The sequence below is a fragment of the Deinococcus aerophilus genome (assembly GCF_014647075.1).
Classification (GTDB): Bacteria; Deinococcota; Deinococci; order Deinococcales; family Deinococcaceae; genus Deinococcus; species Deinococcus aerophilus.
Genome location: NZ_BMOM01000004.1, coordinates 1 through 56728, shown reverse-complemented (window position 1 = coordinate 56728; position 56728 = coordinate 1). Strand labels below are relative to the sequence as shown.

51 protein-coding genes and 3 tRNA genes (1 of these 54 cut by a window edge) are annotated in these 56728 nt (G+C 68.7%); 34 read left to right on the top strand and 20 right to left on the bottom strand.

Translation table 11 applies throughout. From position 1 onward, the window contains the following. Positions 1 to 6, bottom strand: the start of a protein-coding gene (locus IEY21_RS03735; protein WP_188901506.1) for a TetR/AcrR family transcriptional regulator. The gene continues 654 nt to the left of window position 1, outside the view; the window shows 6 of its 660 coding nt (coding positions 1-6); the start codon lies at positions 4 to 6; the stop codon falls past the left edge of the window. 134 nt (positions 7 to 140) lie between these two features. On the opposite strand from IEY21_RS03735, the gene IEY21_RS03730 reads away from it, so the two are divergent. From IEY21_RS03730 to dxs, 4 genes are all read left to right on the top strand, one after another. Beyond that, complete coding sequence (locus IEY21_RS03730) at positions 141 to 968, top strand: hypothetical protein (protein WP_229752860.1); 828 nt, start codon at positions 141 to 143, stop codon at positions 966 to 968. Positions 969 to 1203: 235 nt separating this feature from the next. Continuing rightward, positions 1204 to 1884, top strand: coding sequence for a PspA/IM30 family protein (locus tag IEY21_RS03725; protein ID WP_188901504.1), 681 nt, complete (start codon positions 1204 to 1206; stop codon positions 1882 to 1884). A 224-nt stretch (positions 1885 to 2108) separates the two neighbouring features. Further along, positions 2109 to 2810, top strand: a complete 702-nt coding sequence (locus IEY21_RS03720; RefSeq protein WP_188901502.1) for a hypothetical protein — start codon at positions 2109 to 2111, stop codon at positions 2808 to 2810. Between the two features lie 3 nt (positions 2811 to 2813). Then, positions 2814 to 4712 carry a 1-deoxy-D-xylulose-5-phosphate synthase gene (gene dxs / locus IEY21_RS03715; protein ID WP_188901500.1) on the top strand — a complete coding sequence of 633 codons (1899 nt, stop codon included), beginning with the start codon at positions 2814 to 2816 and terminating at the stop codon, positions 4710 to 4712. Positions 4713 to 4796: 84 nt separating this feature from the next. Here dxs and IEY21_RS03710 read toward each other — a convergent pair whose 3' ends face one another. The 3 genes from IEY21_RS03710 to IEY21_RS03700 all read right to left on the bottom strand — a co-directional run bounded on the left by IEY21_RS03710 (position 4797) and on the right by IEY21_RS03700 (position 7639). Next, positions 4797 to 6089, bottom strand: coding sequence for a glutamate-5-semialdehyde dehydrogenase (locus IEY21_RS03710; RefSeq protein WP_188901498.1), 1293 nt, complete (start codon positions 6087 to 6089; stop codon positions 4797 to 4799). Positions 6090 to 6156: 67 nt separating this feature from the next. Further along, positions 6157 to 6909 (bottom strand): fumarylacetoacetate hydrolase family protein, encoded by a 753-nt coding sequence (locus IEY21_RS03705; RefSeq protein ID WP_188901496.1) that lies wholly within the window; start codon positions 6907 to 6909, stop codon positions 6157 to 6159. A 52-nt stretch (positions 6910 to 6961) separates the two neighbouring features. Next, entirely contained in the window at positions 6962 to 7639 is a 678-nt protein-coding gene (locus IEY21_RS03700) for a Crp/Fnr family transcriptional regulator (RefSeq protein WP_308424815.1), read from the bottom strand. A 152-nt stretch (positions 7640 to 7791) separates the two neighbouring features. Here IEY21_RS03700 and IEY21_RS03695 point away from each other — a divergent pair, with 152 nt between their 5' ends. Next, positions 7792 to 8496 (top strand): ABC transporter ATP-binding protein, encoded by a 705-nt coding sequence (locus IEY21_RS03695; protein ID WP_229752859.1) that lies wholly within the window; start codon positions 7792 to 7794, stop codon positions 8494 to 8496. A 26-nt stretch (positions 8497 to 8522) separates the two neighbouring features. On the opposite strand, the gene IEY21_RS03690 is transcribed toward IEY21_RS03695, so the two are convergent. Next, a complete protein-coding gene (locus IEY21_RS03690) occupies positions 8523 to 9608 on the bottom strand; it encodes an NADH:flavin oxidoreductase/NADH oxidase (protein ID WP_188901492.1) in 1086 nt (361 codons plus the stop codon). A gap of 60 nt (positions 9609 to 9668) precedes the next feature. Here IEY21_RS03690 and IEY21_RS03685 point away from each other — a divergent pair, with 60 nt between their 5' ends. The 13 genes from IEY21_RS03685 (at position 9669) to IEY21_RS03625 (ending at position 23053) form a co-directional block, all read left to right on the top strand. Continuing rightward, positions 9669 to 10121, top strand: coding sequence for a GNAT family N-acetyltransferase (locus IEY21_RS03685; protein ID WP_229752858.1), 453 nt, complete (start codon positions 9669 to 9671; stop codon positions 10119 to 10121). Positions 10122 to 10332: 211 nt separating this feature from the next. After that, positions 10333 to 10848, top strand: coding sequence for a ribosome maturation factor RimP (rimP, locus tag IEY21_RS03680; protein ID WP_188901490.1), 516 nt, complete (start codon positions 10333 to 10335; stop codon positions 10846 to 10848). Positions 10849 to 10903: 55 nt separating this feature from the next. Continuing rightward, complete coding sequence (gene nusA / locus IEY21_RS03675; RefSeq protein WP_188901488.1) at positions 10904 to 12088, top strand: transcription termination factor NusA; 1185 nt, start codon at positions 10904 to 10906, stop codon at positions 12086 to 12088. Between the two features lie 45 nt (positions 12089 to 12133). Next, positions 12134 to 12481 carry a YlxR family protein gene (locus tag IEY21_RS03670; RefSeq protein ID WP_308424816.1) on the top strand — a complete coding sequence of 116 codons (348 nt, stop codon included), beginning with the start codon at positions 12134 to 12136 and terminating at the stop codon, positions 12479 to 12481. Further along, positions 12435 to 14261 (top strand): translation initiation factor IF-2, encoded by a 1827-nt coding sequence (gene infB, locus IEY21_RS03665; protein ID WP_188901484.1) that lies wholly within the window; start codon positions 12435 to 12437, stop codon positions 14259 to 14261. The genes IEY21_RS03670 and infB overlap by 47 nt, the downstream gene beginning before the upstream one ends. Before the next feature lie 236 nt (positions 14262 to 14497). After that, positions 14498 to 15508: a ketol-acid reductoisomerase gene (ilvC, locus tag IEY21_RS03660; protein WP_188901482.1), complete on the top strand. Its 1011-nt coding sequence runs from the start codon at positions 14498 to 14500 to the stop codon at positions 15506 to 15508. 217 nt (positions 15509 to 15725) lie between these two features. After that, positions 15726 to 17315, top strand: coding sequence for a 2-isopropylmalate synthase (locus IEY21_RS03655; RefSeq protein WP_229752856.1), 1590 nt, complete (start codon positions 15726 to 15728; stop codon positions 17313 to 17315). A gap of 294 nt (positions 17316 to 17609) precedes the next feature. After that, a complete protein-coding gene (locus IEY21_RS03650) occupies positions 17610 to 17933 on the top strand; it encodes an antibiotic biosynthesis monooxygenase family protein (protein ID WP_188901480.1) in 324 nt (107 codons plus the stop codon). Between the two features lie 105 nt (positions 17934 to 18038). Beyond that, positions 18039 to 18404 carry a hypothetical protein gene (locus IEY21_RS03645; RefSeq protein ID WP_188901478.1) on the top strand — a complete coding sequence of 122 codons (366 nt, stop codon included), beginning with the start codon at positions 18039 to 18041 and terminating at the stop codon, positions 18402 to 18404. 2 nt (positions 18405 to 18406) lie between these two features. Beyond that, positions 18407 to 19348 carry a type I phosphomannose isomerase catalytic subunit gene (locus IEY21_RS03640; protein ID WP_188901476.1) on the top strand — a complete coding sequence of 314 codons (942 nt, stop codon included), beginning with the start codon at positions 18407 to 18409 and terminating at the stop codon, positions 19346 to 19348. Between the two features lie 55 nt (positions 19349 to 19403). Continuing rightward, positions 19404 to 20312: an ROK family protein gene (locus IEY21_RS03635; RefSeq protein ID WP_188901474.1), complete on the top strand. Its 909-nt coding sequence runs from the start codon at positions 19404 to 19406 to the stop codon at positions 20310 to 20312. 138 nt (positions 20313 to 20450) lie between these two features. Further along, positions 20451 to 21329, top strand: a complete 879-nt coding sequence (locus IEY21_RS03630) for a DNA repair protein (RefSeq protein ID WP_308424814.1) — start codon at positions 20451 to 20453, stop codon at positions 21327 to 21329. Between the two features lie 134 nt (positions 21330 to 21463). After that, complete coding sequence (locus tag IEY21_RS03625) at positions 21464 to 23053, top strand: S8 family peptidase (RefSeq protein WP_188901472.1); 1590 nt, start codon at positions 21464 to 21466, stop codon at positions 23051 to 23053. 20 nt (positions 23054 to 23073) lie between these two features. On the opposite strand, the gene IEY21_RS03620 is transcribed toward IEY21_RS03625, so the two are convergent. After that, entirely contained in the window at positions 23074 to 24138 is a 1065-nt protein-coding gene (locus tag IEY21_RS03620; RefSeq protein WP_188901470.1) for a lipid II:glycine glycyltransferase FemX, read from the bottom strand. 90 nt (positions 24139 to 24228) lie between these two features. Between IEY21_RS03620 and IEY21_RS03615 the strand changes: the two genes are divergently transcribed. The 3 genes from IEY21_RS03615 (at position 24229) to IEY21_RS17005 (ending at position 27462) form a co-directional block, all read left to right on the top strand. Next, positions 24229 to 25281 (top strand): peptidylprolyl isomerase, encoded by a 1053-nt coding sequence (locus IEY21_RS03615; RefSeq protein WP_188901468.1) that lies wholly within the window; start codon positions 24229 to 24231, stop codon positions 25279 to 25281. Positions 25282 to 25457: 176 nt separating this feature from the next. Next, positions 25458 to 27152: a dihydroxy-acid dehydratase gene (ilvD, locus tag IEY21_RS03610; RefSeq protein ID WP_188901466.1), complete on the top strand. Its 1695-nt coding sequence runs from the start codon at positions 25458 to 25460 to the stop codon at positions 27150 to 27152. Between the two features lie 175 nt (positions 27153 to 27327). Further along, on the top strand, positions 27328 to 27462 hold the full coding sequence (locus IEY21_RS17005; protein ID WP_268237773.1) for a hypothetical protein: 135 nt from the start codon (positions 27328 to 27330) through the stop codon (positions 27460 to 27462). An 84-nt stretch (positions 27463 to 27546) separates the two neighbouring features. On the opposite strand, the gene IEY21_RS03605 is transcribed toward IEY21_RS17005, so the two are convergent. The 5 genes from IEY21_RS03605 to IEY21_RS03585 form a co-directional block, all read right to left on the bottom strand. Further along, positions 27547 to 27621: transfer RNA gene (locus IEY21_RS03605), tRNA-Ala, on the bottom strand. A 290-nt stretch (positions 27622 to 27911) separates the two neighbouring features. Further along, entirely contained in the window at positions 27912 to 28541 is a 630-nt protein-coding gene (locus IEY21_RS03600; RefSeq protein WP_188901463.1) for a CoA transferase subunit B, read from the bottom strand. Positions 28542 to 28613: 72 nt separating this feature from the next. Then, complete coding sequence (locus tag IEY21_RS03595; protein WP_188901462.1) at positions 28614 to 29345, bottom strand: CoA transferase subunit A; 732 nt, start codon at positions 29343 to 29345, stop codon at positions 28614 to 28616. 39 nt (positions 29346 to 29384) lie between these two features. Next, positions 29385 to 30134: an alpha/beta fold hydrolase gene (locus tag IEY21_RS03590; protein ID WP_188901460.1), complete on the bottom strand. Its 750-nt coding sequence runs from the start codon at positions 30132 to 30134 to the stop codon at positions 29385 to 29387. Then, complete coding sequence (locus IEY21_RS03585) at positions 30127 to 31209, bottom strand: alpha/beta fold hydrolase (RefSeq protein ID WP_188901457.1); 1083 nt, start codon at positions 31207 to 31209, stop codon at positions 30127 to 30129. The genes IEY21_RS03590 and IEY21_RS03585 overlap by 8 nt, the downstream gene beginning before the upstream one ends. Before the next feature lie 169 nt (positions 31210 to 31378). Between IEY21_RS03585 and IEY21_RS03580 the strand changes: the two genes are divergently transcribed. After that, positions 31379 to 32131 carry a TspO-related membrane protein gene (locus IEY21_RS03580; protein WP_188901456.1) on the top strand — a complete coding sequence of 251 codons (753 nt, stop codon included), beginning with the start codon at positions 31379 to 31381 and terminating at the stop codon, positions 32129 to 32131. Between the two features lie 62 nt (positions 32132 to 32193). Beyond that, on the top strand, positions 32194 to 32958 hold the full coding sequence (locus IEY21_RS03575; protein WP_188901454.1) for a shikimate dehydrogenase: 765 nt from the start codon (positions 32194 to 32196) through the stop codon (positions 32956 to 32958). 21 nt (positions 32959 to 32979) lie between these two features. Here the strand turns inward: IEY21_RS03575 and IEY21_RS03570 are convergent, their stop codons facing one another. Further along, complete coding sequence (locus IEY21_RS03570) at positions 32980 to 34113, bottom strand: LCP family protein (RefSeq protein WP_229752854.1); 1134 nt, start codon at positions 34111 to 34113, stop codon at positions 32980 to 32982. 165 nt (positions 34114 to 34278) lie between these two features. Here IEY21_RS03570 and IEY21_RS03565 point away from each other — a divergent pair, with 165 nt between their 5' ends. The 7 genes from IEY21_RS03565 (at position 34279) to IEY21_RS03535 (ending at position 43028) form a co-directional block, all read left to right on the top strand. Further along, the gene (locus tag IEY21_RS03565; RefSeq protein ID WP_188901450.1) at positions 34279 to 35439 is read left to right on the top strand and encodes an ABC transporter substrate-binding protein; all 1161 of its coding nucleotides are present in this window, start codon (positions 34279 to 34281) and stop codon (positions 35437 to 35439) included. Between the two features lie 128 nt (positions 35440 to 35567). Continuing rightward, complete coding sequence (locus IEY21_RS03560; protein ID WP_188901448.1) at positions 35568 to 36428, top strand: branched-chain amino acid ABC transporter permease; 861 nt, start codon at positions 35568 to 35570, stop codon at positions 36426 to 36428. Continuing rightward, on the top strand, positions 36425 to 37417 hold the full coding sequence (locus tag IEY21_RS03555) for a branched-chain amino acid ABC transporter permease (RefSeq protein WP_229752852.1): 993 nt from the start codon (positions 36425 to 36427) through the stop codon (positions 37415 to 37417). The genes IEY21_RS03560 and IEY21_RS03555 overlap by 4 nt, the downstream gene beginning before the upstream one ends. Further along, positions 37414 to 38163 carry an ABC transporter ATP-binding protein gene (locus tag IEY21_RS03550; protein ID WP_229752851.1) on the top strand — a complete coding sequence of 250 codons (750 nt, stop codon included), beginning with the start codon at positions 37414 to 37416 and terminating at the stop codon, positions 38161 to 38163. Before IEY21_RS03555 ends, IEY21_RS03550 begins: the two co-directional genes overlap by 4 nt. A gap of 85 nt (positions 38164 to 38248) precedes the next feature. After that, on the top strand, positions 38249 to 38974 hold the full coding sequence (locus IEY21_RS03545) for an ABC transporter ATP-binding protein (protein WP_188901446.1): 726 nt from the start codon (positions 38249 to 38251) through the stop codon (positions 38972 to 38974). Between the two features lie 222 nt (positions 38975 to 39196). Continuing rightward, the gene (locus tag IEY21_RS03540; RefSeq protein WP_188901444.1) at positions 39197 to 42193 is read left to right on the top strand and encodes an AfsR/SARP family transcriptional regulator; all 2997 of its coding nucleotides are present in this window, start codon (positions 39197 to 39199) and stop codon (positions 42191 to 42193) included. Positions 42194 to 42245: 52 nt separating this feature from the next. Then, positions 42246 to 43028 (top strand): 3-hydroxybutyrate dehydrogenase, encoded by a 783-nt coding sequence (locus IEY21_RS03535; protein ID WP_188901442.1) that lies wholly within the window; start codon positions 42246 to 42248, stop codon positions 43026 to 43028. A 22-nt stretch (positions 43029 to 43050) separates the two neighbouring features. Here IEY21_RS03535 and IEY21_RS03530 read toward each other — a convergent pair whose 3' ends face one another. Next, complete coding sequence (locus IEY21_RS03530) at positions 43051 to 43557, bottom strand: CAP domain-containing protein (protein ID WP_229752849.1); 507 nt, start codon at positions 43555 to 43557, stop codon at positions 43051 to 43053. 71 nt (positions 43558 to 43628) lie between these two features. Beyond that, entirely contained in the window at positions 43629 to 45677 is a 2049-nt protein-coding gene (locus IEY21_RS03525; RefSeq protein WP_188901440.1) for a M3 family metallopeptidase, read from the bottom strand. A 73-nt stretch (positions 45678 to 45750) separates the two neighbouring features. Between IEY21_RS03525 and IEY21_RS03520 the strand changes: the two genes are divergently transcribed. Further along, positions 45751 to 46746, top strand: a complete 996-nt coding sequence (locus IEY21_RS03520) for a GNAT family N-acetyltransferase (RefSeq protein ID WP_229752848.1) — start codon at positions 45751 to 45753, stop codon at positions 46744 to 46746. A gap of 3 nt (positions 46747 to 46749) precedes the next feature. On the opposite strand, the gene IEY21_RS03515 is transcribed toward IEY21_RS03520, so the two are convergent. The 4 genes from IEY21_RS03515 to IEY21_RS03500 all read right to left on the bottom strand — a co-directional run bounded on the left by IEY21_RS03515 (position 46750) and on the right by IEY21_RS03500 (position 51592). After that, on the bottom strand, positions 46750 to 48483 hold the full coding sequence (locus IEY21_RS03515) for a GAF domain-containing sensor histidine kinase (protein ID WP_188901438.1): 1734 nt from the start codon (positions 48481 to 48483) through the stop codon (positions 46750 to 46752). 86 nt (positions 48484 to 48569) lie between these two features. Beyond that, entirely contained in the window at positions 48570 to 49349 is a 780-nt protein-coding gene (locus tag IEY21_RS03510) for an RNA methyltransferase (protein WP_188901436.1), read from the bottom strand. A 60-nt stretch (positions 49350 to 49409) separates the two neighbouring features. Then, entirely contained in the window at positions 49410 to 50237 is an 828-nt protein-coding gene (locus IEY21_RS03505; RefSeq protein WP_188901434.1) for a hypothetical protein, read from the bottom strand. After that, positions 50234 to 51592, bottom strand: coding sequence for a glycogen synthase (locus IEY21_RS03500; protein ID WP_188901432.1), 1359 nt, complete (start codon positions 51590 to 51592; stop codon positions 50234 to 50236). Before IEY21_RS03500 ends, IEY21_RS03505 begins: the two co-directional genes overlap by 4 nt. Positions 51593 to 51755: 163 nt before the next feature. On the opposite strand from IEY21_RS03500, the gene IEY21_RS03495 reads away from it, so the two are divergent. Both IEY21_RS03495 and IEY21_RS03490 read left to right on the top strand, forming a co-directional pair. After that, positions 51756 to 51831, top strand: a tRNA-Ile gene (locus IEY21_RS03495). A gap of 26 nt (positions 51832 to 51857) precedes the next feature. Then, positions 51858 to 51932, top strand: a tRNA-Val gene (locus tag IEY21_RS03490). A gap of 332 nt (positions 51933 to 52264) precedes the next feature. On the opposite strand, the gene IEY21_RS03485 is transcribed toward IEY21_RS03490, so the two are convergent. Further along, positions 52265 to 52516: a hypothetical protein gene (locus IEY21_RS03485; RefSeq protein WP_188901430.1), complete on the bottom strand. Its 252-nt coding sequence runs from the start codon at positions 52514 to 52516 to the stop codon at positions 52265 to 52267. 76 nt (positions 52517 to 52592) lie between these two features. After that, positions 52593 to 55259 (bottom strand): pyruvate dehydrogenase (acetyl-transferring), homodimeric type, encoded by a 2667-nt coding sequence (gene aceE, locus IEY21_RS03480; RefSeq protein ID WP_188901428.1) that lies wholly within the window; start codon positions 55257 to 55259, stop codon positions 52593 to 52595. Positions 55260 to 55592: 333 nt separating this feature from the next. Here aceE and IEY21_RS03475 point away from each other — a divergent pair. Further along, positions 55593 to 56728, top strand: a 1136-nt coding sequence (locus IEY21_RS03475; protein WP_308424813.1) for a chemotaxis protein CheB, incomplete at its 3' end; no start/stop codon positions are given.

Genomic DNA, 56728 nt, shown 5'->3' with positions numbered 1-56728 from the left:
GATCATGCGCCCGGAACCATAGTGGCCCGGCCCCCCGGCGCGCCATGAACGACCTCACGTCCGGAGGCGGGGCCGCTCTCCCCGCACCGGTCAGGGCCCTCAAAGTCCACGCTCATACAAGGCGCTTAGGATGCGCCCATATGTCCTTTCAATGGTCCCCCCCGCGCCCGATCCGTCTGCGCGCCACCCCCCTGCGTACCGCCACGCAGGCGCTGGTGTGCCTGGCCCTGGGAGCCGCCGCGCTGAGCGGCCCCGCCCACGCCCAGGGCACCTCCGCCGCTTCCAAGGCGACGACCTCGGCGGCGACCGCCCGCGCCGCCAGCGCCGTGGCGGTCGAGATCAGCGCCGCCATCAAGGGCCAGATCATCTCGTGCCCGGCGGCCCTGAAACTCAGCCCGAGCGCCGTGTGCCTGTACGTGGGCAGCGGCGCGTCCACCCTGCGGCCCATAATCAGCGGCCGGCTCAGCGGGCGCACGGTGGGGAGCTGGAAGACCGCGGCCAAGTCCAGCACGCTGCTGGTAACCGAGACACCCGGCGGCCCGGTTGGAGCCTTCGTGCTGCTCAGCGCCCTGAACGACAAAGAAAGCCTGATCGTGGTGGACGCGGCTCAGGGCAAGGCGGCGGCCTCGGCGGCCAAACCCGCTGCGCCGGCGGGCGTGATCAAGGGACAGCCCTACGTGCTGGGCCGTGATCTGGCGGGCGTGGTCAACGTGACCAGCCTGGGCGCGGGCAAGTTCCGCCTGACCACCGAGGACGGCCCGGCGCTGACCGTTACCGTGGGCCAGAAGAATGCCGGCACCGAGGGGGGCACGGTCGAGTTGCCGCTCGCCCCGGCCACCGACGGCCAGAACCTGATCTTCCCGCTCGCGGGCCTGCGCTCGCTGGGCTGCACGGTGACGCCGGCAGGCAGCAACCTCACGGTGGCCTGCGGCGCAGACAGCATCGGCCTCAAGCCCATCGTGTTCTGAGCGGCCAGATCTGAGCGGCCAGACAGGTTGAGTGCGCCGGAAAGAGGCCTCCATGACCGCTCCGCAGCGGCGGAGGCCTCTTCTCTGGTCTTTACTCTGGTCTTCAGGCAATCTTAAGAAGTGGTGGCCTGGGGATGACGGCGGCAACCGGAGCGGCGCACAGTGCGTAACAGACACACAAACGCCTGAACCGTGGAATGGGCGTGGTCTCGCCAATTTTCCAGGAGGAAACACCATGAGTATTCTTGATCGTCTGTCCCGTCTGCTGCGCGCCAACGTCAATGACATGATCAGCAAGGCCGAGGACCCCGCCAAGATCATCGATCAGGCCCTGCGCGACATGCGGGCCGCCTACGCCGAGGCCCGCAGCGAGGTCGCCGAGGCCATGAGCCAGAATGCCCGGCTGGAACGCGAGGCGGGCACCAACCGCCGGCTGGCCGACGAGTACGGGAAAAAGGCCGAGGAGGCCCTGCGCGGCGGCAGCGAGGACCTCGCCCGCGAGGCGCTGCGCCGCGCCCAGAACTCCAAGGACCTCGCCCGGGGCTTCGATGAACAGAGTGCCCTGCAGTCGAGCACCATCGACCAGCTCAAGACGCAGTTGCGGGCGCTGGAAGCCAAGATCGACGAGATGGAGTCCAAGAAGTCTTTGCTCGCGGCGCGGCAGAAGACGGCCCAGGCCGGGGAGACGCTGGACCGGGTGTCGGGCTTCGGCAAGGCGGGCAACGCCATGGACGCCTTCGACGAGATGGAGCAGCGGGTGGCGGGCATGGAAGACCGCAACAAGGCCATGACCGAACTGCGCTCGGAAAACGACATCGACGCCCAGCTGCGTGACCTGGGCCGCGATCGCGACATCGACGACGCGCTCGCAGCGCTGAAGGCCAAGGTCGGCGGCGACGCCGGAAAACAGGGCTGAACTGCAGCCAAAACACGGCCGAGCGGCCTCTACTCCGCGCGAGCCTGCAGAAAGCTTAAAGATGGGCCGGAAACCCCGGCGATCCCCCCACCCGGTGGGGGGCTTTTTTCCGTTCAGAGCGGCGGCCAGCCCCGCTGGCGGGCTCCCCTTCATCCCAAAGCGGGACGCCCGACTTCAGGTTTGCTGACAGAATAGGCACGATGGCGCGCGTTACCCTGGAACATATGCGAGGTTTTTCTCAGGTCTCTGGTGTGGGCCGTGCGGCGGTGGGGGTGTGGGCCGTGCTGGCACTGGGGTCCTGTGCGCCCCGCACCAGCGGCCCAGCACCGACGGTTCAGGCCAGCACTCCCGTCAGTGCGGTGTCGTTCTATCCACACGAGCCGGGGCTGGGCTGGTCGTATCTGCTGGAAGGAGAGCCCACCACCACCACGCCCTACGTGCTGCGGACGCTGGGGCCGACCATCTATGCCGGACAGAACGCCGACGCGCTGCAGCTCACCGGACGCGGCGCGGACCAGACGTGGTACCGGACCTTCTCTGCCGCCGGCGTGCAGCTGCTGGGCCTGCGCAAGCCGGGCGTGAACGTGCGCCTCGATCCCCCGTGGCTGGAATACCCGGCCGAGACCGGGTGGAAAGTGGGCCTGAACTGGCGCGGCCAGAGCGGCGTGACCATCAGCGGAGACGACGGCAAGGTGCAGGCGCAGGGCACGCTGAACTACAGCTACACCGTGCAAGAACGGCGTCCCGTGGACACGCCCGCCGGCAAGTTTGACGTGTGGGTCGTGACCCGTCAGGTCAGCGACACGGTGGGCGGTCTGTTTCCCGCCACCCAGCAGCTGTGGTTCACGCCGTATGTGGGTGAGGTCCGCACCCCCGAGGGCCTGCTGCTGGTGCGGCGCAACTTCACCACCCCGGGAGGGCGCTAAAACATGACCGATATCCAGAAATACAGCCTGCAGGGCGGCACGCCCCTGCTCGACCGTGTCAACAACCCTGCGGACCTCAAACAGCTTTCGCGCGACGAGTTGCCCGCGCTGACCCAGGAACTGCGCGACGAGATCGTGCGGGTCTGCTCGGTGGGCGGCCTGCACCTCGCCTCCTCGTTGGGGGCCACCGATCTGATCGTGGCGCTGCACTACGTGCTCAACAGTCCGCGCGACCGCATCCTGTTCGACGTGGGCCATCAGGCCTATGCCCACAAGATGCTCACCGGACGCCGGGGTCAGATGAGCAGCGTCAAGAAAGAGGGCGGCCTGAGCGGCTTTACCAAGGTCAGCGAATCCGAACACGACGCCATCACCGTGGGGCACGCCAGCACCTCTTTGGCCAATGCGCTGGGCATGGCGATGGCGCGCGACGCCCTGGGCCAGAACCATCAGGTGGCCGCCGTGATCGGCGACGGCTCGCTGACCGGCGGAATGGCGCTCGCCGCCCTGAACACCATCGGTGACCTGGGCCGCAAGATGCTGATCGTGCTGAACGACAATGAGATGAGCATCTCCGAGAACGTCGGCGCGATCAACAAGTTCATGCGCGGCCTACAGGTCCAGAAGTGGTTCCAGGAAGGTGAGGGAGCCGGCAAGAAGGCGGTGCAGGCGGTGAGCAAACCGCTCGCCGAATTCATGAGCCGGGCCAAGAGCAGCACGCGCCACTTCTTCGACCCGGCCAGCGTCAACCCGTTTGCCGCCATGGGGCTGCGCTATGTCGGCCCGGTGGACGGGCACAACGTGCAGGAACTGGTGTGGCTGATCGAGCGTCTGGTTGATCTGGACGGCCCGACCATCCTGCATGTGGTGACGCGCAAGGGCAAGGGCCTGAGCTACGCCGAGGCCGACCCGATCTACTGGCACGGCCCGGGCAAGTTCGATCCGGAAACCGGCGACTTCAAGCCCAGCAGCGCGTATTCGTGGAGCGCGGCCTTCGGGGACGCCGTGACCGAACTGGCCCGGCAGGACCCGCGCACCTTCGTGATCACGCCGGCCATGCGCGAGGGCAGCGGGCTGGTGGGGTACAGCAAGGTGCACCCACACCGCTACCTGGACGTGGGCATCGCCGAGGACGTGGCCGTGACCACCGCCGCCGGCATGGCCCTGCAGGGCCTGCGTCCCATCGTGGCGATCTACTCGACCTTTCTGCAGCGGGCCTACGACCAGGTGCTGCACGACGTGGCCATCGAGAACCTGAACGTCACCTTCGCCATTGACCGCGCCGGGATCGTGGGGGCCGACGGCTCCACGCACAACGGCGTCTTTGATCTGAGCTACCTGCGCGGCATTCCCAACGTCCGCATCGGCCTGCCCCGCGACGCCACCGAGCTGCGCGCCATGCTGAAATACGCCCAGGAACACGACGGGCCTTTTGCCATCCGGTATCCGCGGGGCAACACGGTGAAGGTTCCTGAGGGCACCTGGCCCGCCCTGGAATGGGGCAAGTGGGAGGCGCTCAAGGACGGATCGGAGGTGGTCGTGCTGGCCGGCGGCAAGGCGCTGGAATACGTTCTGGCCGCCGTGCAGGACCTGCCCGGGGTCGGCGTGGTCAACGCGCGCTTTGTCAAGCCGCTGGACCTGCAGATGCTGCGTGAGGTGGCCGGCCGCGCCCGCGCCATCATCACCGTCGAGGACAACACCGTGGTCGGGGGCTTCGGCAGCGCGGTGCTCGAGGCCCTCAACGAGATGGGGCTGAGCGTGCCGGTGCGGCTGCTGGGCATCCCGGACGAGTTCCAGGAACATGCCACCGTGGAGAGCGTGCACGCCCGCGCTGGTATTGACGCTCAGGCGATCCGCACGGTGCTCGCCGAGCTGGGTGTAGACGTCCCGCTGGGGGTCTAGACCTCGCGGTCCAGGGATGAAGAAGGGGACTGCACGGGCATACCGCAGTTCCCCTTCTTCATCCCCCGCGTCCTTCCTGAGCCCTCACCGCCTAGTCTGCCCCTCCCCCATCACCACCCATTTGGTGGTGGTCAGCTCACGCAGGCCCATCGGTCCGCGGGCGTGCAGTTTCTGCGTGCTGATGGCGACCTCGGCCCCCAGGCCCAGCTGGCCGCCGTCGTTGAAGCGCGGGCTGGCGTTGACGATCACGGCGGCGCTGTCCACGTCCTGCACAAAGCGCTCGGCCTGGGCCGGGTCACGGGTCAGGATCACGTCGGTGTGGTTGCCGTGCGCGGCGATGAAATCCAGCGCCTCATCCAGTCCGGCCACGACCCGGATGCTGGCGGTCAGGGCCAGGAACTCGGTGCCGTAGTCGGCAGCGGCAGCGGGGCGGGCGGGCAAGCCCGCGTCCTGCAGGGCGCTCAGCGCTTCGGGGTCGGCCCGCAGATCTACGCCGTGTTCGAGCAGGGCCCGGGCAACGGCGGGCAGGGCGGGCAGCGCCTCGCGGTCCACCAGCAGCGTGTCCAGGGCGTTGCAGGCGCTGGGCTTGTGCACCTTGGCGTTCACCACGATCTCGGCGGCCCGCTGCACGTCTGCCGGGTCGCGGGTGAACGAGGCGTCCAGGTACAGATGAACCACGCCGATGCCCCCCACGATCACGGGCACGGTGGCGTTTTCCACGCAGTAGCGGTGCAGCCCCGCTCCCCCGCGCGGAATGATGGCGTCCACCAGATCGTCCAGCCGCAGCAGTTCCCGCATGCGCTCGCGCGCCGGGTCGCGAATCACCTGAACAGCGGCCTCCGGAAGATCCAGCGCGACCAGAGCGGCACGGATGGCCTCTTCCAGGGCGGCGTTGCTGTGAACCGTTTCCTTGCCGCCCCGCAGTATCACCGCGTTGCCGCTCATCAGGGCCAGCGCGGCCACATCCACCGTCACGTTCGGGCGCGACTCATAGATCACGCCGAGCACACCCAGCGGCACGCGCCGCTGTGACACGCGAATGCCGCTGGGCTGGGTCTGCGCCGGCGTGCGCTCACCCACCGGGTCAGGCAGCCGTGAGACAGCCTCCACGTCGGCGGCGATGCCCTCCAGCGAGGCGCGGTCCAGGCGCAGCCGGGCGACCATGGGCTCGGGCACACCCGCGTCCAGGGCGGCGCGGACATCGTGGGCATTGGCCGCCAGAATGGGTTCCTGCCGCGCCCGCAATTCCCGCGCGATGGCCTGCAGGACCTGCACCTTGCGCCCGGTGGGCAGTGAGCGCAGCGTCCGCGCCGCTGCCCGGGCGCGCACGCCCATCTCCCGGATGCCCACCGTTACCGTCTCCCCCGCCGCCGTCATGGCTTCAGCGTAACAGGCACGCGGCGGGGCCCACGGGCGGCGCATAGACCGCCCGCGCCCCAGACGGTCAGCCGATGTGGGTTGTCAGGGTTCCGATGCCCTCGACCTCGACTTCTACCGTATCGCCGGATTGCAGCGGGCCGACCCCCTCCGGTGTGCCGGTCAGCACCACGTCGCCGGGTTCCAGGGTCACGAAACGGGTTACGTAGGTCAGGATGTCCACGACGTTGAAGATCATCAGACTGGTGCGGCTGTCCTGTTTCGTTTCTCCGTTCACCCGGGTCTGCACCCGCAGGTCGGCCGGGTCCAGCTCGGTCTCCATCCACGGCCCCAGCGGACAGAAGCGGTCGGCGGCCTTGGCACGGAACCACTGCAGGTCGGTCTTCTGCAGGTCACGCGCCGTCAGGTCCAGACCGCAGGTGTAGCCCGCAACGTGGGCCAGGGCAGTCTCGGGGCTCAGGTGCGCGGCACGCCGCCCGATGACCAGGGCCAGCTCGCCCTCGAAATGAAAGTTCTGGGTCCAGTCGGGCCGGTCCACGGTGCCGCCGGGTTCGGCCAGCGCGTTGGGGCCTTTGAGGAACAGACCCGGTTCACGGGGCAGGTCCCCACTGTCGTTGCCCAGCTCGCGGATGTGGTCGAGGTAATTGCGCCCGACGCACACAATCTTGGTCGGCTCCGCGGGGGGCAGCAGCGCGGCCCCGGCCAGCGGCACCCCCTCCCCCGTTCGTGCGCCGCCCAGCCCGTCCACAAAATGAATCTCGTCGCCGCTCAGTTCACCCCAGCGCGCCTGCCCACCCTGCTGCACCCGTACCATTCGCATGACGGGCAGGATAGCGTGCCGCCCCGACCTGCCGGCGCACTCTCCTGCCGGCTCACTCTGCCGGGTCGGCCTCTTCCAAGGTCAGGTCGCCCAGACCCTCGGGGTCGAGCAGCACCACCGTGTTGGGCGTCGCCTGCACCATCCCCAGACCCGCGAGCGTGCGCATCACCCGAGAGACCGTCTCGCGGCTCGACGAGATGCGCTGCATGATGTCGGTGGTACTCAGGGGCAGGGTCGCCGGCTCCGGCACGCCCGCCGCGAGCCGCTGACGGTACAGGTGCAGGAAGACGTGGCTCAGGGCCGCCTGGGTGTTCAGGCCAAAGGCGATCAGCTCATCGTTCAGGAAGGTCACGCGCTCCACGAGCATCACGCTGAGGTTCCACAGCACCTGCGGATGGCGCTGCAGCAGCTGCTGAAAATGGGTGCGGTGCAGCATCAGGGTGGTCACCTCACCCAGCGCCTGCACCGTGGCGCTGCGCTCCCTGCCACTCAGCACTGCCGTCTCGCCGATCACTCCCGGCGCATAGACCTCACCCATCACCCGCTGGCGCCCCACCGTGCTGACCCGGCTCACGCGGACGACGCCGCAGGTGAGCAGGTGCAGCGCCTCGCCCTGCGCGTCCTGCGCCACCACGATCTCGCCTGCGGCGAAGTGACGCTGCGTGACCACGCGGGCGGCGTCACGCAGCGCCTCCTCGGGCACATTCTGGAACAGGGGGTTCCGCTTCAAATCGTCCAACCGAGACATCACCACGCAGGTTAGCGTGAAGTGCCCCCCCCCAACCGGGAGCCATGTCTCTACCGGGGCTGCTCCGCTCGCCATCTTCATGATTCGCGGCCTTCTGCGCAGAGCCTTCATACCGGCATGGATAAGATGCCCCCGTGACCGCCCTGCCCCACGCTTGTCTGCCCGACGCCCCCCCTGCCCTGGAGGCGGTGAACATCCGCCACGGCTTTGGCATCCTGAGTGTGCTGCACGGCGTGTCGTTGCAGGTCAGGCCCGGCGAGGTCGTGGCGGTGACCGGTCCCTCGGGCAGCGGCAAGAGCACCCTGCTGCACCTGCTGGGCGGTCTGGACGTGCCGCAGGGCGGCGAGGTGTGGTGGGCCGGCGAACGCGCCGATACGCTCGATACCCAGCGCCGGGCGACCCGCCGGGCCGGACGGGTCGGGCTGGTGTTCCAGCACCACTACCTGCTGGAAGACCTGAACGTGCTTGACAACGTGATGATTCCCTGCCGCCTGGCCGGTCAGGACGATCCTGCCCGCGCCCATGCGCTGCTGGCCCGGGTGGGCCTGGGCGGGCGGGAAAGGACCATGCCCGGCGTCCTCAGCGGCGGCGAACGGCAGCGGGTGGCGGTGGCCCGCGCGTTGGCCTCGCGCCCGGCGGTGGTGCTGGCCGACGAGCCGACCGGCAGCCTGGACCGGGCCAACGCCGTCAACGTGGCGGGTCTGCTGCTGAACCTGGCCCGCGAGGACGGCGCGGGCGTGTTGCTGGTAACCCACGACGAGCGTCTGGCCGCCTACGCTGACCGGACGCTGCACCTGCTGGACGGCCGCTTTACCGACGAGTTGCCGGTTTACGGCTAACCCACCGGGCACCAGCGGCCCGGCAATCAGTCCAGGCGGGTGCCGCGTGCGTACTGCGGCACCGGGTCAAACGGCACTCCCATGCGGTGCGCGGCGTGCTGCACCCAGTGCGGGTCCCCCAGGAAGGGACGGGCCAGGGCGATCAGATCGGCGTGGCCGTCTTGCAGGGCCGTTTCGGCGCGTTCGGGCGTATCGATCATACCCACCGTCATGACCGTCAGGTCCGGCACCGCCCGCTTGACCGCCGCCGCGAAGGGCAACTGGTACGCGGGCCCGGGAGTGATCTGCTGCTCGGGGGTCAGGCCGCCGCTGCTCAGATCCAGAACGTCCACGCCCTCGGTCGCCAGCAGGCGGGCGAGCGCCACCGTCTGTTCCTCGTCCCAGCCGCCCGGTGCCCAGTCGGTGGCGCTCAGGCGCACGAACAACGGCTTGTGGGTCGGCCACGCCGTCCGCACCGCCCGCGTGACCTCCAATACGAAGCGCACCCGGTTCTCGAAGGAGCCGCCATACTGGTCGTCACGCGAGTTGGACAGCGGGGACAGGAACTCGTGCAGCAGGTACCCGTGCGCGGCGTGGATTTCCACGGCGTCAAAGCCCGCCATCTCGGCGCGCTGGGCGGCCGAGACGAAGTTCCGGACCGTGCGGGCGATGTCCTCGGTGGTCATGGCATTGGGCGTGGCGAACGAGGAGGCGTAGGGCCGGGTGTCGGGGCCCACGACGGCCCAGCCGCCATACTCATGGGCCACCGCGCCCTTGCCGCGCCACGGCGCGTAGGTGCTCGCCTTGCGCCCGGCGTGCGCGAGCTGAACGCCGATGCGGCCTCCCTGGGCATGCACGAAATCGGTGATGCGCCCCAGCGGAACGATATGCTCATCGGCCCACAGGCCCAGGTCCTCGGGGCTGATGCGGCCCTCGGGTGAGACGGCGGCGGCCTCGCTGAAGATCAGGCCTGCCCCGGCGAGTGCGTACTGTCCCAGGTGAACCAGATGAAAGTCGTTGGCGAGGCCACCTCGCGCGCTGTACATGCACATGGGCGAGACCACCACCCGGTTGGGCAGCGTCAGGCCCGCCAGCTTGAGGGGAGTAAACAGTTGGGGCGTCGGGTCGGGCATACGGACAATCTAGGCACGCGCTCGCCGCTGCGCCAGATGGCAGATGCTTAGGCAGTGTCCATGCTTCAGAGTAACGCCATGCCCGAACACCCCACGGTGGCGTTTCAGACCACGCTGGACGGCATCTGCGCTGCCCAACTCACCGGCTTTTTCGAGGGCTGGCCCCAGCCGCCTACCCCCGACACACTGCACCGGCTGCTGTCCGGGTCCTCCCACATCGTCCTGGCAGTCCAGGACAGGCAGGTGATCGGCTTTGTGAACGCGGTCAGCGACGGCGTGCTCAGCGCCTATATCCCGCTGCTGGAAGTGCGCGCCGGGTGGCGCGGTCAGGGCCTGGGCACCCGGCTGATGGAGCATCTGCTCGCGCAGCTCGGTGGCCTGTACACGATCGACACCGCCTGCGACGATGAACTGGTGCCGTTTTACGCCCGCTTCGGAATGGCGCGCGGCAACGCCATGATCCGCCGGGACTACGCGCGGCAGAACGGACAATCCGGGGCTGCTGAACGGTAAAATACGGAAGATTCAGGGCGGAAGCCTGCAGCACCTATCCGGGGCAGTTTTTCGCGCCTTTTGTAATCCATTTCCCGCCCACAACGCCATATCGGGTATACTAGGGAGGAAATTCCTCGAACGAGGGGTGGGTGACGGCCCACCTTTTTTCGTGGAGGGGGTGGTTCACAGCGCTGCAGGCGGATGGAAACAGAGGCCGGGCCGACACAATATGAATAACAACGCAACCCACAACTCAAAAGGCACCGCACCGGACAGCACCAAAGGTCAGCCGAACACACAGATTGCCGCCCTGCAGGCCATCGCGCAGCGGGGGGTGGAATCGCTGGGCTTCGAGGTGCTCGAAGTGCAGCTGCAGAATGCAGGCGGTCAGCCCATCGTGCTCGTCCGCATTGACCGGCTGGACGAACAGCCGGTCACGGTGGACGACCTGACCAGCGCCAGCCGCGCGGCCGAGGCCGAGTTTGACCGCGTGGACCCGATTGCCGGCGAGTACCGCCTGGAATTCGAGTCGCCGGGAGCCAAGCGGCCGCTGCTGCGCGCCCGCCACTTTGAGCGCATGGTGGGCCTCAAGGCCCGTGTGCGCGCAGAGGGTCACGCCTTTACCGCGCCCATCACGGGGGTGGACGGCGAGGCCGTGACCTTCGACGTGGCCGGTGAGCCCGTGACCCTGCAGGCCGGAACCTTCAGCGCCCACCTGGCCGAGTTTCCCGACCGCCACCGCTGAGGACCGCCACACCGGACGACCTCGTCCCACAACCGAAGGACAAAGGAAGAGTGAGATGACCCAACCAGAATTCAATTTTGCCGATGCGCTGCGTGAAGTGGCGCAGGCCCGCAACATCAACGAGTTGCAGCTGATCGAGGCTTTCGAGCAGTCCCTGGCCCAGGCCTACACCCGCAACGTGGAACCCGACAAGCGCATCGAGGTTCACCTCGACCCCGTGAGCGGCGAGCTGGAAGTGCTCGTCGTGCGCGAGGTCGTGGAAGTCATCGAGGACGAGCATCTTCAGATCTCGCTGGCCGACGCGCTGGAACTCGATCCCGGCGTGGAACTGGGTATGGAGATGGAGTTCCCGGTGGACCGCGAGAAGTTCTCGCGCATCGCGCTGCAGGCTGCCAAGCAGACCCTGACCCAGAAAATGCGCGAAACCGAGCGCAACGTGGTCTTCAACGAGTACAAGGACCGCGAGGGCCAGGTGCTCACCGCGCAGGTGGTCCGCAGCGACAACAAGGGCAACTGGTTCGTGGAACTGGGCGCGGGCGAGGCGATTTTGCCCCCCCGCGAGCAGATCCCCGGCGAGAAGCTGACTCCTGGCAACCGCGTCAAGATCTACCTCAAGGAGGTCCGCAAGACCCCCAAGGGGCCGACCATCCTCGCCAGCCGCGCCGACGAGCGACTGCTCGACTACCTGCTGCGTCAGGAAATCCCCGAGGTCGCCAACGGCATCGTGGAGGTCAAGGCGATCTCGCGCGAGGCCGGGCAGCGCAGCAAGGTCGCGGTCTTTTCCCACAACAGCAACGTTGATCCCATCGGCGCGTGCATCGGCCACCGCGGCAACCGCATTCAGGCCGTGACCGGTGAACTCGGGCGCGAGCGCGTGGACGTGATTCTGTGGGACGCCAACACCCGCGACTTCATCCGCAACGCGCTGTCTCCTGCCAAGGTGGGCCTGATCGAGGTGCTCGCCGACCGCCAGGAAGCCACCGTGACGGTCACGCCCGATCAGCTGTCCCTCGCCATCGGCAAGGGTGGACAGAACGTGCGTCTGGCCGCCAAGCTGACCGGCTTCAAGATCGACCTGCGCGAGACGGCGGCCATCAGTGATCTGGACGCCGCCATGCAGCAGGCGCTGCAGGACGAGCAGGAAGGCCGCGAGGCCGACGTGGCCCAGTCGGCCTTCGACGCGCTGTTCAAGGACAGCAAGTCGGTGGCCACCGCCAGCCCGGAAGACGTTCAGGAGTAAGCCTTGAACGCCGCCGCGCTCCAGCCCCCACACCCCGGGCGTCACGTGCCCGAACGCACCTGCGTGGCCTGCCGCCGCAAGCGGCCCCAGCACGAGTTCGTGCGGATCACGCGTGAAGGCGGCGTGTGGGCGTTGCGGGCGGGGAAGCGCAGCGGACGCGGCGCGTATGTGTGCGCCGACAGTCCTGCCTGCTGGCAGGACAAGCGGCTGCGCCGGGCGTTCGGCGCGCAGGCGGGTGCCCTCTCGGCCCAACTGCACACTTCTGGCAAACCACATCATGACAAGGTCCTAGAACCCCCTGCCGCGCCGCCACCACGGCCCGCGCGGCCCTCACCGGAGGTGAGCGATGTCGAAAGTCCGAATTTATACCCTGGCCAAAGAGCTGGGACTTGAAAATCCGAAAATGCTGGAAATCCTGGATGGTCTGGGCGTGTCCTACAAGAGCGTGAGCAGCACCATCGAGGAAGATACGGTCGAACTGATCCGGCAGATTGTGGACGAGGAGAACGCTGCGGGCGGCGGAACGTCGGCGCAGTCCAGCGCCCCGATCACCCAGAGCGACGAAGCTGCCGCCGCGCCGTCCGCGCCCGCGTCCCAGGGCACGCAGAGTGCAGCGGCGGGAGGCCAGACGGCCACCCAGACCCGGCAGGAAACCGCCGCGGCCAGCGAGGTGCCCCACCGCGCCCCGGTCGTGACGATCATGGGTCACGTGGACCACGGCAAGACCTCGCTGCTGGACTACATCCGCAAGACGCGGGTGGCGGCCAAGGAAGCGGGCGGCATCACGCAGCACGTCGGCGCCTTTGAGGCCCAGACCTCCAAGGGCAAGATCGTGTTCATCGACACGCCCGGCCACGAGGCCTTCACCACCATCCGGGCGCGCGGGGCCAACGTCGCCGACATCGCGATCATCGTGATTGCCGCCGACGACTCGCTGATGCCGCAGACCCGCGAGGCCATCGCGCACGCGCAGGCCGCCAAGGTGCCGATGATCATCGCCATCAACAAGATGGACCTGCCGCAGGCCAACCCCGACAAGGTCAAGACGGACCTCACGCAGCTCAACCTCGTGCCCGAGGAATACGGCGGTGACCTGATCGTGGTGCCGGTCAGCGCCAAGACCGGCGAGGGCGTCGAGGACCTGCTGGAGTACATCAGCCTGAATGCCGAGCTCGAGGATCTGCGCGCCGATCCCAAGGGCAAGTTCGCAGGTGTGATCATCGAAGGCAAGGTGGACAAGCAGGCCGGTGTGCTGGCGACCGTGATGGTCCAGGAGGGCACGCTGCACGTCGGCGACTTCCTGGTCGTGGGCGAGAACTACGGCAAGATCAAGGCCATGACCGACAGCGCCGGAGCGCGCATCAAGGAAGCGGGCCCATCCACCCCGGTGCAGATCCTGGGCTTCAGCGAGGTGCCCACCAGCGGCGAGAAGGTCAGCAGCGCCAAGAACGAGCACGCCGCGCGTGAAGTGATCGCCGGCCGCGCCAGCGACCGCCGCGACGCCGAGAACGCCCAGGTGCAGCGCAAACTGACCCTGGAAGAGATGATGGGGCCGCTGAGCAGCGTGCGCACCGTCAACCTGATTCTGCGTGCCGACACCCAGGGCAGCGTGGAGGCCATTCAGGGCATCCTGGCCCGCAAGGAGTCCGAGGACGTCAAGATCAACGTGATGCTCGCGGGCATCGGCGCTCCCACCGAGGGCGACGTGCTGCTCGCCGGCACCGCCGAGGCGACCATCCTGTGCTTCAGCGTCACGGCCCCCGGCAGCGTCACCAAGATCGCCGACAACAAGGGTGTGGACATCAAGTCCTTCCGCATCATCTACGAACTCATTGACGAGGTCGACCGCCTGATCAAGGGCAACCTCGAGCCCGTGTTCGAGGAGAAGTACCTGGGCCGCGCCGAGGTCCGCATGGTCATCAAGCACCCGCGCTTCGGCAACATCGCCGGGTCCTATGTCACCGACGGCAGCCTGAAGCGCAACGCCAAGGCCAAGGTCACGCGAGGCAAGGAAACCGTCTACGAGGGCACGCTGGTGGGCCTCAAGCGCATCAAGGACGACGTGCGCGAGGTTCAGAGCGGCTACGAGTGTGGCATCAACCTGGACTGGGACGGCGTGGAGGTCGGCGACATCGTCGAGGCCAGCGAGATGGTGGAAGTGCAGCAGGCCTGAGCCGGGTTCTGTACCTTCCCAAATGTTCTGGTGGGCCGCTCCGTGGTGGGGCGGCCCACTTTTTGCGGCGCCCGGCTTCGGGAGCGGGTGTGGAATTTGCCCGCCAGTCGGGGCACTTCCAGCACACCCAGGGCAGCCGCAACCGGCCCGCTGTCAGCGGAGATACCCCTGCCCACCCGCCTCTCCCCTAGCCCACATTCCCCGCCAGCCCACAATTTTGTAGGAGAATCCCCCACATGGCAGCAAAAATGTATTACGACCGCGACGTGGACACCGCCCCCATCGAGGACAAACTGATCGCCATCATCGGCTACGGCTCGCAGGCGCACGCCCACGCCCAGAACATGCGCGACAGCGGCTTCAATGTCGTGGTCGGCCTGCGCGACGGCAGCTCCAGCAAGGCCAAGGCGGAACAGGCCGGGCTGCGCGTGGCGAGCATCGAGGACGCTACCCGCGAGGCCGACGTGGTGATGCTGCTGATTCCCGACGAACAGCAACCCGCGACCTATGAGCAGAGCATTGCCCCCCACCTCAGTGACGGCAAGGCGCTGGCCTTCGGGCACGGCTTCAACGTGCATTTCGGACGCATCAAGCCGCCCAGCGGTGTGGACGTGTTCCTGGTTGCCCCCAAGGGGCCGGGCCACATGCTGCGCCGCGTGTACGCCGACGGCGCCGGCATGCCGGGCATCTTCGCCGTGGGACAGGACGCCACGGGCCATGCCCGTGAGATCGCGCTGGCCTACGCCCGCGGCATCGGCTGCACCCGTGCGGGCGTGCTGGAAACGACCTTCAAGGAAGAAACCGAGACCGACCTGTTCGGCGAGCAGAGCGTGCTGTGCGGCGGCGTCACCCACCTGATCCAGGCGGGCTTCGAGACGCTGGTAGAAGCCGGCTACCAGCCCGAGATCGCCTATTTTGAGACGTTGCACGAGGTCAAGCTGATCGTGGACCTGATCTACGAAAAGGGCTTCGAGGGCATGCGCCACAGCATCTCCAACACCGCCGAGTTCGGCGACTACGTGACCGGCCCGCGCATCATCACGGATGAGACCAAGGCCACCATGAAGGACGTGCTGACCGACATCCAGCAGGGCCGTTTCGCCCAGAAGTTCATCGATGACGCCGAGAACGGATTCCCCTACATGAACGAGCAGCGCTCCAAGATGCGCGACCATAAGCTCGAGACCGTGGGCAAGGAACTGCGCGACATGATGCCCTTCATCTCCAAGAAGGAACTGGAAGTCTAAGGCAGCCTGCGGCTAGACGACCCTCTTGTCAGTCTGGCCCGTCAGCCGGTACAGTCACTCCATGTCCAGTTTCGGCCTGCTTCTTCTTATCCGTCCTCCGGTGGAGTGAACGGCCAGGAAGTCAGGCCGCCCCAGCCCCCCGGAGGAACTTCCCTTCGGGGGCTTTGCTTTGTTCGTCTTCCGGCCCGTTTCTCGATCCAGCCGTACAGGAGTTGCCATGACCCAGCCGCACAGTGCTCAACCACAGAGTGTTCAGCCGCAGAGCACCGACCGCATCCGCATCTTTGACACCACCCTGCGGGACGGCGAGCAGTCTCCCGGCGTGGCCCTGAACCACTCACAGAAGCTCGAGATTGCGCATCAGCTGGCCAAGATGGGCGTGGACGTGATCGAGGCCGGGTTTCCCATCGCCAGCCCCGGCGACCTGGAAGGCGTTTCGCGCATCGCGCGGGAGGTGCGCGGCCCGATCATCGCGGGACTGGCGCGCGCAGGACGGGCCGACATCGAGGCGGCGGCCCGAGCAGTCGAGGCGGCCGAGAAACCCCGCATCCACACCTTTATCGCCACCAGCCCGATCCACATGGCGAAAAAACTGAACCTGGAACCCGACGCGGTGGTCGAGCGCGCCGTGCAGGCTGTGACGCTGGCCCGGTCCTTCGTGGACGACGTGGAATTCAGCGCCGAGGACGCCACCCGCAGCGACTGGGCCTTCCTGAGCCGGATCTTCAAGGCGACGGTAGAAGCGGGGGCCACCACCATCAACATTCCCGATACGGTGGGCTACACCACGCCCCAGGAGATGCGCGAGCTGTTTGCCTACCTGAAGGGCGAACTGCCCGCGCACGTCATCCTGAGCAGCCACTGCCACGATGACCTGGGCATGGCGGTCGCCAACTCCATCGCGGCGGCCGAGGGTGGAGCGCGGCAGATCGAGTGCACCATCAACGGCATCGGAGAGCGGGCCGGAAACGCCAGCCTGGAAGAGATCGTGATGGCCTTTCACACCCGCGCCGACCACTACGGCTACCAGACCGGCATCCGCACCCGCGAGCTGTACCGCGCTTCCCGGCTGGTCAGCCGCCTGAGCGGAATGCCGGTGCAGCCCAACAAGGCCATCGTGGGCGACAATGCCTTCGCGCACGAATCGGGCATTCATCAGGACGGGGTGATCAAGGCGCGTGAGACCTACGAGATCATGAATGCCGAGCTGGTGGGCCGCGAGGCCGCCGTGCTGGTGATGGGCAAGCACTCGGGCCGGGCCGCCTTTCGCAAGGCGCTGACCGATCTGGGCTACGCCGAGATGCCCGACGACAAGGTCCAGCACCTGTTCGGGCGCTTCAAGGACCTGGCCGACCGCAAGGGCCAGATTTTCGCCGACGACCTGCGCGCCCTGGTGGACGCCCGCAGCGACGTGCCGCAGACCTTCAGCCTGGAAGGCTTCCAGATCACGTCCGGCATGAACATGACCCCGGTGGCCTTTGTGCGGCTGCAGACGCCCGACGGCCCGGTGGACGCCACCGCCCACGGCGACGGCCCGGTCGAGGCGGCTTTCCAGGCGATCAACAAGATCACCGGCATGAGCCCCACCCTGGAGAGCTACCGCATCCAGGCCGTCACGCAGGGCGGCGACGCGCTGGGCGAGGTCAGCGTCAGCGCCCGCCACGGCGAGACGCTCCTGCACGGTCTGGGCGTCGCCACCGACGTGGTGGAGGCCAGCGCCCGCGCGTGGATCCGTGTTCAGAACATGATCGTGGCGGGCCTGGGGGCCGAGCGCCGCCAGGGAGAGTTTGCGCCTGGGCGCATCTGAACCCCGGACACGCTGCAGCGACTTCACTTCCGGGAGGGGCCAGCACCTTGGGCCCCTCCCTTCACATGGTCCAGAGTGAGCTCCGCTCTGGAAAAGCCTGCTCCGCATGGTGCCACCCGCGCCGTGCCGTTCCAACTTTCCAGCCCCTCTTTCCGGCACGGCCGAATCATGGGGGCCCGGTCTATACTCCGAAGAGAACCACATGGACACAGGCCCCGCCGGGGGCAGTCAGATGCCCTGTCCTCCTTTCCCGGCCCTCTTCACTCCCTTCTCCCCAGTACACAAGAGGCAAGCATGGTCCTGGCACTCGCACTGCTGCCCATCCGCCCCGGTCAGACGGCCGAGTTTGAGGCGGCTTTCACGGCGGCGCTGCCCCTGCTGACCGGCACGCAGGGCTACATCCGCCACGAGTTGCAGCGCGGTGTGGAAGAAGACCACCGCTACGCCCTGCTCGTGTGGTGGAACACTGTGGAGGACCATACCGTCGGCTTTCGCCACAGCTCCGAGTATGAACTGTGGCGCACACAACTGCTGCCGTTCTATTTCTATGACCCGTTCCCGACAGTGGAACATTTTGTTGATGTCCTGCCCCCCCCCGGGCCACCCGATGGTGTGTGAGGGCCCCCGGCGAACGGTGAGGGCCTGGTCCGTGTACACAGCGGACTGCCGAACTCCAGGCCGGAATGGACCATTGCCACGCCCCGCTGTGGCAGCATGCCGGGTGTGAATGCCTTCTTGCCCCGCACCGCCCTGGTGACCGGTCTCATCATCGCCGCGCTGAACGTCGTCTTTGGCGGCCTGGAATACGGCTTTGCGCGGCTGCCGGTCTGGTTCTATCTCGCGCAGCTGCTGCTGATTCCGGCCATGCTGGTGCCCATGCGCTACTTCCCGATGGCCGCCGTCACGCCCGACTTTCTGCGCCGCGCCGTCTACTTCGCCCTGGGCTGGGCGGTGCCGTTCGCCATCTACAAGTTCTCGCTGGACGTGCTGAACCCGCTGTTCAGCCCCGCCGCCTCGCTGATCAGCTACCTGACGGTCATCATCGCCTTCGCCCTGATCATGGCGGCGGTGCGCCGCCCCAACCGCTGAGCATGAACGCCCTGACGCACCCGCTGCGCCTGAGCGTCTCCACCGCCGCCCGGGTGTGGGGCGGAACCCGTCTGGGCCGTGCTCAGGACGGCTCGCCCCTCGGTGAGGCGTGGATGGTGCACGAGGACAGCCGGGTGCAGGGCGGTCCCCTGGACGGCCAGCGCCTGGGTGACCTCGCCCGCGAACACGGCGGTGATCTGCTGGGCCGCCGCGCCCACGGCATCCGCTTTCCGCTGCTGATCAAACTGCTCGACTGCGCCGAGTGGCTGAGCGTGCAGGTTCATCCGGACGACGCCCAGGCCGCGCAACTGGTCGGCCCCGGCGAGCTGGGCAAGACCGAGGCGTGGTACATCCTGGACGCCGCGCCGCAGGCCCGCGTGATCGCGGGAGTCAGGGAGGGCACCCAGGCGCTGGCCCTGCGGAACGCGATTTTGTCCGGACAGGTGATGGACCACGCGGCCTACCACGGAGTCCAGTCAGGCGACGCGCTCCTGGTGCCGGCCGGAACCCTGCACGCGCTGGGACCGGGCCTGTTCCTGTATGAGGTGCAGCAGACCAGCGACACGACCTACCGCGTCTACGACTGGGACCGTCCGGCGAGCGCGGGGCGTGCCCTGCACCTCACCCAGAGCGCCGCCGTGACGGCCCCCCGCACGGCGCGGGTCCAGGCCGGCGCCCCCCTGTCCCCCGGCGAGCGCCGCGAGCGGGTGCGCAGCGGGTATTTCGTGCTGGAAGACCTGCGGTCCGGACCGGAAGGGATGGACCTCGATACGCGGGGCGAGAGCTTTCACGTTCTGACCGTGATCCACGGCGAGGGGCGGGTCATCGCGGGCGGAGAGACGTGGTCCCTGGGACCGCTGGACACTCTGCTGCTGCCTGCCCGTCTGGGCGCGTACCGGCTGGAAGGCGATTCACTGAGTGCCCTGCTGGCGCGGCTGCCGTAAATCGGGGGCCAGAGTACGCGCGCCGCGCCTCCACAGCCGCGTGCTGTAATGCCCTGTGCCCTCTGATACCCCTTCCCCTGCCCTGCTCGCCCTCGATATTGGCGGCACGTCCATCCGGACGGCGGTGATTGAGGCTGGCCGCATCGTTGAGCGCCGGGAAGTCCGCACCCCCAAGCCCAGCACCCCGGACGCTGTGATCGGCGCGGCTCAGGCGCTGGCTGCCCCGCTGGCCCCTGCGGCGGCGGCGGTGGGCGTGGCCTGTGCGGGCGCGGTGGCCGGCGGCAAGGTCACCGCCACCGCCATCCACACCTTTCCCGGCTGGACCGACGTGCCCCTGGCCCAGGCCATTCACGCGGGGCTGGGCCTGCCGTGCGCGGTGCTCAACGACGCCCGCGCCGCCGCCTGGGGTGAGTACGTGGCCGGGGCGGGCCGGGGGACCCGTGAATTCATGTTCGTGACCGTCAGCACCGGGGTGGGAGCCGGACTGGTGCTCGGCGGGCGGCTGCATCTGGTGGGCAACGGCCTGGACGCCGAACTGGGGTTTGTCAGCGTGCCCGCCGCCTGGGGAGAAGGCACAGAGGTCGCTGCGCTGGGACGGCTGGGACCGCTGGAATTCGAGACCAGCGGCACCGCGCTGGGGCTTCAGGCCCGGGCGCTGGGCCTGAACGATGCCCGCGCCCTGGCCGACGCCGCCGAGACGGGCAACCCTGAGGCCGACACCCCCTATCGCCGCTCAGCCGCCCTGATCGCATGGAAGATCGCCGATGTGGCCGCGCTGCTGGGCGTCACCACCGTGGCGCTGGGCGGCAGCGTGGGGCTGCGGGCCGGGTATCTGGAACGGGTGCGCGGGCAGCTCGCGCACTTTCCACCGCGTTACCAGCCCCGGGTGGTCCACGCCGAACTGGGGGCAGACGCCGGACTGATCGGCGCGGCGCGGTGGGCGGAACGTCAGGAACAGAAATAAAGGTGGAATCCGGGGATCAGCTGCCCTGGCCTGCCGGTCTCCATCCGTGGCCCGGACCCTGCCGGCTCGCCCGTCATGCTCACGCGCTGTGCCTGGGTTGCCATCCTCCCGCTCTGTTCAGGGCAGAATAGAGCCCTTATGGCACGAGTCAAACAGAGCCGGGAATCCCGCACGACCTCCGACCCTTTCACCGCCTTCGACGCTCTGCTGGGCAGCGCGGGCCTGCCGCCGCAGTTCCGGACGCTGAACGCCGGAGGCGAGCTGTCCGGCGACGAGCTGGACACGGCCCTGACGGCGGCGCTGCAGCTTGCCCATGACCGCTGGGGCCTGGGCCTGCACCACCTGCGCCACGAGGCCCGCGTGGTCCGCCGCGACGAGGGCAGCGACATCGCCCTGCTCACCGATGGACATGTAACCGCCCACCTGAGCGACGGAGCGGCGCAGATCTCGGCGGCCTACGAGGTCATGCGCGCCACTGATGACCGCGGCCTGAGCATGTGGGGCACCCTGCCCGACGGACCGCGTGTGTCCGCCGACGCTCCCTTCGCCCGGCTCAAGGTCCTCATCGAGGATGCCCGCGACTTTGAGACCCACTGGATGGAGGGCCGCCAGGGCCTGTTCACGCGGCTGTGGCGCGCCGGCGAGACCCTGAGCGTGGAGGCGGCCCGGCCCGCCTCACCCCAGACTGCGCTGTCCGACGCGGCGTGGGACGTGATCACGGGCATCAAGGACCGCACCTTTCAGCGCGAGCTGATGCGCCGCAGCGAGGAGGTCGGCATGCTCGGCGCGCTGCTGGGGGCGCGGCACGCCGGGGCCGGGGCCCAGCTCGCCGGGCTGCCCGAGGCCCATTTCAGCGTGCAGGCGTGTGTGCACCGCCTGAGCGGCCCGCAGGCCCGCGACGCCGAGGCGGTCCGGGCGGCGCTGCGGGCCGTGGCCGCTGAACTTGACGAGTTGCAGGCGGTCGGCACCCGCGAACTCGCGGCGGTGCTCAAACACGGCCTGACCGACCGGTCCTGACCGGGCCCTGGGGGAAGGCGCCTGCCCACGCCCCCCCCGTTCTCCCTCCTCATGACGCCACGCTGACTGCCCCTTAAGCCTTCCTCACGGGCAATTCAAGACAGGTCAGCCCCCAGCGCCTAGCGTGGGGGAAGATGAAACGTGGACTCCTGATGCTCTCCGGCCTGCTGGCCCTGACCGGCCTGACCGGCGCCTCGGCGGGACGGTTGTCCGCCGGCCTGCTCGACAAGGTGCGGGCCCACGACAACGCTCCCACCGGGGTGATCGTCCGCTTCGGTTTCAGCGACGCCGACAACGCCCAGGGTCGCCAGTCGTTCAAGGCGCTGCGGCGGCAGCTCAAGAACACCCTGGCCGCCCTAGGACCAAAGGCCGGCTTCGTGAACACCGCGATGAAGCGCGGCGGCGCCGAGCTGTGGCTCTACCAGTCGGTGTACCTCAAGCTCTCGCCGGTACAGGCGCTGCAGCTCTCGACCCTGCCGGTGGTCGACGAGGTGTTCGAGAACTTCAAGGTGCAGCTTCCCAAGGTGCAGGCCTCCACAGTCAAGGCCCTCAGCGCGGCCAGTGCGCCCACCGGCACGCCCGACCCCCTGCGGGCGGTGGGCGCTCCACAGGCCTGGGCCGCCGGCCTCAAGGGCAGCGGCGTCCGCATCGGGCACCTCGACACCGGCATCGACGCCTCGCATCCAGAGCTGAAGGGCAAACTCATGGCCTTTGCCGAGTTCGATGCCAACGGGGACCGCGTGACCGGCAGCAAACCCCACGACAGCGAGCAGCACGGCACCCACACGGCGGGCCTGCTCGTCGGCAAGACGGTGGGCATCGCCCCGGAGGCCCGGCTGATCAGCGCCTTGGTGCTGCCCGGCGGCGAGGGCACCTTCGCGCAGGTGATCGCCGGGATGCAGTGGGTCCTTGACCCCGACAACAATGCCGATACCGACGATGGGGCGAATGTGGTCAGCATGAGCCTGGGCCTGCCGGGCACCTCCGACGCCTTCGTGGTACCGGTACAGAACATGCTGCGGGCCGGGGTGGTCCCGGTGTTCGCCGTGGGTAATTTTGGCCCGCAGCCGGGCAGCACCGGCAGCCCTGGCAACATTCCCGATGCCGTGGGGGTGGGGGCGGTGGACACCGGGGGCAAGGTGGCCTCCTTCAGCAGCCGCGGCCCGGTGAAGTGGAGCGGAGCCATCGAGGGCAGTTTCATCAAGCCGGACGTGGCTGCGCCGGGGGTGGCCATCACCAGCAGCTTTCCCGGCGGGAAGTACGGCGTCCTCTCCGGTTCCTCGCAGGCCGCGCCCATCGTGGCCGGCGCGGTGGCCGTGATGATGGGCGCAAAGCCGGGCAGCAGCGTCCCCGACCTCAAGCAGGCGCTGTTTCAAAGTGCCTCGAACAAGGGAAAGAAGGACAACCAGACCGGCTACGGCGTCATCAACCTGCCCGGAGCCCTGGGCAAACTGGGCGTGGCGCTGGCCTCCGGTTCAGCGGGAACGTCCGCAACGGGCCAGACCCCACCTCCCACCGGACCGGCCGGCTACCGTTTCTGCGTGCTGGAGGGTCAGGAATGCAAGTTCAGCGGCCAGAAGCAGGTGGCCTTCGGCGCGGCCGGCCGCTACCTGTCGGGCCTGACCACCGACGGCTTCCGCTGCACGGTGGCCGAGTGGGGTTCGGACCCGGTGCCCGGCAAGGCCAAGGCGTGTTACATCAAGGATGACAAGCCCACACCCTGAGGTGGGGCAGGTCGCCCCCGTTACAGCACGTCGTCGGCGCTGCCGCGCTTGCGCTTGTTGTTCTGGGTCTTGCGCCAGCGCAGGGCCTTCACGATGGCGGGGGCGGCGGCGTTCAGGGGCAGGTCATAGGCCGGGTACCACACCCGCTGCTCGCTGAACTTGAGCTTCATCTTGAACACGCCAAAGGAATGCTTCTCCTCGTCCAGCTTGCGCGGAATGCCCCAGAAGTCGAACAGCTGGTAGCCGCGCCGTTTGGCGTCCAGGAGGGCGTTCCAGTAAAAGGCATCGGGAGCCTTGGCGTCCTTGAGCGGCTGGCCCGCAGCGTCCACACGGTCATCGCGGACGCTGCCGCCGAACAGGTAGGACGTGCCCGTACCCATCGCCAGAAAAAAGCCTCCGGCGAGGGCCCGGCCCTCATGGCGTGACAGCACGATGTAGGCTTCGCCGCCGTGGGCGTTGCCCTCGCGCAGCATGGTCTCGTAGTACCTGCGCGGAAACGCGCCGAGCTTGGCCCGCTCGTTGGTGGCCGTGAAGATCTCCCAGAACGCATCGAAGTCGTCGTCGCGGCCGGCCACCACGCCCAGCTTCTGGGCGGTGCGCACGTTGCGGCGGGCCATGCTGTGCAGCCCGGCAAACAGCTCGTCCTCGCTGCGGGTCAGGTCGGCCACGATGGTGTGCTCCGGCTGCTCGGATTCGGCGCGGCGAAACGGGCCATACGCCTCGGGAATGATCGCGCTGCCGTCGGCCGGTATGGGAACGGGCGGCTCGATCTTCAGCACGGCGTCGCTGGGACGCGCCACGGCCTTGATGGCGGCGGCGACCTCGGGCAGCAGATCCAGAGTCTCCAGCGCCGGACCACGCGGCGCATACAGCGTGCTGAACCCCGGCACCAGCCGCTTGCGGATCAGCTGGACCGCCCCCACCGTGCGGCCACCTTGCGTGATCAGGTAACGGACCGGCGTCTGTCCCAGCGCGCGGCGGGCCTCACCGTAGCCCCAGCCCTGCAGCGCGCTGGTGATCGGCAGTCCCTGTACAGCGTCGTCATAGACGCGGGAATCGGTGGTCTCGACAAGCTTCAGGCGCACGCGGCGGATTGTAGCAGGGCCCCGCCCGCTTCGCCGGGCACTGCGCCTTTCCTTCCTTTCCTCACTGTCGGGCAGGCTAAACTGCCGGATGTGAAAAAACTTCTGTTGACCCTGGCGCTGCTCGGCGGCGTCGCCCTGGCCCAGACGACCCCGGCGGCACCTCCCGTCGTTCCCACGGCGCCTGCCTCAACCAGCCCGGCCACCCAGACCCCAGCCACGCCCACTCCAGTCCCTCAGACCCCCGTCAGCACCGGCGATCCGGCGGCCGTGGTCGGCAAGGTGGGCAGCGAGACCTACACGCTGGCCGACTTTGACCGGGCCTTCCGGCTGGCCGCCGCGCGGGTGGTCAACGCCCAGGGCATTCCCTTCGAGGAGTCCTACCTGGCCGAGTTCGCCGAGGCGCGTCCGTCCTACCTCAAGCAGTACCTGCGCGACCGGGCCATCACCCAGATCGCCATGGGCCGCAACAAGGTGGACACGGCGGCGGTGGAACAGCAGTTCAATGACGCCCGCGCCAACTTCGAGACCGATGAGGCCTTTGCACAGGCCCTGGCCGCGACCGGCTACAGCACCCCCGAGGAGCTGCGCGCCGAGCTGACACGCCAGTCGGTGGTGAATGCCTACCTGCAGGGCATCCAGGACCGCTTCACGTTCGGAGACGCCGTGGTGGCCGGGTACTACAACCTCAACCGCGACAAGTTTGCCCGCGAGGCCGAAGCCTGCGTCAAGCACATCCTGGTGCCCACCCAGGCCGAGGCCCAGGCCCTCGTGAAGAACCTGCAGGGCGGCGCGGATTTCGCCAAGGTCGCCGCCGAGAAGAGCAAGGACCCCGGCAGCGCGGCGCAGGGCGGCGACCTGGGCTGCTTCGAACCCGGACAGATGGTCGAGACGTTCGATCAGGCCAGCTTCAAGGGTCCAGTGGGCCAGCTCCAGACGGTGCAGTCGCAGTTCGGCTTCCACATTCTGATGGTGACCAAGCGCACCCCGGCGGGCGCGGTGCCGCTGGCCGAGGCTGCGCCGGTCATCCGCCAGCAGCTCTCCCAGGAAGCCGCCCAGAAGTACCTGGACGCGCAGGTTGCCCGACTGAACACCGAGTCCTTCCCGGAAGTGGTCACGGTCACCCCGGCTCCCGCCAGCAAGTAAACAGGGAACACGGAGCATAGGGAGTGGAGCTGGGGCGCGCGCCCCAGCTCCACTCCTTTGCTCTGACACCGCTCTTTTGCTCTGACACGGCCCTGTGCGGCGTCCCGTCCCTTTCGCTGCCGCACCTGTCTGTGCCGCCCACCGCCCTGACGGTGCGGGCGACGCTAGTCTGGGGCATGACCGACACCGCCCGCAAACGCAAGCTGAACTGGAACAGCCACCACGTCACGCAGGGAGACGCGCGTGCTCCCAACCGTGCGATGTTGCGGGCCGTGGGCTTTCAGGACGGCGATTTTGAGAAACCGATCATTGGGGTGGCGCACGCCCAGAGCAACATCACGCCGTGCAACAACGGTCTGGGTGAGCTGGCGGGCCACATCACCGACGCCATCCACGAGGGCGGCGGCATGCCGCAGGTGTACGGCACCATCACAGTCTCGGACGGCATCAGCATGGGAACCGAGGGCATGAAATGCAGCCTGGTCAGCCGTGAGGTGATTGCCGACAGCATCGAGACGGTCAGCCGGGGACAGTCGCATGACGGCGTGATCGTGGTGGGCGGCTGCGACAAGAACATGCCCGGCGCGATGATCGGGATTGCCCGCCTGAACATCCCGGCCATCTTTGTTTATGGCGGCACCATCAAGCCCGGCCACTACAACGGTCAGGACCTGACCATCGTCAGCGTGTTCGAGGCGGTCGGTGCGCTGGGGGCGGGCAAGATGAGCCGCGAGGACTTCAACGAGATCGAGCGCCGCGCGTGTCCCGGCAACGGCAGCTGCGGGGGCATGTACACCGCCAACACCATGAGCAGCGCCTTCGAGGCGATGGGCATGAGCCTGCCGTACTCCAGCACCATGAGCGCCGTGGACGCCGAGAAGGCCACCTCCAGCGCCGACAGCGCCCGCGCCCTCCTGAAGCTGATCGAGCACGATATTCGTCCCAAGGACATCCTGACCAAGCAGGCCTTCGAGAACGCCATCACCGTGATCATGGCGGTGGGCGGCAGCACCAACGCCGTGCTGCACCTGATGGCGATTGCCCACGCCTGCGACATTGACCTGACCCTGGCCGATTTCGAGCGGATCCGCGAGGCGACCCCGGTGTTCTGCGACCTCAAGCCCAGTGGGCGGTACGTAGCCACCGACCTGCACGTGGTGGGCGGCATTCCGCGCGTGATGAAGATGCTGCTCAAGGAGGGGTTGCTGCACGGCGACTGCCTGACGGTGACGGGCAAGACGGTGGCCGAGAACCTGGCCGACGAGCAGGACACACCCGATGCCGGACAGGACGTGATCCGGCCCTACGACCAGCCGCTGTATGCCCAGGGTCACCTCGCCATCCTGCGCGGCAACCTCGCGCCCGAGGGCAGCGTCGCCAAGATCAGCGGCCTCAAGAGCATCAAGATCACCGGCCCCGCCCGCGTCTTCAACAGCGAGGAGGAGAGCATGGCCGCCATCATGGAAGACCGCATCAACCCCGGCGACGTGCTGGTCATCCGCTATGAGGGGCCCAAAGGCGGACCGGGCATGCGGGAAATGCTCTCCCCCACCTCGGCCATCATCGGCAAGGGCCTGGGCGACAGCGTGGGCCTGATCACGGACGGGCGCTTCTCGGGCGGCACCTTCGGACTGGTCGTAGGCCACGTGGCTCCTGAGGCCTACGTGGGCGGTCCCATCGCGCTGGTCGAGGAGGGCGATACCATCGAGCTCAATGCCGAGACCTGCGAACTGACGCTGCAGGTGGACGCCGCCGAGCTTGAGCGCCGCCGGGCGGCCTGGGTCGCCCCTGAACCCCGCTACAAGCGCGGTGTGCTGGCCAAGTACGCCAAGCTGGTGAGCAGCGCGGCGGTGGGAGCCTACACCGACTGAGGCTGAGCACCCTCAGGACACAGCACGGAACGCTGTAGCCCAGAACCGCGCAGAACTGGAGATGCCTTCGGTTGTGCGCGGTGGCTTTTGCCCCAGCAACGCAGCCGGGAGGAAGTGTGTTCGGCTGCGGCACCCGCACGCCTTGCCGATGCTGCGGGGGGGCGTGGTGGAGGTGGTGAGCGTGAAGCTTGGCCACTCGCGGCCCAGCTTCACGGCGGACGTCTACCGGAGGGTGTACCAGAGCGAGCACCAAGAGCGGGCCGTGAACCTGTCGGAGTTGGTCAAGGCGCGACCCAAGGTAGTGAACTGAGAGCCGGTTGGCCACGCGTTGGTCACGCCCCCCGCTGGGCAAAAATAAGCAAAAGAAAACCGCGCTTCTCAGCGCGGTTTTTCTTGGTGGAGGCTTGGGGATTCGAACCCCAGACCCTCCGCTTGCAAAGCGGATGCTCTCCCGCTGAGCTAAGCCCCCTCAGCGGGGCGCAGATTAGCAGACGGCGGGGCGCTGTGGCAAGGGGGTACAGGCCACAGCGTGCCGTGGTGCCCCACGAGACTCCAAAAGCTGGCGTAAAGCTGGGCCAGATGGCCCGTCATGACACCGGTTCCGACTGGACAGGGCGCGGCCCACGCCCCGTCGGAACCGGCCACACTGGGGTCATTCAGCAACCCAATGACTGGATGTGCCAAGCAACACCAGAACGCCCCGGCCCATTCCATTTCAGGAACCGGCCGGGGCATCTGACGTCCATGCAGAATCTGGACCTATTCCCGAATGGCTGCTCCGGTCTTCGCGCGCACTTCCTCCAGCGTGACGCCGGGGGCCAGCTCCACCAGCTTCAGCCCGTCCTCAGTGACGTCCAGCACCGCCAGATCGGTGATGATGCGGTCAACCACGCGCTGCCCGGTCAGGGGCAGGTTGCACTCGGGCAGAATCTTGTGGGCGTCGCCCTTGGCCACATGTTCCATCAAGACCACCACGCGCTGCACGCCCGCCACCAGATCCATTGCGCCGCCCATGCCCTTGACCATCTTGCCCGGAATCATCCAGTTGGCGAGGTCGCCGTGTTCGCTGACCTGCATGGCCCCCAGGATGGCGAGGTTCACGTGGCCGCCCCGGATCATGGCAAAGGAGTCGGCACTGGAAAAGAAGCTCGCGCCGGGCAGCGCGGTTACCGTCTGCTTGCCCGCGTTGATGAGATCGGGGTCGACCTGTTCCTCGGTGGGAAAAGGTCCGATGCCCAGCAACCCGTTTTCCGACTGCAGCATCACGCTGACTCCCTCAGGGATGTGGTTGGCCACCAGCGTAGGCAGGCCGATGCCCAGGTTCACGTAATAGCCGTCCTGCAATTCACGGGCGGCGCGGGCCGCCATCTGGTCTCTGTTCCAGGGCATCACAACCTCCACAGACGAGTGGTCTTGGGCAAACACGACGAAGGGTCGCACCTCAGCTTCAGGCAGCCCATCTCAGACCTCGGCTCCGGCGGCGGAGGACGCGGGCGCACTAGCCCGGACCGTGCGCTGCTCGATGCGCTTCTCGGGCGTGGCGTTCAGAACCACCCGCTGCACGTAGATGCCGGGGGTATCGATCTCGTCGGGGTCAAGCTGCCCCACCTCCACGATCTCCTCGACCTCGGCCACCGTGACCCGGCCACAGGTGGCGGCCATCGGGTTGAAGTTGCGCGCGGTCTTGCGGTACACCAGATTGCCCGAGCGGTCGGCCTTCCAGGCCTTGACCAGACTCAGGTCCGCCACGATGCCGCGTTCCAGGATGTACGTCACGCCGTCGAAGTCCTTGTGCTCCTTGCCCTCGGCGACCACCGTGCCCACACCGGTCTTGGTGTAAAAGCCGGGAATGCCCGCGCCGCCGGCGCGCATTCGCTCGGCCAGGGTGCCCTGCGGCGTGAACTCCAGTTCCAGTTCCCCGGCGAGGTACTGGCGCTCGAACTCCTTGTTCTCTCCGACGTAGCTGGAGATCATCTTCCGGATCTGGCGCGTCTGCAGCAGCAGACCCAGGCCCCAGCCGTCCACGCCCGCGTTGTTGCTCACGGCGGTGAGGTCCTTTGCCCCCGAATCGCGCAGCGCCACGATCAGCGCCTCGGGAATGCCGCACAGGCCAAAGCCCCCCACTGCCACGGTCTGTCCGTCCTGCACGATGTCCCTGAGCGCCTCGGTCGCGCCCGCGTAAACCTTATCCATGTGCCCTCCTGTGTGTGCCGCCCAGTGTACGGGAAGGCCTTAATGTGCGGCCGGTAACCCGGCCAGAAACGGTTCCAGCCGCGCCCGGAATTCTGCGGCGGCCTCCTGTGGAAAGCCGTGCCCGCGCCCAGGAACGATGTGCGCCCCGGTGTTCAGCGCCTCGGCCTGGGCACGCACCATCGCCGGGGTGACCAGGGCGTCCAGTTCGCCGCCCAGCACCAGCAGCGGAACGCCGCCCAGACGCTGCGGGTCCATGCCCCACGCGGCCAGCGCGCGGGCGTTGCCGCTGTAGTGCGTGGGGGCCATGCGCCCGGCATCCTCCACCAGAGCCGCAAAATTCTGCGGTTTTCCGGACGGAAACAGCGCACCCAGACTGGCTTCGCGCAGGGCCGGCGCGCCGCGCATCATTTCCAGCACCGGATAGTTCTCCTCGGGCGTGACCAGCCCCGACAGCGGCGCCGCCGCCGCCAGCACCACTCCGGCGACCTCCTGCGGCTGCCGGGCCGTCAGTTCCAGCACCACCGCGCCGCCCAGCGAGTGGCCCAGCAGCACCGGGCGGGTGATCTGCTGCTCGTCGAGCCAGCGGCCCAGCCAGTCGGCGTAGCCGCTGATGCTGACCTCTCCGGCGTGCGGCGTCCCCGCAAACCCCGGCAGGTCCGGAGCGAGCACGCGCCACCCGGCGGGCGGATCAGCGACCAGCGCGTCCCACCAGCGGGCCGAGGCAAAATTGCCATGAACGGCCACGAGCACGCCCGCAGACGCCTCCCCGGAACCAGACGCCTCAGGCATGCGGCACCTCCAGCGGAGCGGCCACCGGGGCTTCCAGCAGCGCCCGCAACGGCGCGGCGAAGGCCCCGGTATCCAGCACGCAACCCAGGTGCCCCCACTCCGAGGCGAATTCCAGGTGGGTGTGGTTCACCCCCGCCGCCGCCGAGGCGTGCGCGAAAGCCCGCATCTCGGCGGCTGGAAAGAACTGGTCCACGCCCACGTTGACGGTCAGCAGCCGCAGTCCGGCCCCCACCCAGCGGGCAAACAGCTCGCCGTGCGGAGCCACCCCCGCGAGGTCGTGGGTCTCCACCAGCCGCGCGATGTCCAGAATGTGCGGCAGGCTGGCCGTGCCCGAGCGGGCCCGCAGGTAGGCGTCGAAACTCGCCTCCCCAAAGAGCTTGTGCAGGCCGTCGGCTCCCAGACCAAAAAACGAGATCAGCCGCAGCGCTGCGTCCAGGCCCCCAGTCGGGGCCACCTGACGCAGCAGCGGCGAGAACGCCCCGCGCAGCGCCGGCCCGATCACCGGGCTGGCCGCCACCGCCGCCACTCGGGGCGCGAGTTCGGGGGTGCGGGCGGCCCACTGCAGGGCCTGCAGTCCGCCCAGGCTGGGACCGGCCACCGCGTGCCAGCGCGTCACGCCCAGCGCCCGCATCAGGGCCAGCTGCGCGGCGTGCAGGTCCGCAAAGGTCCACGCTGGAAAGCGCTCTCCCCAAACGCCACCGTCCGGGTGGGGGGTATCGGTTCCGGTGGTCACGACCTCCGGATCATGGGCCTGCACGTTGGAGGGGGTGTTCAAGCAGATCACGAAGTAACGCTCGGTGTCCAGCGCACGTCCCGGCCCCACCAGCCCGGCCCACCATCCGGGCGTGCCGTCGGGATTGAAGCCCGAGGCACGCATGGTGCCGGTGTAGTAGTGGCAGACCAGCACGGCGTTGTCCCGCGCCGGATTCAGTGTTCCCCACGACTGTGCTCCGAGTTGCAGCGGCACGCGCACCCCGGCCCAGGTCGCCTGCGCCGAGAACAGCCACGCCCCCGGTCTGTCCCCTGCCGTCAGCGCCGCCCGCTCCAGCCCCGGCCTCCCCCCTGTGTCGTTCATCTGGGACCGAGGGTAGGCCGGAGGCGTTACGCGGCGGTCACACAGCGCCCGGCGCCGGGCACAGGACCCGGCCCATCTCTGGCGCTCCCGCAGAAGGCACGCCAGGGAGAAATATCGAACAGAACGCAGACGAACGGTCGAACGCCGCTCCTGCGCTTATGCTGGACCCATGACGGGAATCGCGAGGCAGATCACGCTGGTGCTGGCAACCCTGTTGACGCTGGTCATGAACTATCTCAGCAACGCCCTACCGCTGTTCGGCAACAGCAACGCGCAGGTCAGTGACGCGCTGCCCAACGCCTTTACACCCGCCGGCCTGACCTTCGCGGTGTGGGGACCGATCTTCCTGGGACTGACCGTCTTCGCGGTGTATCAGGCCCTGCCGGCCCAGCGGGAAGCCCGCCACGACGCGCTGTTCTGGCCCTTCCTGCTGGGCAACCTGCTGAACGTCTCGTGGCTGCTCGCCTTCCAGAGCCTCAACCTCGGCCTCAGCGTGGTGATCATGCTGGCGCTGCTGCTCAGCCTGATCTGGCTGTATCTGACGGTGCGCCGCCTGGCTCCGCTGGGCGGGGCGTTCTGGGCGCTGCAGGTGCCGGCCAGCCTGTACCTAGCATGGATCAGCGTGGCGACCATGGCGAACATCACGGCCTTTCTGGTGAGCCGGGGCGTCACCGCTGGCGTGTTTGGACTGAGCGCCCCGGCGTGGTCGGCGCTGCTCGTGGTGGTGGCCGGACTGGTCGGGGCCTTCTTTCTGGTGCGTTTCCGGGATTACGCCTTTGGGGCCGTGCTGCTGTGGGCCTTTCTGGGGGTGTATCTGGCCCGCCCGGACACGCTGACCGTGGCTCTGGGCGTGGTGGCCGGCACCGTTGTGGTGCTGCTGGGTGCGTGGCGGGCGCTGCAGCAGCGGCGACGGGTGCTGTAACCGCCCAGCCCGGAGGCGCACCCCGGAGTGACCCTAGCCGCGCGGGGCTAGACTGGGCCGCAATGCATGCGGACCCCTCTCCCCTGGCCCTGATCGGCCACTCCCCCGCCGCCGCACGCGCCCTGCGGGAGCTGGGCGTGGTGGCGCTCAGCGTGCCCACCGACGATCTGCGGGCCACCCTGGAAGCCTGCGCGACCCTGCATTTTAGCGGGGCGCTGGTCCACCCCAGCCAGGAACTCCGCGTGGCCGATGTCGCCCAGCCCGACGCCGTGGCCCGGCAGGTGGGCCGGGTGGACGCGGTGGCCTTTGCGGCGGGCATCCACGGCACCTGCGCCCTGATCGACGCCCTGAGTGACACGCTGGAGGCCAGCGGCTACGCCACCCGCGGAGCCAGCGCCCTGCTGCTGGGTCACAGCGCCCACGACCTGGCGCTGGCGCTGCCCCTGATGCGTCTGGGATTTACGGACGTGGGGGTCGCCGCCGAGACTGCGCTGGAAGCCGAGCGGGCCACCCGTCACCTGCCGGCCGGGCTGCGCGCCTATCCGCTGAGCCGACGAGACAGCGCCCTGACCGGCCTTGCGGAGCGGGCCGATCTGCTTGTGCTGTCCGGCGGGGGCCTGCCTTCCGGGCTGGCCCAGCCGTACCACACCGTGGTCGACCTGACCGGCAAGCTCTCCAGCGCTCCCGGCGGGGCCAGCCTGCTCGACCTGTCCGCGCTGGGCACCCACCGCGCGGCGCGCCAACTGCTTCATGCCACCGGTCAGCGCTTTCACGCCGATGAACTCCGGGAAATCGCGCGGGCGCTGAGTCAGGACCGCTCCGGGTGATGCGGGCCTTCTGAGGCGCGGTCAGTTCGCCGGGGTGTCACTGCCCAGGCGCACGGTCACGTCCGCACCGGGCACCCCCTCGCCCTGAACAACCTGACCATGCCCCACATCCTTCAGGACTTGCGCGGCCTGTGGCCCGGTGACGGTGGTGGTGGCGCTGGCCTGCGGCCCGTTGGCCACGCTGACATACAGGTAGCCCAGCGACTCCAGCCGGGCCTTGAGGCGCCGGGCGCTGCCGTCGGGGGCGGCGGTGTTGATCACCGCGATGCTCAGGCGGCGCGGATCGTTGGGGTCACGGAAGTTCGTGTCGACCAGCCGGGACAGCTCCGCGCGGTCGGCCACCCAGGTGCCCCCACCGCCAAAGGTGCCGGGCACCGAATGCATGGACACTTTCGGGCCGCTCAGGGCCGCGCCCAGCAGTGCAGAGACCTGCTCCCGGCTGAGGTTGCTCTTCATGTTGCGGTCCACCGCGCCGACCATGCCCGGCAGGCGCCACCAGTTCAGCGGGCTTTTCACCTTGCTCAGCAGGGCACCCAGGAAATTCTGCTGCCGCTCCACGCGCCCGATGTCGCCCAGGTTGTCCTTGCGAAAGCGCAGGTATCCCTCGGCCTCGGTTCCACTGAGGTGCTGCCGGCCCGCCTTGAGGTCAATGTGCAGCCGGCCAGCCTGATCGTCGTACTTCATGTCGCGGGCCACGTCCAACGTCACGCCGCCCGCCGCCTCGGTCATGGCGCGCATGGCGTTCAGGGACAGCAGGGCGTAGGCGTCCACCGACACGCCGGTCAGGTGCTGTACCGCGCCGACCAGCATCTCGGGTCCGCCGTGCGGGTTGGCTCCGTTGATCTTGCCCCAGCCGTGGCCGGGCACGTTGACCCAGGTGTCGCGCGGAATGCTCAGCAGGTGGGCCTCTCCGTTCGGGCGCAGCTGCGCGAGCACAATGGTATCGGTCAGGCCGCTGTAGTCCTCAGGCCGGGCCGGCCACGGCCACACCGGGGCCGATTCGTCGTACTTGGGCGTCACGCCTGCCAGCAGCACCGTCACAGGGCCGTCGGCCTTGCGAGGTAAGGCCCCGTACCGGGACAGAAAAGGAAAAGCCGGGGAGGCGATGGCCACCATCCCCGCAAGCACCACAAGACCGATCACACGACGCCGCACGTGCCGAGCATAACGGCAAGCGGGTGAGGAAGGCATGCCCCTTTCGAATGACCGGCCGCCGCCGGACACCGCGCTCTGCCTTGCCCTCTCCCCGCGCCGCCCGGTCGCCCGAACCTGGGGCCGTGTAACGCCGCTGTGACGCCGACCTTCTAGACTGCCCCCGTTATGAAAACTCTACTTCTGACGGGCGTGCTGCTCGCGGTTTCGGGTGCGGGTGCGGTGAAGGTGGGCGTGCTGCTTCCCCTTTCGGGGGCCGGCAGCGTTTCGGGGCAGGCGGCCAAGAACGGCTACGACCTCGCGCTTGACGAGATCAACAGGGCCGGGGGCGTGCTGGGCAAGCCCCTGGAAGTGGTGTACGGCGACGACACCAGTGCGCCGGCCAAAGCCGTGCCGGAGTTCGTCAAGCTGGTCACGGTGGACAAGGTGGACTTCATGGCCGGCGGCGTGAGCAGCGCAGTCAGCGTGGCGCTGTCGGGACCGGCCAAGCAGTACAACACCTTCATGGCCTGGATCGGGGCTGCCGCCACGCCCGTGGAGGATGCCTTCGCCGACCACAAGTACTTCTTTCATTACCACCCGTGGTCGTACTACAACTTCGAGGCCATCTTGAACTTCTTCAAGACCCTCAAGGTCAAGCAGGGCGCCAAGAACATCGCCATCGCCTACGAGGACGGCCCCTTCGGCAGCGCCGGCATCGACGCCACCGTGGACGCCTTCAAGAAGGCCGGGTTCAACGTCGTGATGACCGAGAAGTTCAAGACCGGCAGCGGCAACTTCGGCCCGCTGGTCTCCAAGGCCAAGGCGGCCAAACCCGACATTCTGTACTGGGTCGGCTATGACACCGACGCCCTGCCGCTGGCCACCGAGGTCAAGCAGCAGAACCTGAAGCTGGGCCTGATCTACGGCACGCCGCCCAGCTGGCCGGTGGGCTTTGAGAAAAATCCTCTGGCCGACAACATCTCCGGCCTGAGCCTGTGGCTGCCCACCAGCCCCAACCCGGAAAGCCGCACTTTCGTGACCGCCTACAAGAAGAAGTTCGGCACGGTCACCGAGGAGTACTTTGCGCCGCTGGCGTACGTGAACCTCAAGTCGCTGGCCGCCGCCATCAACAAGGCCGGCAGCACCGACAAGGACAAGGTTGCCGCCGAACTCGCCAAGACCTCGATGCCCACCCCCTTCGGCCCGCTGACCTTCAGCAAGAGCCTCAAGACCCAGTACCAAGGCTTCAAGGCGGGCAACTGGCTGCACTTCCAGTTCCTGGGCGACACCCGCGTGCCGGTCTATCCCATCAAGTTCGCGCAGAAACAGCTGGTGTGGGCCAAGTAACTCAGGAACACATCGGAACTGCCTGAGGGCAGGGCGCAGGGGCGGGGACTGGAGCGGGCGGGAACACCGCCCCACCCCGCCTCAACCATCTTCTGAGTTCCAAGACGCTGCAATACGACGGAGAAAGAATGGACCTATTTCTGCAAACCCTGCTCAATGGCCTGCTGCAAAGCGGTATCTACGCGCTGGTGGCCTCGGGGCTGGCGCTGGCGGTGGGCGTGGTGGGCATCGTGAACTTTGCGCACGGCGAGTTTCTGATGATCGGGGCCTTCATGGCCTGGGCCGCCAGCGCCTTTCTGGGCGTTGACCCGCTGCTGTCGCTGCCCATCGTGGCGGTGGCCGTCTTCGGGGTGGGCGCACTGACCTACCGCGTAAGCATCCGGCACGTGCTGCTGGCCCCGGAACTCAACCAGATGCTGCTGACCTTCGGGCTGGGCATCCTGCTGCAGAACCTCGCGCTGATGCTGCTGGGCGGCAACACCCGCACCGTCACCACTCCGTACCAGGCGAGCAGCCTGAGCTTTGGCGAACTCAGCATCGGCGGCCCCAAGGCCATCGCCTTCGGGCTGGCCGCCGCGCTGCTGGGAGCGCTGTACTTCACGCTGTACCGCACCGTGCTGGGCCGCCAGATGCGCGCCGTGGCCCAGAACCGCCGCGGCGCACAGCTCATCGGCATTCCGGTGGACCGGGTGTATCTGATCGCCTTCGGGGTGTCGTGCGGACTCGCGGCGGTAGCGGGCGTGCTCGTCAGCGTGCTGCTGTTCGCCTCACCCACCGTAGGGCTGGTCTTCGCGCTGAAGGCCTTTGCCATCATCGTGATGGCGGGCCTGGGCAACCTCACGGGCGTGCTGTGGGCCTCGGTGATCCTGGGGGTGTCCGAGGCGCTGGTGCAGACCTACGTGCCGGGCGGCGGCGGCTGGAGCGACGCGGTGTTCTTCCTGATGATCTTCGGCACGCTGGTGCTGCGCTCGTTCCGGAGGACCGCATGAGGGCCGATTCCATGGGTGCGACCGCCTCCAAGCGCCACGCTGCCCGCCGCCCGGACTTTACCGGCGTGGCGCTGGTTCCGCTGGCAATCTTCTTTGTGATTGCACTTGCCTTTCCCTTCCTGCCGCTGGGCGACCGGCGTGAGTTCCTGCTTCAGATCGGCTTTTTCACGCTGGTGGCCGGCATCATGGCGCTGTCGTGGGACATCCTGGCGCGCAGCGGACAGGTCAGCCTCGCGCACGCGGCGTTTTACGGGCTGGGGGCCTACGGCTACGCGCTGCTGCTGAAAACCGGTCTGGCGTGGCCGCTGGCGCTGCCGGTCGCGGCGCTGGGCGCGGGGCTGGTCAGCCTGATTCTGGGCATGGTGACCATGCGCCTGAGCGGAATGTATTTTGCCATCGCCACCCTGGCCTTTACCGAGGTGGTGCGGACCGTGATCCAGAACCTGCCCGAGGCGGTGGCGGGCGGCGCGAACGGCATGCTCGTTCCGGCGCTGCTGGGCGGCAATTCGCGCGGACAGTACCTGCTTGCCCTGTCCCTGCTCGCGCTGACGGTGCTGGTCAGTCTGGCGGTGCGCCTGACCCGGCTGCACCACGCCTTCGCCGCCATCCGGCAGGGCGAGGAAACCGCGCGGGTCCTCGGCGTCTCCACGGTGCGCTACAAGCTGTTCGCCTTCTTTATCTCCAGCATGCTCGCGGCGGTGGCGGGCGTGCTGTACGCCGGCAAGACCTTCTTTATCAATCCGCTGGACACCTTCAGCCTCGCCAATTCCATCGCGCCGCTCACGACGAGCATCTTCGGGGGGCTGTACACCACGCTGGGGCCCATTCTGGGAGCCACGGTGCTGCGCGTGGCCGAGGAGGCGCTGCACAACGTGGTCAAGAACGGCTATCTGGTGGTCTACGGGCTGGTGCTGATCCTGAGCATCCTGTGGTTGCCGCGCGGGCTGGTGGGTCTGTGGCGGCGCGGCCGGCACGGAGGGGACCTGTGAGCGCCGGTCTGGAAGTCGTGCTGCGTGCCGAGCGCCTGAGCAAGAGCTTCGGGGGCCTCAAGGCCGTTCAGAACGTGAGTTTCACCCACTATGCGGGCGAGATTCTGGCGGTCATCGGGCCAAACGGCGCGGGCAAGACCACGCTGCTGAACCTGCTCTCAGGGGTGTATCGCCCCAGTTCGGGCCGCCTGGAACTGCTGGGGCAGGACATCACGCATGCGCCCATGGAACGCCGCTGCCACGCCGGACTGGGCCGCGCTTTTCAGGTGGTGCGTCCCTTTCCCGAGATGACCGTGCTGGAAAACGTGACGGTGGGGGCGCTGTTCGGCATGCCCGGCACCCGGCTGCCCGAGGCGCGCGAGCGGGCCTATGACCTGCTGGAGCGCACCGGCCTAGCCGATCAGGCCGACCGCGCCGCCCACGAGCTGACCCTGTTGCAGGACAAGCGCATGGAGGTGGCCCGCGCCCTGGCGACCCACCCGCGCGTGCTGCTGCTCGACGAGGTGATGGCGGGCCTGCGTCCCGGCGAGGCCGCCGAGGCCGTGGAGCTGGTCCGCAGCGTGCGCGACGGCGGCATCAGCGTGCTGTTCATCGAGCACATCATGCCGGTGGTGCGCGACCTTGCCGACCGCGTGGTCGTCATGGACGGCGGCGAGGTCATCGCCACGGGCAGTTACCGCGAGGTCACGGCCCACCCGCAGGTGGTCACCGCATACCTGGGCACAGAAGAGGGGTTGGGAGCGTGAGGACAGAAACCGGAGAATGCAGCGGGGGCCATGGGACCACACCGGAACGGCGGCGGCCCGGCGGCCTGCCCGCCGGGGGGAGATCATGACTCCGGCAGGACAGGAACTCGTCATAGAAAACCTGGCCGCCGGCTACGGCAAGGTGCAGGTGCTGTGGGACGTGAGCGTGCGGGTGGAACCGGGCGAGTTCGTCGCCATGATCGGGGCAAACGGCGCGGGCAAGACCACCACGCTGCGCTCGGTCAGCGGGGTGGTGCGGCCCACGGGCGGCAGCATCCGGCTGGGCGGGCAGGACATTACCCACTCCACGCCGTCCCAGATCGTCGGAATGGGCCTGGGACACGTGCCCGAGGGCCGCGAGCTGTTCGCGCTGATGACCGTGCGCGAGAACCTGGAACTCGGCGCGGCCATGCGTCCGGAAGCGCGCAGCAGGCAGGCACAGACCCTGGAACACGTTTACTCGCTGTTTCCGCGGCTGGCCGAGCGGGCCGGGCAACTCGCGGGCACCCTGTCGGGCGGCGAGCAGCAGATGGTGGCGGTGGGGCGCGCCCTGATGGGCCTGCCCAGCGTGCTCGTCGTGGATGAACCCTCGTTGGGCCTCTCGCCGCTGATGACCCAGACGGTGTTCGGAGCGCTCAAGGCCGTGAACGCCGAGGGGGTCAGCGTGCTGCTTGTCGAGCAGAATGTGGGCCTCAGCCTCAAGCTGGCAGGGCGGGCCTATGTGCTGGAAAACGGCGCCGTGGTCAAGGAGGGGACCGGCGCGGCGCTGCTCGCCGACCCGGGTGTGCGCGAGGCGTATCTGGCGCTGTAACCAGCGCGCAGGGGCCGGAGCACGCGGGCAGGGAACTGGCGCGCCCATCAGAAGAGTGCAGGGAGAGGCGTCCGACACGCGCCTTTCCCGCTTTTTTGCGCTGCCCGCGTGCTCCAGGGCTGCGTCCCGCACGGCCTGACGCAGCCTCCGGCGAAGGTGGGGCCGGGATAACCCGCCTGGGGGCGGTTCCCCCGCGGTGCTGGCCCTGCTAGCATCGAGCGGATGACCGTGTCCTGGCGGGATTTGACCTCACGGCGGCGGGCGCGCGTGCCGGCGGTGCGTGGGGTCCTGGCCCGGCCGCGCCTGCAAGCAGCGCTGGACGCCGCGCGGGTGCTGGTGCTCGTTGCCCCGGCGGGCTACGGCAAGACCACCGCCCTGGCCGGAAGCATGGCGGGCAGCACGCACGCATGGCTGACCCTGGACGCCGATGACGGCGATCCGCAGGTGCTCGCCGCCGGTCTGGCGCTGGCGGCCGAGGGCCTGCCCGGCGGCGCGGCGGTGGCTGAACTGCTGGACGCCGGGGCCTCGCCCCGCCGGGTGGCGGCGCGGCTCGCCGACGTGCTGGACGCCTGCGGAGGACTGCTCGTGCTCGACGAGGCGCAGCATCTGGGCGGCGCGCCGGTCAGCGACGTGCTGCGCGAACTGCTGGGCGGCGGTCTACCGGGCGTGAACGCCGGGCGGCTGGCGCTGCTGGCGCGCGTGCCGCCGGCGCTGCCCGAGCTGGCCCGGCTGGAGGCCGCGGGCGAGGTCGTGCGGCTGGGCGCGGCAGAGCTGGCCTTTACCCGACAGGAGGTCGGCGAACTGCTGCGCGCCGCAGGCCTGAATCCCAGCGGGCCGGAGCTGCGGCTGGCGCATGTGGTCACCGAGGGCTGGCCCATCGCGGTGCGCTTTCTGGGCCAGGCGGTGGCCCAGGGGCGCGTGCGGCTGGCCGAGATGGCCGATCTGGACGGCGGTGAGGCGCAACTGGGCACCCTGTTCACCTATCTGGCGCGCGAGGTGCTGGGGCCGCTGGAACCCGCGCTCAGGGAGCTGCTCACGCGCGGCAGCGTGTTCGAGGAACTAACGCCAGAGCTGGCACGTGAGGTGCTTGGCGAGCCGGATGGAGACCGGCTTCTCGAAGCGCTCTCGGGCGGCACCTTCCTGACGCGGGCCGGGGAGGCCGTCTACCGCGCCCATCCGCTGCTGCGCGCCCACCTGCGCGCCGGGCTGCCCCGCGACGAGGTGCAGCGCCTCGCTGCCCGCGGAGCCGCTTACTTTGAGCGCATGGGCCGGCCCCGCCGGGCCCTGGAGGCGCATCTGCTCTCGGGCAACGTGGGACGCGCGGCGGCGCTGCTCTCCGGGCACGGCACCGGCTGGCTGGCGCAGGGGCGCACCGGCCTGATCGAGCGCAGCCTGGGCCGCCTGCCGCGCGCCGCGTGGACGCCCGAACTGCACGCCCTGGCCGGAGACGCCCTGCGGCTGTCGTCACGGTATGCCGAGGCGCTCGGCGAGTACGCGCGGGCCACTCCGCTGCTGCGCGCGCTGGGGCAGATTCAGGTGGCGCTGGACACCGTTCAGCCCGACGCGACCTGGGCTGCGCTGGAAGTGGCCGGAACGCTGGCCCCCGACCCCGCACCCGTGCAGCGCATGCGGGCCGAGAACCTACTGAATGCCGGGCGGCTGGCCGAGGCGCTGGCCCTGGAACCGGAACTGGCCCGTGGAGCGCGCTTCGCCCTGCGCTCAGGGGCCCTGGAGCAGGCCAGAGCGCTGGCCGACGCGGCGGCGCGGGGTGAGGCCGGCGGCACACGTGCGGCCCAGAACCACCGCGAGGGCCTGCTGCTCGCCTCGTTTGTGGCGGCCCTGCAGGGCGAGGCGCAGGCGGCCGCCGGGTACGCCCACGCCGGGCTCGCCGAGGGCGAGCGGCTGGAAAGTCCTTTCGTGTGCGGGCTGGCGCTGGCCCGCCTGGGTCACGCCCGACTGACCGCCGGCGACACGGAAGGCGCGGCGGCGGCCTATGAGGACGCGCTGGCCCGGGCGCAGGACGTCGCGGGCCGCCTGCGCGTCGAGCCGCTGATGGGACTGGCTGCGCTGGCCGGCCGCGCGGGCGACCCGGCGCGCGCCCGAACGCTGAAGGCCGAGGCGCTGGCCCAGGTCAACGGGGACGGCTACATGACGGCCCTGCTGCATCTGGCGGCGGCGCTGGGAGTGCAGGAGGCGGGCGACCTTGACGGCCCGGGTCTGAGCGCCGCCTTTGAGGCCTTCCACGCCTGCGGCGACGCCTTCGGGCTGGCCTGTGTGGCGCTGGCCCGCTTCGCTGCAGATGGCAGCGACAGCCAGGCCGCGGCCCAGGCCGCCGTGCGCTACCCCTTTCTGCTGGCCCGGCACAGCCTGTTCTCACCGCTGCCCCATCCGTCGGGCCGGGCGCGGCTGCTCGCACGTCTGGCGCAGCTTCACCCGGATGTCTGTGCTGACCTTGCTCCCGCCGCGCGGGAACTGGGCTACGCCGACATGCCCCATCCCGACGAGACCCCCGGCTTCGGGGTGCAGGTCTCGGTGCTGGGGCGCGTGGCCGTCACGCGCAGCCACGAGGACCGCCCGCGGGAATGGGGCCGGGCCCGGGCGCGCGACCTGCTTGCCCTGCTCGCCGTCCATCCGGAAGGCGTGGCCCGCGAGGTCGCCCAGGAAGCGCTGTTTCCGGGGGCCGAACCCGGCGTGGGCGAGCGCAACTTCCGCGTCACGCTGCACGCACTGGGGCAGGTGCTGGAGGAGGGCGCGGCCAGCGGCACCTTCCTGGAACGCGGCGAGTGGCTGCGCCTGCGCTGCGGCCCCGACCTGCACGTGGACCTGCATGCCGCCCGGCGCGTGCTGGACGCCCCCACCGGGGATCCCGGGCGTCTTGAGACGCTGCTGGCCTTGCCCGGCCGGGTGGCCGACTCGGATCTGGACGCCATGCAGCACGAGGCCCGGCACCACGCCACGCGCCTGCCCGAGGCCCTGGTCGCCGAGGCCGACTGCGCCCTGCTCGCCGGGCAGCCCCTGCGGGCAGTGCGCGCCGCCGAGCGTGCCCTGGACCTTGACCCGGCCCACGAACCCGCCGCCCACGCGCTGATGCGTGCGTGGCACGCGCGGGGCAACGCCGCGGCGGCCCACCGCGTGTACACCCGGCTTCAGGCCGACCTGGCCGACCTGGGATTGAGTCCACTGCCCGAGACGCGGGCCCTGGCAGAGAACGGGCGCTGAGCATAGGGGAAGCCAGAATGCCCGCGTAACGCCCTGGCCCTACACTCCGGGCATGACAGCCCCACACAACGACACCCCAGAACACCGCACCGCCCTGGTCACGGGCGGTGCCAGCGGCATCGGCCTCGCCATCGCGCGGCGCCTGCAGAAAGACGGCATGCGGGTGGCTGTGCTGGACCTGGACCGGCCCCAGGCCCGGGAAGTCGCCGAGAGCCACGGACTGACCTTCATCGGGGCCGATCTGTCGCGCCGTGAGGACTGCCGCCGGGCGATAGACGACACGGTGGCCGCACTGGGCAGCCTGGACGTGCTCGTGAACAATGCCGGATTCCAGCACATCGCGCCGCTGGCCGAATTTCCCGAAGACACCTGGGACACCATGCTGCACGTCATGCTGACCGCGCCCTTCTTGCTGTCCCGGTATGCCTGGGCCCACCTGACGCGCTCGGGGCAGGGCCGCATCATCAACATCGCCAGCATCCACGGACATGTCGCCAGCCCGTTCAAGAGCGCCTACATCAGTGCCAAGCACGGACTGATCGGCCTGACCCGCACGGCCGCGCTGGAGGCGGGCGAGCAGGGCCTGACCGTCAACGCCATCTGCCCCGGCTACGTGCGCACGCCGCTCGTTACCGGCCAGATCAAGGATCAGGCCCGCACGCGCGGCCTCAACGAGGCCGATGTGGAGGAAAAGGTGATGCTGGAGGGCGCGGCCATCAAGCGGCTGCTGGATCCCGAGGACGTGGCCGCCCTGGCCAGTTACGTCGCCAGCACCGCCGCGTGGGGCATGACCGGCGCCGTGCTGGACCTGGACCTGGGCTGGACGGCGCGGTAGGTCAGCCCGCGTTTATGCAGGTCTACTGCGGCTGACTGCTCAGCACGACCACATAGGCCGTTCCGCGGGACCCCTGCACCACGCTGACCCCCGCGTGCGTGTAGCGTCCCTCGGTCATCCAGTAGCAATGAACCGGGCTCTGCAGCCACCAGCGCAGAGCCCCTTCCGGATTGCTTCCCGCACCCATGTACACGATCTCGGTCACGCTGGTTGCCCGGACGCCCGTGCGGGCCGCGCGGACTCGGGGAGTGCTGCCGCCCGCACCAAAGTGGGTCACCCGCCCCGAGGCGCTGATGTAGCCTGCCTGGAGCCGGGCGGCCTGGGCATGCGGAACGCTGGGACGCAGCGCCCCGGCCGTGGGCCGCCGGCCGCTGCCCGGGCAGGTCACGCCCTGCACCCGCACCTGATTGAGCCGCGCGAGCAACTGCGCCTCGGCACTCGTCTGGGCCCCGGCCACCGAGAAGGTGGGCAGGACCGTCAGGGCGGAAAGCAGCAGGGTGCGCGTGACCATCCGGAAAGCCTTGAGCATCCGCAGAGCATAGTGCAAAAGCAACCCGGCTCACCTTCATACTCGGGAGCCGGGCTGCAGAGGCGAGGACTTTAAGCGGGAAGCAGTCCGCTGCGGCGCAGCAGCGCGTCCGCATCCGGGTCACGGCCCATGAACTCGCGGTACAGCGCGGCGGGGTCCTCGCCATTGCCGCGGCTCAGCACGCTGTCCACAAAGGCGCGGCCCGTCTCGGCGTTGAAGATGCCCTCGGTGGCAAAGCGCGAGAACGCGTCGGCGTCGAGAACTTCAGCCCATTTGTAGCTGTAGTACCCGGCCCCGTATCCCACCGGATTGGAGAACAGGTGGCTGAAAGCGGCGACCATCGAGTAATCGGCGGGCAGCGGATACGGCGCAAAGCGGGTCATGGTCTCGCGGGCCAGCGCGATGGGATCGGCACTGCCCTGCGGATCGTACTCGACGTGCAGGGTCAGGTCGGTCAGGCCAAAGGAGTACTGACGCATGGCGGTGTTCGCGGCGCGGTAGTTGCGGGCGGCGACCATCTTTTCAAACAGGTCCTGGGGCAGCGCCTCGCCGGTCTGGTGGTGGCGCGCAAACAGGTCCAGGGCGTCGCGCTCCATGACCCAGTTCTCCATGATCTGGCTGGGCAGTTCCACAAAATCCCACGCGACGCGCGTGCCGCTCAGCGAGCGCACCGGCACGCGAGAGAGGGCATGGTGCAGCAGGTGTCCGAACTCGTGGAACACGGTCTCGACTTCGCGGATCGAGAGCAGCGCGGGCGCATTGGGACCAGGAGGCGTCATGTTGCCGCACATCAGCCCCAGGTGCGGCTCCACTCCGTTCTGCCGTGGGCCACCCGTCACCAGACCGTTCATCCACGCTCCGGCCCGCTTGGTGTCGCGCGGGAACCAGTCGGTGTAGAAGGAGGCGACGTGGGTGCCGTCCCCGTCGTGAATGTCGTAGTAACGGACCTCGGGATGCCAGCCCGGAGCCTGGGCCTCGCTCACGGAGACGCCGAAGACCCGGCGGGTGATCTCGAACAGCCCCGAAAGCACCCGGTCCATGGGAAAATACGGACGCAGGGCTTCCTCGTCAAAGTCATATTCGGCCTGACGCTGCTTCTCGGCCCAGTACGTCACGTCCCAGGCCTCCAGGGCGGGGGCGTCGGTTCCAGCCTGCTGGCGGTAGAAGGCTTCCAGTTCCTCGTTCTCGCGCTCGTAGGCGGGGCGGGTGCGGGCCTCCAGCTCTCGCTCGAAGGTCAGGGCCGCCTCACCGCTGCCTGCCATGCGGTCTTGCAGCACGTAGTCGGCGAAGTTGGCAAAGCCCAGGAGTTTGGCCTTCTCGCGGCGCAGTTTCAGGATCTCGCCCACCAGCGGACGGTTGTCGCGGCCCGGCTGCTTGCCCACCTGCTGCTGGGCCTGCCAGATCTCACGGCGCAGCTCGCGGTCGTCGGCATAGGTCATCAGCGGGGTGGTCACCGGCTGGTGCAGGGTCAGGCGGTGGCCGTCCCTTCCCCGCTCCCGGGCATCCTGGCGGGTGGCGTCCAGCACGCGCTGCGGCACGCCGCCCAGACGTTCCTCGCCCACGTACAGCTCAAAGGCTGCGGTGGCGTCCAGTACATTCTTGCCAAAGTCGCTGGTCACGCGCGCCAGCCGGGTGTTCAGCGCGAGCAGCCGTTCACGGCCCTCATCCTGCAGGTCGGCTCCCTCGCGGCGGAAAATCTCGATGGTCAGCTTGAGATGCCGGGCCCGCACCGGGTCCAGAGCGCGGGCATCCTCCGTCTCGGCGTAGGCCTTCAGGGCGGCCCACAGACCCGGGTGTAGTCCCAGTTTGGTGTGGAACTCGCTGACCTTGGGCAGAATCGCCAGCTTGGCCGCCGTCCACTCGGGGCTGTTCACCACGGCGTCCAGGTGATGAACCACGGTCGTCACGGTGCCCAGTTGCTCGGTCAGGGTGTCGAGGTCGTGCATGAAGTCGCTGAAGCCGCGCTCCCCGGCCGCCGCCAGATGCTCCAGCTTCGCTTCCGCCTGGGCGAGCAGGGTATCCACCGCGCTCTCGGCATGTTCGGGCCGGATCTGGTCAAAGGGAATACGGAAACCGATGTTTAACAACGGGTTTCCCGTCAGGACGCTTGAATTGCTCATCCCCGCAGTATAGAGAGCGCCGGATGCGCCGATTGACGGATGTGAACGGCGTCCAGCCATGCTGTACTCAGCCATGGCACCCCTCCCCTCTCCCCACGCCCCGCCGTCCCCCGCCCCTGAGCTGCAGTGGCGCGAGGCCAGCGCCGCCGATTTTCCCCGCCTGGCCGCGTTCCTGAGCGCTGCCCACCCCGAGTCTCCGGTCGGCGTGGGCGACCTGCAGCGGCGGGCCTCAGAGCGGGAGCCGGGGGAACCCCACCGCCTGCAGATGGCGCTGCGCGGCGACGACATCGTCGGCCTCGCAGAAACCGGCGTACCCCGGCTGGACGGGCATTCCGGCTGGCTGGAGATCACGCTGCGGACCCGGCCTACTGGGGGGAGCGGTCCCCTGGCGCAGGAGCTGCTTGCGCTGGCCGAGGCCCATGCCCAGGAACTCGGCGCGCGGACGCTGATCTCCAGGGTACGCGAGGACTGGTGGGAACATGCCTTTCTGCTCACCCACGGGTACGCCGAACACGACCGCATGTGGACCAGCACGCTGGACCTGCGAACCCTGGACTTTGCCCGCTTCGTCCCCCAGCAGGCGAGGACCACGGCGGCCGGGGTGCAGGTGGTGTCCCTGGCAGCCCTGGGCACCTTTGATGAGGCCCAACAGCGCCGCTTCTACGGGTTGGTGGCCGCCCTGCTCGCCGACGTGCCCAGCGCCACCCCGGTCAGCGTGTGGCCCTTCGAGGTCTGGCAGCGCCGCGCGGGCCAGCGGATGCAGCCTGAGGGGGTGTTCCTCGCCGTGGCCCCGGACGGAGCGTGGGTGGGCCTGAGCGAGCTGTACCGGCCCAGCGCCACGCACCCGGACACCCTGCACAACGGCCTGACCGGGGTGTTGCCCCCGTGGCGTGGGCTGGGCCTCGCCTACACCCTCAAGCTGGCCGCCGCCCGCGCCGCGCTGCAGCGGGGCTTTACCCACTCGCGCACCGGCAACCACAGCGTCAACCGGCCCATGCTCGCGGTGAACGAGCGCCTGGGCTTCGTGCGCGGGCCGGCGCTGGTCACCCTGCGGCGTGAGGTGCGCTGACCCTCAGGCCTGGGGCAGTTCCGCCTCGATGACCGTGCCGTGGCCGGGACTGCTCAGGATGCGGTACTGGCCGCCGCGCGCCTGCAGGCGCTCGCGCATCTGGGCCAGGCCCAGGCCGCCCGCGCTGCTGACGCGCCCGGTGACGGCCTCCAGATCAAAGCCCGCGCCGTCGTCGCGCACGCGCAGGGTCACCTGACTTGCGCCGCCGTGCATGGTCACGCCCACCTCGCCCGCGCGGGCGTGTTTGGCGACGTTGTTCAGGCTCTCCTGCAGGATGCGGAAGACCACCGCCTCGTCCCCGGGCGAGAGATGCACCTCGCCGGTCACGTCCAGGGTGCTTTTCAGGCCGTTCTGCTCGGCGAAATCCAGCACGTAGCGGCGCACCGTCTCCAGCAGGCCGTAGCGCTCCAGATCAATGGGCCGCAACGCAAAGATGCTGCGGCGGACCTCGCGGATCTGCTCGCGCAGCAGCGTGGTGGCCGCGCGCACATCGGTTTCGGCCTGGGCGGGGTCGCTGTGGAGCTTGCGGGCCACCACATCCAGCTTCAGGGCGGCGAAGGCCAGCGACTGCGCCACGCCGTCGTGAATCTCGCGGGCGATCCGGGCGCGCTCGTCGCTGATGGCGAGTTCCTCGGAGTACAGGTAGGCGCGGGCGTTGCGGACCGCCAGGGTCGCCTGCCCGGCCATCAGGGCCAGCAGGGACACGCGGGTATCCCCAAAGGCGTCCTCGCGCGGGTCGCCCAGCATCAGCACGCCCACCAGTCCCTCCTCGTCGCGCATGGGCAGCCCCAGCACGCTGCGGGCCTCGGGAAAGACCTCACAGGCCTCCGCTCCGCCCGCGATCAGCGGTCCCGTGCCGCCGGCCACCCGCACGGCGAAGGCCGGGGCCACTCCCCCGCCCGTCTCGCCGCGGCGGTCCTGGGCGTACTCCAGACGCAGCACGCCGTCCTCATCGCTGAGGTAGGCCGCGCGGGCCTCGGCACCCACCCGGCCCGCCATGGTGCCGGTCACGCGCGCGAGCAGGCGGCGCATGTTGCGCTCGGCGCGGATGCTCTGGTCCACGCTGTAGAGCGTCATCAGGTCCAGGGTGCGCTGGCGGGCGGCCTCCACCCCGGTGGCGACCTCGGCGGCCAGCGCCTGGGTCAGCGCCGTGGTGTCGGCGGTGGGCGGGGTCTCGAAATGCAGCAGCAGCGCGCCGCCGCCGGGAATGGCCACCTTGAGCGGATGCAGCGCGGCGCTGGGGGCCGAGAGCAGGGTCTCCCCCCGTGCGCTGCCGCTGAGCCCGCCCGGCACGGTCAGGGTGGCGTGGGTCGCCCCGGTCACGCGCACGGCCCCGCGCGCCGCGACTTCCAGCACCGCTCCCAGATCGGCGGCGTCGGTCAGGTCGCGCATCAGCTCCTGCACCGCCTGCAGGCGGCCGTGCGAGGCGCTGAGCTGGCCGTACAGGTCGCGCAGCTCACGCTCGGCCCGCTCGCGGGCGCGGGTGCCTTCGGCAATCCACTCCACGCTGAAGAAGGTCACCGCCGGCCCCACCAGCCCGTAGAACAGCAGGTGCGCCCACAGCTCGCGCGAGGGGTCTCCCAGCAAAGAGATCAGCAGTTCGACCGCCCCCACCACCAGCACGATCAGGGGCGGCAGGGTGTTGCGCACCACCCGCACCCGGTCCGAGAGCGGAGCGCGCGGTGGTGCGGCGGGGGGACCGCTCAGCGGCTTGCGGGGCGCGGGGGCGTCCGTCATGACCGGCAGTCTAGGTGGAGACGGAGCAAACTTCAGTGACAGATGGTGCCAGATGATCTGGGGCCCACCGGCCTGCTTGAAACGCCTCAGCGGGCGTCCTCCGGCGTGTCCCCTGTCTCTGCAGCTCCGCCCTCTCCCACGGGCGGCCTCGGCTCCGCCGTGCCCCGCTGCGCGGCGTCCTGGACCTTCCACTGCACCTGCCTCAGCAGGCCCCGGAACAGCCGGCTCTCGGCGCTGCTCATCAGGGCGCGGTCCAGCAGCGCGCGCCACAGCCGCAGGGTATGCCGGGCACGCACGGCGTCGGTATATCCGATCAACTGCATGGTGTCGTGCAGGTGGCCGTACATCGCTTCCATCTCCTGACGGGTGGCCGTCTTGCGGACGCGCTCGGCAGGCTCCTCCTGACCCTGCAGAAACTCGTAACACACGAGCAGCACCGCCTGGGCCAGATTCAGGCTGGCGTAATCGCCGGTGGGAATCCGCACCGTGACCTGACACTGCTCCAGATCGGCGTTGTTCAGGCCAGATTCTTCCGGCCCGAAGACCAGCGCCGGGGCCGTGGCGGCACGCACCAGGGACCGCAACTGCGCCGGATGCTGCGGAGTGGGCAGGTCGGCGCGCACGCGGGCGCTGGTTCCCACGCTCAGGTCGCGGTCAGCCAGGGCCTCGCGCAGCGTGGGGTAAATCTTCGCGCCGCGCAGCAGATCGGCGGCGTGGACAGCCATGGCCACCGCGCCAGAATCCAGATGGTCGCAGCGGGGGGCCACCAGCCGCAGGTCGTGCGCCCCCATGTTCAGCATGGCGCGGGCGGCCGAACCGATGTTGCCGGGGGTTTTGGGAGAAACGAGAACAACAGCCAGGGTCACGGGCGAGATGCTAGCGCGGAAACCGCCTGAGCCCTCTGAACACCGACTGTGTTCCCCGGTTTACCCCAGTGCCAGAATCGGTGTCTCGTCGCTTACGCCCAGGCCCAGGTGCAGGTCGTGGGCGAGTTCCTCCGGCGTGTCGCCCCAGGAATCCATGCCGAGCTGCGTGATGCCGGCCGAGCGCAGACGGCCAAAGACCGCGCTCAACAGCGCAGCCCGCAGCGCGGTCGCTCGCCATTCGGCAGCCACGCCGGGCGAGTCCAGCCGGGCCACGCCGTCCTCGGCGGCCGCCCGGCATATGCCGATGCCCCGACCCTGGGCATCCAGCGCAATCACGCTGAGGTCGGCATCAAAGCCGCCCGCGCCGTCCTGTGCCGCCTCGGGCGCGACCGCGTGATGCCCGATACGGTCCTCGTAGGTCCGCAGGGCCTGCAGCCGGGGCCCGGCCTCCGGCACCTGCGACAGCGGAAACAGACGCACATCCGGCGGACCCTCCACCAGCCGGTAGGGCACGCGCCCGGCAAGCCGACGGTAGGCACCGACCTCCTGGAACCCGTCTGCGAGCAGGGCTTCGGACGGAAACAGAAAGCCCTCGGCAAACACGTAGACGCGCCCGGCGGCCGCGTGCGCGCTGCGGGCCAGCGCCACGGCCACCGCGGCCTGCTGCGGGCCAGCCACCACGCCGCCCACGAGCTCTGCGCCGTGCTGCGGACTGGGCCGCAGGCCCACCGCGCCCAGCACCTCCCCCGCTGGCCCGGCATGCCGCGCAAGCCAGCCCGCCGTGCAGGCGTCGGCCATCCACGCCACCGCGTCTTCCGGCGCACCGTACAGGTCCGCGAAGACCGGCACGAGGGCGGTGGGAGCGACCTCCACGACCTCAGCCGTCACGGGCCCAGCTTGCGGTACAGGGCGAGGTACTGCCGCGCCGGGCCCTGCCAGCTGAAGTCCAGGGCCATGCCGCGCTCCATCCGTGCCCGCCACGCCTCCGGGCGGTCAAATTCGGCGCGGGCCTCGGCGCAGGCTTGCGCTAAAGCTTCCGGCGTGGCGTTGGCGAAGCGGAAGCCGATGTCGGCAGGCACGGTGTCCACCAGCCCGCCGGTGAGCCGGACCACCGGCAGGGTGCCGTAGCGCATGGAGATCATTTGGGACAGGCCGCACGGCTCGAAGCGGCTGGGCATGGCAAAGGCGTCGGCACCGGCATAGATGCGGTGGGCCAGCGGTTCGTTCAGCCCCTGCGCGAAGGCCACGCGCGGATGCTGCGCCCAGCCCGAGAGCGCGGCGCTCAGCAACGGGTCGCCGCCGCCCAGCACAACCACATTCCAGTCCTGAATCAGCGTGGGCAGCGCCTCGATCAGCAGGTCAATGCCCTTCTGGTCGGCCAGCCGGCTGACCGTCGCCAGGATGGGCGCGTCGTCCAGCCCGAACTCGGCGCGCAGAACGGCGGTCGCCGCCGCCTTGCCGGCCGGATCGCCGTAGGCGGGCACGTCCGGATCGGTGCGCGGGTCCCAGCGCTCCTGGTCCAGCCCGTTGAGGATGCCGCTCAGCCTTCCCTCGCGCGTCAGACGGACGAGCAGGCCCTGCAGGCCCTCGCCGTATTCGGGGGTGGTGATCTCACGCGCGTAGGTGGGGCTGACGGTGGTCACCGCGTCGGCGAAGGTCAACCCGGCCTTCATCAGGTTGAGGTCGCCGTGGAATTCCAGCGCGTCCGGCCCGAGGGTCCATTCGGGCAGGCCGGTCCAGTGTGAGCCCTCCTCCATGTTCCAGCGGCCCTGGTATTGCAGGTTGTGAATCGAGAAGACGGTCTTGATGCCCGCCAGATTCGCGTGCGCAACCACCAGACCGGCCTGCCAGTCGTGGCCGTGCAGCACGTCGGGCAGCGCGTCCAGATGCCGCAGCGCCGGCAGCACCGCGCGCCCGAACATGCAAAAGCGGTACACGTCATCCTCGAAATACAGCCCCGGCCGGTCGAACTCCGGCAGTCCGAGAAACAGGTAGCGCACGCCCCCCTGCACAATCTGCCCGAGCCGGAGTTCGGGGATGGGGGCCGGGCCGCCGGTCAGCTCCGGCAGCGAACCGCGCCACAGCTCCTCGGGCTGGCCGGCGAGCGAGCCGTACCACGGAGAGACAACCGTGGTTTCCGTCTCCTGGGCGGCCAGCACCTCGGGCAGAACCCCCAGCACGTCTCCCAGGCCGCCCGAACGTGAGAACGGAAAGACCTCCGAGGCCACATGAACAACTCGCATAACCGTCACTGTACCCGGATGCGGCGTTTGACGCACATCACGCCGGCGTTTGACAAGTCATGAAGCCGTTGCTACACTTCCCCTCGCCCGAAGTCTGAGCACGGCACGTCCGGGGCACAGATCAAGGGAACTGGCCCTCCCGCTTTCGCTGGAGGACGACTGGGGGCTCTTAGCTCAACGGTCAGAGCAGTCGGCTCATAACCGATTGGTTGCCGGTTCAAATCCGGCAGGGCCCACCACGGTCTGCCAGATGGCAAGAAAATTCGGGCGGTTAGCTCAGTGGTAGAGCATTCGCTTCACACGCGAAGGGTCGTAGGTTCAAATCCTATACCGCCCACCAAACAACCTCGGCTGAGCCGGGGTTTTTTCATTTGTTGTTCCCAGAGGTACAAACGCCTGACCGACAATGACAGACAAATGGGGCGAAACGGCCGTTTTTGGGCCGATTCCTGCATGGCGGTTTGTATAACGCCACGCTCGCCCTGGACCTCGCGCCTGGCGGCTGCCGGGAAGCCCGCCAAGATACCCGCAGCGTGAGCCAAGAGGCCGGGGCCATCCCACACTTGCAGGACCTCCTTTAGGATGGAGTAGTGGTTAAACCCAAAATGGTCCGCTTAAGCCTAATTGTCTCTGTGATCATGGCCGCAGTTTCGTATGGTGCAACCCGCGATCTCATTTTGAGTGTACTTGTTGTAGTTTTGGCTTTTGTTTTATCCCTGATCGTAGAGCGTTTTCCTCGGCGTTGAAAATCATTCTAAAATCTCTTGGTACCGGGCGTTTTACAACACCAACCGGCCCCATTTGCATGTGTGCAGTCCCCTTTTGCGGAATCTGCCCGGCCAGGGTCACCCCCACGTTTTCCCACAGTCGCCACCTGCGCTCCTTCGCCCCAGCAACACCAAACTTTGCCAGGAAAGTCTGCACCTGAGCCCCCGGCCGCGCCTGTAAACAAGGAGAGCCGCGCCTTCAACAGACGCGGCCCTCTGAATCCCCCCCGCGTTCAGGAGGTCAGGGGATTGGCCTTCGGACGGTCCAGGTCATAGCGCTCCATGGCGCGGGTAACCGTTTGTGCCCCCAGGGTTCCCTGATCGCTCAGCGCCTTGAGGGCAGCCAGCACGATGTGGTGGGCATCAACCTCGAAAAACGTGCGCAGGGCGGCCCGGGTATCGCTGCGGCCAAAGCCGTCGGTGCCCAGGGTCACATAATCGGCACGCAGGTAAGGCCGGATCATGTCGGGCACGGCGCGCAGGTAATCCGTGGCAGCGATCACGGGAGCAGTGGACTGGTTGAGATGGGTTCCCACGAACGAGGGCCGCGCGGTCTCCTCCGGATGCAGCCGGCTGAGCCGCTCGGCCTCCATGCCGTCACGGCGCAGTTCCCCGAAGCTCGTGACACTCCACACCTCCGCCCCCACCCCCCAGTCGTCGGCCAGCAGCTCGGCGGCCCTGAGCACCTCCCGCAGGATGGTGCCGCTGCCCAGCAACCGGACGTGTGGCCCCGAGGTGTCCTGCAGGGCGCGCAGGCGGTACATGCCGCGCACGATGCCCTCTTCCGCCCCCGGCGGCATTGCCGGATGCAGGTACGTCTCGTTCATCAGGGTGATGTAGTAGTAGTGGTCGCGGTCCTCGGTCAGCATCTCGCGCAGGCCGTGGTGCACGATCACCGCCAGTTCGTAGGCGAACGCCGGATCATAGGCCCGGCAGGTCGGCACGCTGGACGCCAGCAGCAGGCTGTGACCGTCCTGATGCTGCAGGCCCTCGCCGGACAGCGTGGTCCGTCCGGCCGTCGCGCCCATCAGAAAGCCCCGGGCGCGCGCGTCGGCGGCGGCCCAGGCCAGGTCGCCCACACGCTGAAAGCCAAACATGGAGTAGAAGGTATAAAACGGCAGGGTCATCAGCCCGTGCGTGCTGTAGGCGGTGGCAGCGGCCATCCACGAGGCGAAGGCTCCGTCCTCGTTGATGCCCTCCTGAAGCACCTGACCCTCTTCCGCCTCGCGGTAGTACAGCAGCTGGTCCGCGTCCTCCGGCCGGTAACGCTGGCCTTCGGGGGCATAGATGCCGAACTGCCGGAACAGGGCGTTCATGCCGAAGGTCCGCGCCTCGTCGGGGATGATCGGTACCACACGTGGCCCCAGCACCGGGTGACGCAGCAGGGTCAGCAGCAGCTGATTGAAAGCCATGGTGGTGGACACGGGCCGGTCCTCGCTGCCGCGCACCGCGCCGATCAGGTCCTCGCGCGCGGGCGGTTCCAGCCGTTCCGCGCGCACCTGTCGGGCAGGCAGCGGCCCCCCCAGCGCCTCGCGGCGTCCGCGCAGGTACCGCATCTCGGGCGCGTCCTCGGGCGGACGGTAAAAGGCCAGGGTCTGGAGCTGATCGTCACTCAGGGGAAGCTTGAAGCGGTCCCGGAAGGCACGCAGTTGCCCGGCGTCCAGCTTCTTTTGCTGGTGGGCGGTGTTCTTGCCCTCGCCCGCACTGCCCAGTCCATACCCCTTGACGCTGAGCGCCAGGACCACGGTGGGCCGTTTGGCCTGGACTGCCCGTGCGTAGGCGGCGTGGATCTTGAGCGGATCGTGTCCGCCGCGCCGCAGGTCCTGAATCTCGGCGTCCGAGAGGTGGGACACCAGCCCGCGCAGTTCCGGAGAACCTCCAAAAAAGTGCTCCCGCCCGTAGGCCCCGTCCCGGGCCTTGTAGTTCTGGTACTCGCCGTCCAGCGTCGTGTTCATGCGCTCGAGGATCAGGCCCCGGTCATCGCGGGCGAACAGGTCATCCCACTCCGAGCCCCACAGCACCTTGAGGGTGTCCCAGCCGGCGGCCCCGAACGCCGCCTCCAGCTCCTGCACAATGCTGCCGTTGCCGCGCACCGGACCGTCGAGCCGCTGCAGGTTGCAGTTGACCACCCAGATCAGGTTGTCCAGCCCCTCGCGGCTCGCCACGCTCAGCGCGCCGCGCGCCTCGGGCTCGTCCATCTCGCCGTCGCCCACAAAGCACCAGACCTTGCGGTCACTGGGAGCCAGCAGGCCGCGCCGCTCCAGGTATTTCATGAAACGTGCCTGGTAGATCGCTTGAACCGGTCCCAGGCCCATGGAGCCGGTGGGATAGGACCAGAAATCCGGCATCAGCCAGGGATGGGGGTAGCTGGAAAGCCCCTGGCCGCCGACCTCACGCCGGTAATGCAGCAGCTGATCCTCGCTCAGTCGACCTTCCAGAAAGGCGCGCGCATACATCCCGGGCGCGGCGTGCGGCTGGTAAAACACCACGTCCCCCTGGGGCCCGGCGCGCAGGAAATGGTTGAACGCCACTTCGTACAGGTCCGCGGCGCTGGCAAAGGTGGCGAGGTGGCCACCGAGTTCCGAAGAAGCCTGGTTGGCCCGCATCACCATGGCCACGGCGTTCCAGCGGACAGCCGCACACAGCTTGGCTTCCAGCACCGGATCGCCGGGGTAGGCGGGCTGCTCGCCGGGCGCGATCGTGTTGCGCATGGGGGTGTTGAAGCGCCAGCGCAGGTCCAGTTTGCGCTGGCTGGCCCGCTGCAACAGGTGGTCCAGCAGGTAGGCGGCGCGCTCCGGGCCGTCGCGCTGAATCACCGCTTCCAGACTGTCTATCCATTCGGCGGTTTCGGTGGGATCGGGGTCCTGCCCTGGCTTCCAGGCGGGGGGGGTAAGGGTCACGGGGTTTTTGCTCCTTCTTCTGAGCTGGCCCACCTTCGGTTGGGCCGACGTTGGGGCACGCACAAAGCGTGCGGACTCTCGGGGATATGGGACGGTCTGGGGGTTGTGGTCACCGCCACCATACCGAATCTGCACCTGACCCTGTCCGCTCCGTTGAAGGGGGAGCTGCCACGCCGCAAGGAAGTCGCCATCTTTCCCGAAACACCGCCTCCCTGTAACCACGTCATACCGGAAGAGGGGCTCCGGAAGGGCTAGACTCCGGCCACCGGGTCACTTCTGCCGCTCGCCGGGCGTCTGCTGCTGTCCCCAGACCCTTTGCGCGCGGGAGACTCCATGTCCGATTCACAGCCCCATGACCCCTCACAGACCGACGAGCAGCAGCACAGCCCCGGAGAACCGCTCGCCGACGCGCCCCAGCCCGGCCAGCCGCCCTCAGAACCCGCACCGGCCCCTCAGCACGGCGAGGATGAGGAACGCCCGCTTGTGGTGGTCGGCATCGGCGGATCTGCTGGGGCGCTCGACGGCTACGAACGCTTCTTCCTGAGCCTGCCGCCGGACAGCGGCATGGCCTTTGTGGTGGTGACGCACCTTGATCCACATCAGCGCGGCCTGATGCCCGAGATCCTGCAACGCTGCACGGTCATGCCGGTGGTGCAGATCGAGGATGGCATGACCGCGCAGCCCAACCGCGTGCATGTGATTCCGCCGGGCCACAGCCTGTCCATCATGAACGGCGTGCTGCTGCTCGAGGATCTGCAGCTGGCCCAGGGCCGGGTCATCGACAGCTTCTTCGAATCGCTGGCCAGCGACCAGGGCGAGAACGCGGTGGGAATCATCCTGTCGGGCATGGGCAGCGACGGTACCCGCGGCATTCAGGCCATCCGCGAGCAGTTTGGCCTGACCCTGGTGCAAGACCCCCACTCTGCCGAGTATCCGGCCATGCCCCGCAGCGCGGCGGCCACGCAGATGGCGAACGACGTGTTGCCGGCCGAGGACCTCGCGCCGCGCCTGTACAGTTTTGTGAGGCGGGCGCGCACCCTGAATCCGGGCGACTTTGACGGCGACGACGGCTGGGCCAGCGCGCCGCTGCAAAAGATCCTGCGGCTGGTCCGGGTGCGGACCGGCCATGACTTCACGCGCTACAAACGCAGCACCCTGGTGCGCCGCATCGACCGGCGCATGAAGGGACACCGCCTCGAGGACATCTCGGAATACATCCGGCTGCTGCAAGACAGCAAGGAAGAGGCGGACTCCCTGTTCCGGGACTTCACCATCAACGTGACCAGCTTTTTCCGGGACGTGGACGCCTTCGATGAACTCAAGGACCAGATGCGCCGGCTCATCCAGACCACCAAGCAGGATCTGGACAGCGTGCGGGTGTGGGTAGCACTCAGGAGTTGCACCTGCATAACGACGCCAAAGCGCTCCCAGCCGAGAGAATCTGGGAGTGTCGAAGTCACAGATTCTGG

What these genes read in the sequence shown, in the direction of transcription:
- IEY21_RS03730 (WP_229752860.1), top strand. Translation starts at nt 141, where the DNA reads ATGTCCTTTCAATGGTCCCCCCCGCGCCCGATCCGTCTGCGCGCCACC.
- IEY21_RS03725 (WP_188901504.1), top strand. Translation starts at nt 1,204, where the DNA reads ATGAGTATTCTTGATCGTCTGTCCCGTCTGCTGCGCGCCAACGTCAAT.
- IEY21_RS03720 (WP_188901502.1), top strand. Translation starts at nt 2,109, where the DNA reads ATGCGAGGTTTTTCTCAGGTCTCTGGTGTGGGCCGTGCGGCGGTGGGG.
- dxs (WP_188901500.1), top strand. Translation starts at nt 2,814, where the DNA reads ATGACCGATATCCAGAAATACAGCCTGCAGGGCGGCACGCCCCTGCTC.
- IEY21_RS03710 (WP_188901498.1), bottom strand. Translation starts at nt 6,089, where the DNA reads ATGACGGCGGCGGGGGAGACGGTAACGGTGGGCATCCGGGAGATGGGC.
- IEY21_RS03705 (WP_188901496.1), bottom strand. Translation starts at nt 6,909, where the DNA reads ATGCGAATGGTACGGGTGCAGCAGGGTGGGCAGGCGCGCTGGGGTGAA.
- IEY21_RS03690 (WP_188901492.1), bottom strand. Translation starts at nt 9,608, where the DNA reads ATGCCCGACCCGACGCCCCAACTGTTTACTCCCCTCAAGCTGGCGGGC.
- IEY21_RS03685 (WP_229752858.1), top strand. Translation starts at nt 9,669, where the DNA reads ATGCTTCAGAGTAACGCCATGCCCGAACACCCCACGGTGGCGTTTCAG.
- rimP (WP_188901490.1), top strand. Translation starts at nt 10,333, where the DNA reads ATGAATAACAACGCAACCCACAACTCAAAAGGCACCGCACCGGACAGC.
- nusA (WP_188901488.1), top strand. Translation starts at nt 10,904, where the DNA reads ATGACCCAACCAGAATTCAATTTTGCCGATGCGCTGCGTGAAGTGGCG.
- infB (WP_188901484.1), top strand. Translation starts at nt 12,435, where the DNA reads ATGTCGAAAGTCCGAATTTATACCCTGGCCAAAGAGCTGGGACTTGAA.
- ilvC (WP_188901482.1), top strand. Translation starts at nt 14,498, where the DNA reads ATGGCAGCAAAAATGTATTACGACCGCGACGTGGACACCGCCCCCATC.
- IEY21_RS03655 (WP_229752856.1), top strand. Translation starts at nt 15,726, where the DNA reads ATGACCCAGCCGCACAGTGCTCAACCACAGAGTGTTCAGCCGCAGAGC.
- IEY21_RS03650 (WP_188901480.1), top strand. Translation starts at nt 17,610, where the DNA reads ATGGTCCTGGCACTCGCACTGCTGCCCATCCGCCCCGGTCAGACGGCC.
- IEY21_RS03640 (WP_188901476.1), top strand. Translation starts at nt 18,407, where the DNA reads ATGAACGCCCTGACGCACCCGCTGCGCCTGAGCGTCTCCACCGCCGCC.
- IEY21_RS03630 (WP_308424814.1), top strand. Translation starts at nt 20,451, where the DNA reads ATGGCACGAGTCAAACAGAGCCGGGAATCCCGCACGACCTCCGACCCT.
- IEY21_RS03625 (WP_188901472.1), top strand. Translation starts at nt 21,464, where the DNA reads ATGAAACGTGGACTCCTGATGCTCTCCGGCCTGCTGGCCCTGACCGGC.
- ilvD (WP_188901466.1), top strand. Translation starts at nt 25,458, where the DNA reads ATGACCGACACCGCCCGCAAACGCAAGCTGAACTGGAACAGCCACCAC.
- IEY21_RS03600 (WP_188901463.1), bottom strand. Translation starts at nt 28,541, where the DNA reads ATGCCCTGGAACAGAGACCAGATGGCGGCCCGCGCCGCCCGTGAATTG.
- IEY21_RS03595 (WP_188901462.1), bottom strand. Translation starts at nt 29,345, where the DNA reads ATGGATAAGGTTTACGCGGGCGCGACCGAGGCGCTCAGGGACATCGTG.
- IEY21_RS03590 (WP_188901460.1), bottom strand. Translation starts at nt 30,134, where the DNA reads ATGCCTGAGGCGTCTGGTTCCGGGGAGGCGTCTGCGGGCGTGCTCGTG.
- IEY21_RS03585 (WP_188901457.1), bottom strand. Translation starts at nt 31,209, where the DNA reads ATGAACGACACAGGGGGGAGGCCGGGGCTGGAGCGGGCGGCGCTGACG.
- IEY21_RS03580 (WP_188901456.1), top strand. Translation starts at nt 31,379, where the DNA reads ATGACGGGAATCGCGAGGCAGATCACGCTGGTGCTGGCAACCCTGTTG.
- IEY21_RS03575 (WP_188901454.1), top strand. Translation starts at nt 32,194, where the DNA reads ATGCATGCGGACCCCTCTCCCCTGGCCCTGATCGGCCACTCCCCCGCC.
- IEY21_RS03565 (WP_188901450.1), top strand. Translation starts at nt 34,279, where the DNA reads ATGAAAACTCTACTTCTGACGGGCGTGCTGCTCGCGGTTTCGGGTGCG.
- IEY21_RS03560 (WP_188901448.1), top strand. Translation starts at nt 35,568, where the DNA reads ATGGACCTATTTCTGCAAACCCTGCTCAATGGCCTGCTGCAAAGCGGT.
- IEY21_RS03555 (WP_229752852.1), top strand. Translation starts at nt 36,425, where the DNA reads ATGAGGGCCGATTCCATGGGTGCGACCGCCTCCAAGCGCCACGCTGCC.
- IEY21_RS03545 (WP_188901446.1), top strand. Translation starts at nt 38,249, where the DNA reads ATGACTCCGGCAGGACAGGAACTCGTCATAGAAAACCTGGCCGCCGGC.
- IEY21_RS03540 (WP_188901444.1), top strand. Translation starts at nt 39,197, where the DNA reads ATGACCGTGTCCTGGCGGGATTTGACCTCACGGCGGCGGGCGCGCGTG.
- IEY21_RS03535 (WP_188901442.1), top strand. Translation starts at nt 42,246, where the DNA reads ATGACAGCCCCACACAACGACACCCCAGAACACCGCACCGCCCTGGTC.
- IEY21_RS03530 (WP_229752849.1), bottom strand. Translation starts at nt 43,557, where the DNA reads ATGCTCAAGGCTTTCCGGATGGTCACGCGCACCCTGCTGCTTTCCGCC.
- IEY21_RS03525 (WP_188901440.1), bottom strand. Translation starts at nt 45,677, where the DNA reads ATGAGCAATTCAAGCGTCCTGACGGGAAACCCGTTGTTAAACATCGGT.
- IEY21_RS03520 (WP_229752848.1), top strand. Translation starts at nt 45,751, where the DNA reads ATGGCACCCCTCCCCTCTCCCCACGCCCCGCCGTCCCCCGCCCCTGAG.
- IEY21_RS03515 (WP_188901438.1), bottom strand. Translation starts at nt 48,483, where the DNA reads ATGACGGACGCCCCCGCGCCCCGCAAGCCGCTGAGCGGTCCCCCCGCC.
- IEY21_RS03500 (WP_188901432.1), bottom strand. Translation starts at nt 51,592, where the DNA reads ATGCGAGTTGTTCATGTGGCCTCGGAGGTCTTTCCGTTCTCACGTTCG.